The sequence below is a fragment of the Microbulbifer mixtoriginis (SeqCode) genome, from assembly GCF_052467515.1.
On the sequence record NZ_CP174314.1, the window covers coordinates 2,822,471 to 2,880,141 of the forward strand.

Annotated in this window: 55 protein-coding genes (2 of these 55 running past the window's edge); 17 read left to right on the plus strand and 38 right to left on the minus strand. The window is 48.3% G+C overall.

Going from position 1 to position 57,671, the window contains the following annotated elements:
- A protein-coding gene (locus ACJJIT_RS11975) for a VCBS domain-containing protein (RefSeq protein WP_444898536.1) crosses the window boundary here: on the minus strand, positions 1-497 show its start. The gene continues 1,318 nt to the left of window position 1, outside the view; 497 of the gene's 1,815 nt are visible here — the first part of the coding sequence; its start codon is at positions 495-497; its stop codon lies off the left edge, out of view.
- A gap of 650 nt (positions 498-1,147) precedes the next feature.
- Between ACJJIT_RS11975 and ACJJIT_RS11980 the strand changes: the two genes are divergently transcribed.
- Entirely contained in the window at positions 1,148-1,591 is a 444-nt protein-coding gene (locus ACJJIT_RS11980) for a copper resistance protein CopD (RefSeq protein WP_444890698.1), read from the plus strand.
- A gap of 87 nt (positions 1,592-1,678) precedes the next feature.
- Here the strand turns inward: ACJJIT_RS11980 and ACJJIT_RS11985 are convergent, their stop codons facing one another.
- On the minus strand, positions 1,679-2,668 hold the full coding sequence (locus ACJJIT_RS11985) for a hypothetical protein (RefSeq protein WP_444898537.1): 990 nt from the start codon (positions 2,666-2,668) through the stop codon (positions 1,679-1,681).
- Between the two features lie 539 nt (positions 2,669-3,207).
- A complete protein-coding gene (locus tag ACJJIT_RS11990; RefSeq protein ID WP_444898538.1) occupies positions 3,208-3,873 on the minus strand; it encodes a phytanoyl-CoA dioxygenase family protein in 666 nt (221 codons plus the stop codon).
- Between the two features lie 1,107 nt (positions 3,874-4,980).
- Here ACJJIT_RS11990 and ACJJIT_RS11995 point away from each other — a divergent pair.
- From ACJJIT_RS11995 to ACJJIT_RS12020, 6 genes are all read left to right on the plus strand, one after another.
- Positions 4,981-5,595: a bactofilin family protein gene (locus tag ACJJIT_RS11995; RefSeq protein ID WP_444898539.1), complete on the plus strand. Its 615-nt coding sequence runs from the start codon at positions 4,981-4,983 to the stop codon at positions 5,593-5,595.
- 71 nt (positions 5,596-5,666) lie between these two features.
- Positions 5,667-6,899 carry a class I SAM-dependent methyltransferase gene (locus tag ACJJIT_RS12000; protein ID WP_444898540.1) on the plus strand — a complete coding sequence of 411 codons (1,233 nt, stop codon included), beginning with the start codon at positions 5,667-5,669 and terminating at the stop codon, positions 6,897-6,899.
- Positions 6,899-8,209, plus strand: a complete 1,311-nt coding sequence (locus tag ACJJIT_RS12005; protein WP_444888633.1) for a MotA/TolQ/ExbB proton channel family protein — start codon at positions 6,899-6,901, stop codon at positions 8,207-8,209. Before ACJJIT_RS12000 ends, ACJJIT_RS12005 begins: the two co-directional genes overlap by 1 nt.
- Positions 8,202-8,903 carry an OmpA/MotB family protein gene (locus ACJJIT_RS12010; RefSeq protein WP_444898541.1) on the plus strand — a complete coding sequence of 234 codons (702 nt, stop codon included), beginning with the start codon at positions 8,202-8,204 and terminating at the stop codon, positions 8,901-8,903. Before ACJJIT_RS12005 ends, ACJJIT_RS12010 begins: the two co-directional genes overlap by 8 nt.
- Positions 8,900-9,925 carry a hypothetical protein gene (locus tag ACJJIT_RS12015; protein ID WP_444898542.1) on the plus strand — a complete coding sequence of 342 codons (1,026 nt, stop codon included), beginning with the start codon at positions 8,900-8,902 and terminating at the stop codon, positions 9,923-9,925. The genes ACJJIT_RS12010 and ACJJIT_RS12015 overlap by 4 nt, the downstream gene beginning before the upstream one ends.
- A gap of 528 nt (positions 9,926-10,453) precedes the next feature.
- Positions 10,454-11,605 carry a serine hydrolase domain-containing protein gene (locus tag ACJJIT_RS12020; protein ID WP_444898543.1) on the plus strand — a complete coding sequence of 384 codons (1,152 nt, stop codon included), beginning with the start codon at positions 10,454-10,456 and terminating at the stop codon, positions 11,603-11,605.
- A 501-nt stretch (positions 11,606-12,106) separates the two neighbouring features.
- Here ACJJIT_RS12020 and ACJJIT_RS12025 read toward each other — a convergent pair.
- The 5 genes from ACJJIT_RS12025 to ACJJIT_RS12045 all read right to left on the minus strand — a co-directional run bounded on the left by ACJJIT_RS12025 (position 12,107) and on the right by ACJJIT_RS12045 (position 14,593).
- Positions 12,107-12,268 carry a hypothetical protein gene (locus ACJJIT_RS12025; RefSeq protein WP_444898544.1) on the minus strand — a complete coding sequence of 54 codons (162 nt, stop codon included), beginning with the start codon at positions 12,266-12,268 and terminating at the stop codon, positions 12,107-12,109.
- Between the two features lie 239 nt (positions 12,269-12,507).
- The gene (locus ACJJIT_RS12030; RefSeq protein WP_252085423.1) at positions 12,508-12,882 is read right to left on the minus strand and encodes a hypothetical protein; all 375 of its coding nucleotides are present in this window, start codon (positions 12,880-12,882) and stop codon (positions 12,508-12,510) included.
- Complete coding sequence (locus tag ACJJIT_RS12035; protein ID WP_252085422.1) at positions 12,875-13,429, minus strand: sigma-70 family RNA polymerase sigma factor; 555 nt, start codon at positions 13,427-13,429, stop codon at positions 12,875-12,877. The genes ACJJIT_RS12030 and ACJJIT_RS12035 overlap by 8 nt, the downstream gene beginning before the upstream one ends.
- A gap of 10 nt (positions 13,430-13,439) precedes the next feature.
- Positions 13,440-14,240 (minus strand): DUF6249 domain-containing protein, encoded by an 801-nt coding sequence (locus ACJJIT_RS12040; RefSeq protein ID WP_444898545.1) that lies wholly within the window; start codon positions 14,238-14,240, stop codon positions 13,440-13,442.
- Positions 14,241-14,305: 65 nt separating this feature from the next.
- A complete protein-coding gene (locus tag ACJJIT_RS12045) occupies positions 14,306-14,593 on the minus strand; it encodes a hypothetical protein (protein ID WP_444898546.1) in 288 nt (95 codons plus the stop codon).
- A gap of 177 nt (positions 14,594-14,770) precedes the next feature.
- Here ACJJIT_RS12045 and ACJJIT_RS12050 point away from each other — a divergent pair, with 177 nt between their 5' ends.
- The 3 genes from ACJJIT_RS12050 (at position 14,771) to ACJJIT_RS12060 (ending at position 16,634) form a co-directional block, all read left to right on the plus strand.
- Complete coding sequence (locus ACJJIT_RS12050; RefSeq protein WP_444898547.1) at positions 14,771-15,376, plus strand: DUF924 family protein; 606 nt, start codon at positions 14,771-14,773, stop codon at positions 15,374-15,376.
- Entirely contained in the window at positions 15,376-15,993 is a 618-nt protein-coding gene (locus ACJJIT_RS12055) for a LysE family translocator (protein ID WP_444898548.1), read from the plus strand. Before ACJJIT_RS12050 ends, ACJJIT_RS12055 begins: the two co-directional genes overlap by 1 nt.
- A 344-nt stretch (positions 15,994-16,337) precedes the next feature.
- Entirely contained in the window at positions 16,338-16,634 is a 297-nt protein-coding gene (locus tag ACJJIT_RS12060) for a YebG family protein (protein WP_252085417.1), read from the plus strand.
- Between the two features lie 170 nt (positions 16,635-16,804).
- On the opposite strand, the gene ACJJIT_RS12065 is transcribed toward ACJJIT_RS12060, so the two are convergent.
- From ACJJIT_RS12065 to ACJJIT_RS12075, 3 genes are all read right to left on the minus strand, one after another.
- Positions 16,805-17,200 (minus strand): MAPEG family protein, encoded by a 396-nt coding sequence (locus ACJJIT_RS12065; protein ID WP_444888626.1) that lies wholly within the window; start codon positions 17,198-17,200, stop codon positions 16,805-16,807.
- A gap of 167 nt (positions 17,201-17,367) precedes the next feature.
- Positions 17,368-18,669: an amidohydrolase family protein gene (locus ACJJIT_RS12070; RefSeq protein WP_444898549.1), complete on the minus strand. Its 1,302-nt coding sequence runs from the start codon at positions 18,667-18,669 to the stop codon at positions 17,368-17,370.
- Positions 18,666-20,078, minus strand: coding sequence for an amidohydrolase (locus ACJJIT_RS12075; RefSeq protein ID WP_444885393.1), 1,413 nt, complete (start codon positions 20,076-20,078; stop codon positions 18,666-18,668). Before ACJJIT_RS12075 ends, ACJJIT_RS12070 begins: the two co-directional genes overlap by 4 nt.
- 318 nt (positions 20,079-20,396) lie before the next feature.
- On the opposite strand from ACJJIT_RS12075, the gene ACJJIT_RS12080 reads away from it, so the two are divergent.
- Positions 20,397-22,031, plus strand: coding sequence for a response regulator (locus ACJJIT_RS12080; protein WP_444885394.1), 1,635 nt, complete (start codon positions 20,397-20,399; stop codon positions 22,029-22,031).
- Positions 22,032-22,133: 102 nt separating this feature from the next.
- Here the strand turns inward: ACJJIT_RS12080 and ACJJIT_RS12085 are convergent, their stop codons facing one another.
- Genes ACJJIT_RS12085 through ACJJIT_RS12115 form a run of 7 tightly spaced genes read right to left on the minus strand, consistent with a single transcriptional unit; the run spans position 22,134 to position 27,184 of the window.
- On the minus strand, positions 22,134-23,300 hold the full coding sequence (locus ACJJIT_RS12085) for a glutathionylspermidine synthase family protein (RefSeq protein WP_444898550.1): 1,167 nt from the start codon (positions 23,298-23,300) through the stop codon (positions 22,134-22,136).
- Positions 23,301-23,303: 3 nt separating this feature from the next.
- Entirely contained in the window at positions 23,304-23,927 is a 624-nt protein-coding gene (locus tag ACJJIT_RS12090) for a DUF1190 domain-containing protein (protein ID WP_252085411.1), read from the minus strand.
- 12 nt (positions 23,928-23,939) lie between these two features.
- Positions 23,940-24,356, minus strand: coding sequence for a DUF350 domain-containing protein (locus ACJJIT_RS12095; protein WP_444898551.1), 417 nt, complete (start codon positions 24,354-24,356; stop codon positions 23,940-23,942).
- A 15-nt stretch (positions 24,357-24,371) separates the two neighbouring features.
- Positions 24,372-25,025, minus strand: coding sequence for a YjfK family protein (locus ACJJIT_RS12100; protein ID WP_252085409.1), 654 nt, complete (start codon positions 25,023-25,025; stop codon positions 24,372-24,374).
- Positions 25,010-26,083, minus strand: coding sequence for a potassium channel protein (locus ACJJIT_RS12105; RefSeq protein ID WP_252085408.1), 1,074 nt, complete (start codon positions 26,081-26,083; stop codon positions 25,010-25,012). The genes ACJJIT_RS12100 and ACJJIT_RS12105 overlap by 16 nt, the downstream gene beginning before the upstream one ends.
- 4 nt (positions 26,084-26,087) lie before the next feature.
- Positions 26,088-26,783: a PspA/IM30 family protein gene (locus ACJJIT_RS12110; protein WP_252085407.1), complete on the minus strand. Its 696-nt coding sequence runs from the start codon at positions 26,781-26,783 to the stop codon at positions 26,088-26,090.
- Positions 26,780-27,184 (minus strand): DUF2170 family protein, encoded by a 405-nt coding sequence (locus tag ACJJIT_RS12115; protein ID WP_444885397.1) that lies wholly within the window; start codon positions 27,182-27,184, stop codon positions 26,780-26,782. The genes ACJJIT_RS12110 and ACJJIT_RS12115 overlap by 4 nt, the downstream gene beginning before the upstream one ends.
- A gap of 148 nt (positions 27,185-27,332) precedes the next feature.
- Between ACJJIT_RS12115 and ACJJIT_RS12120 the strand changes: the two genes are divergently transcribed.
- Positions 27,333-27,638 carry a DUF6471 domain-containing protein gene (locus ACJJIT_RS12120; protein ID WP_252085405.1) on the plus strand — a complete coding sequence of 102 codons (306 nt, stop codon included), beginning with the start codon at positions 27,333-27,335 and terminating at the stop codon, positions 27,636-27,638.
- Between the two features lie 101 nt (positions 27,639-27,739).
- Here the strand turns inward: ACJJIT_RS12120 and ACJJIT_RS12125 are convergent, their stop codons facing one another.
- The 7 genes from ACJJIT_RS12125 to ACJJIT_RS12155 form a co-directional block, all read right to left on the minus strand.
- Positions 27,740-28,042 carry a hypothetical protein gene (locus tag ACJJIT_RS12125; RefSeq protein WP_252085404.1) on the minus strand — a complete coding sequence of 101 codons (303 nt, stop codon included), beginning with the start codon at positions 28,040-28,042 and terminating at the stop codon, positions 27,740-27,742.
- Positions 28,043-28,146: 104 nt separating this feature from the next.
- The gene (locus tag ACJJIT_RS12130) at positions 28,147-29,349 is read right to left on the minus strand and encodes a DEAD/DEAH box helicase (protein WP_444898552.1); all 1,203 of its coding nucleotides are present in this window, start codon (positions 29,347-29,349) and stop codon (positions 28,147-28,149) included.
- A complete protein-coding gene (locus ACJJIT_RS12135; protein WP_444898553.1) occupies positions 29,346-30,839 on the minus strand; it encodes an AAA domain-containing protein in 1,494 nt (497 codons plus the stop codon). The genes ACJJIT_RS12130 and ACJJIT_RS12135 overlap by 4 nt, the downstream gene beginning before the upstream one ends.
- A gap of 97 nt (positions 30,840-30,936) precedes the next feature.
- Positions 30,937-31,488 carry an HNH endonuclease family protein gene (locus ACJJIT_RS12140; protein WP_444885399.1) on the minus strand — a complete coding sequence of 184 codons (552 nt, stop codon included), beginning with the start codon at positions 31,486-31,488 and terminating at the stop codon, positions 30,937-30,939.
- A gap of 258 nt (positions 31,489-31,746) precedes the next feature.
- Positions 31,747-34,854 carry an efflux RND transporter permease subunit gene (locus ACJJIT_RS12145; protein WP_444898554.1) on the minus strand — a complete coding sequence of 1,036 codons (3,108 nt, stop codon included), beginning with the start codon at positions 34,852-34,854 and terminating at the stop codon, positions 31,747-31,749.
- Positions 34,855-34,899: 45 nt separating this feature from the next.
- A complete protein-coding gene (locus ACJJIT_RS12150) occupies positions 34,900-35,964 on the minus strand; it encodes an efflux RND transporter periplasmic adaptor subunit (RefSeq protein ID WP_444898555.1) in 1,065 nt (354 codons plus the stop codon).
- 34 nt (positions 35,965-35,998) lie between these two features.
- On the minus strand, positions 35,999-36,526 hold the full coding sequence (locus ACJJIT_RS12155; RefSeq protein ID WP_444898556.1) for a TetR/AcrR family transcriptional regulator: 528 nt from the start codon (positions 36,524-36,526) through the stop codon (positions 35,999-36,001).
- Between the two features lie 172 nt (positions 36,527-36,698).
- On the opposite strand from ACJJIT_RS12155, the gene ACJJIT_RS12160 reads away from it, so the two are divergent.
- Positions 36,699-37,094, plus strand: a complete 396-nt coding sequence (locus ACJJIT_RS12160; RefSeq protein ID WP_444885403.1) for a YchJ family protein — start codon at positions 36,699-36,701, stop codon at positions 37,092-37,094.
- 353 nt (positions 37,095-37,447) lie between these two features.
- On the opposite strand, the gene ACJJIT_RS12165 is transcribed toward ACJJIT_RS12160, so the two are convergent.
- Positions 37,448-38,656 carry an RtcB family protein gene (locus tag ACJJIT_RS12165; protein WP_444898557.1) on the minus strand — a complete coding sequence of 403 codons (1,209 nt, stop codon included), beginning with the start codon at positions 38,654-38,656 and terminating at the stop codon, positions 37,448-37,450.
- 455 nt (positions 38,657-39,111) lie between these two features.
- Here ACJJIT_RS12165 and ACJJIT_RS12170 point away from each other — a divergent pair, with 455 nt between their 5' ends.
- The gene (locus tag ACJJIT_RS12170) at positions 39,112-39,852 is read left to right on the plus strand and encodes a pseudouridine synthase (RefSeq protein WP_444898558.1); all 741 of its coding nucleotides are present in this window, start codon (positions 39,112-39,114) and stop codon (positions 39,850-39,852) included.
- A 101-nt stretch (positions 39,853-39,953) separates the two neighbouring features.
- Here ACJJIT_RS12170 and ACJJIT_RS12175 read toward each other — a convergent pair whose 3' ends face one another.
- The 6 genes from ACJJIT_RS12175 to ACJJIT_RS12200 all read right to left on the minus strand — a co-directional run bounded on the left by ACJJIT_RS12175 (position 39,954) and on the right by ACJJIT_RS12200 (position 46,890).
- Positions 39,954-41,219, minus strand: coding sequence for a patatin-like phospholipase family protein (locus tag ACJJIT_RS12175; RefSeq protein WP_444888615.1), 1,266 nt, complete (start codon positions 41,217-41,219; stop codon positions 39,954-39,956).
- 168 nt (positions 41,220-41,387) lie between these two features.
- Positions 41,388-42,401: a YhdH/YhfP family quinone oxidoreductase gene (locus ACJJIT_RS12180; RefSeq protein WP_252085393.1), complete on the minus strand. Its 1,014-nt coding sequence runs from the start codon at positions 42,399-42,401 to the stop codon at positions 41,388-41,390.
- Between the two features lie 54 nt (positions 42,402-42,455).
- Complete coding sequence (gene sohB, locus ACJJIT_RS12185) at positions 42,456-43,601, minus strand: protease SohB (RefSeq protein WP_252085392.1); 1,146 nt, start codon at positions 43,599-43,601, stop codon at positions 42,456-42,458.
- A 47-nt stretch (positions 43,602-43,648) separates the two neighbouring features.
- Positions 43,649-44,299 carry a cation/multidrug efflux pump gene (locus tag ACJJIT_RS12190; RefSeq protein WP_444888614.1) on the minus strand — a complete coding sequence of 217 codons (651 nt, stop codon included), beginning with the start codon at positions 44,297-44,299 and terminating at the stop codon, positions 43,649-43,651.
- 45 nt (positions 44,300-44,344) lie between these two features.
- On the minus strand, positions 44,345-45,160 hold the full coding sequence (nudC, locus tag ACJJIT_RS12195; protein WP_444885409.1) for an NAD(+) diphosphatase: 816 nt from the start codon (positions 45,158-45,160) through the stop codon (positions 44,345-44,347).
- 20 nt (positions 45,161-45,180) lie between these two features.
- Positions 45,181-46,890, minus strand: a complete 1,710-nt coding sequence (locus tag ACJJIT_RS12200) for a hypothetical protein (RefSeq protein WP_444898559.1) — start codon at positions 46,888-46,890, stop codon at positions 45,181-45,183.
- Positions 46,891-47,262: 372 nt separating this feature from the next.
- On the opposite strand from ACJJIT_RS12200, the gene nhaB reads away from it, so the two are divergent.
- Positions 47,263-48,798, plus strand: coding sequence for a sodium/proton antiporter NhaB (gene nhaB, locus ACJJIT_RS12205; RefSeq protein WP_252085388.1), 1,536 nt, complete (start codon positions 47,263-47,265; stop codon positions 48,796-48,798).
- Positions 48,799-48,911: 113 nt separating this feature from the next.
- Here nhaB and dnaQ read toward each other — a convergent pair whose 3' ends face one another.
- From dnaQ to ACJJIT_RS12220, 3 genes are read right to left on the minus strand one after another with little or no spacing between them, the layout of a single operon-like run.
- On the minus strand, positions 48,912-49,640 hold the full coding sequence (gene dnaQ / locus ACJJIT_RS12210; protein ID WP_444898560.1) for a DNA polymerase III subunit epsilon: 729 nt from the start codon (positions 49,638-49,640) through the stop codon (positions 48,912-48,914).
- A gap of 19 nt (positions 49,641-49,659) precedes the next feature.
- A complete protein-coding gene (gene rnhA, locus ACJJIT_RS12215; protein WP_444898561.1) occupies positions 49,660-50,091 on the minus strand; it encodes a ribonuclease HI in 432 nt (143 codons plus the stop codon).
- 50 nt (positions 50,092-50,141) lie between these two features.
- Positions 50,142-50,930 (minus strand): class I SAM-dependent methyltransferase, encoded by a 789-nt coding sequence (locus ACJJIT_RS12220; RefSeq protein ID WP_444885412.1) that lies wholly within the window; start codon positions 50,928-50,930, stop codon positions 50,142-50,144.
- Between the two features lie 224 nt (positions 50,931-51,154).
- Here ACJJIT_RS12220 and gloB point away from each other — a divergent pair, with 224 nt between their 5' ends.
- Positions 51,155-51,937 (plus strand): hydroxyacylglutathione hydrolase, encoded by a 783-nt coding sequence (gloB, locus tag ACJJIT_RS12225; protein WP_444898562.1) that lies wholly within the window; start codon positions 51,155-51,157, stop codon positions 51,935-51,937.
- A 203-nt stretch (positions 51,938-52,140) separates the two neighbouring features.
- Entirely contained in the window at positions 52,141-53,697 is a 1,557-nt protein-coding gene (locus tag ACJJIT_RS12230) for a LysM peptidoglycan-binding domain-containing protein (RefSeq protein ID WP_444898563.1), read from the plus strand.
- A gap of 93 nt (positions 53,698-53,790) precedes the next feature.
- Here ACJJIT_RS12230 and ACJJIT_RS12235 read toward each other — a convergent pair whose 3' ends face one another.
- The 3 genes from ACJJIT_RS12235 to lon all read right to left on the minus strand — a co-directional run.
- The gene (locus ACJJIT_RS12235; protein ID WP_444898564.1) at positions 53,791-55,674 is read right to left on the minus strand and encodes a SurA N-terminal domain-containing protein; all 1,884 of its coding nucleotides are present in this window, start codon (positions 55,672-55,674) and stop codon (positions 53,791-53,793) included.
- Positions 55,675-55,793: 119 nt separating this feature from the next.
- The gene (locus tag ACJJIT_RS12240) at positions 55,794-56,066 is read right to left on the minus strand and encodes an HU family DNA-binding protein (RefSeq protein ID WP_067086576.1); all 273 of its coding nucleotides are present in this window, start codon (positions 56,064-56,066) and stop codon (positions 55,794-55,796) included.
- A 257-nt stretch (positions 56,067-56,323) separates the two neighbouring features.
- A protein-coding gene (gene lon, locus ACJJIT_RS12245) for an endopeptidase La (RefSeq protein WP_444888609.1) crosses the window boundary here: on the minus strand, positions 56,324-57,671 show its 3' portion. Its footprint extends 1,058 nt past the window's final position; only the last 1,348 of its 2,406 coding nucleotides appear in the window; its start codon lies off the right edge, out of view; its stop codon occupies positions 56,324-56,326.

The following is a 57,671-nucleotide window of genomic DNA, read 5'->3' on the forward strand; positions in this document are numbered from 1 at the left end:
ATTAATGTCGCCAGGGGCGAGTCTGGTTCGAAAGTATAGGCATCATCAGCACCTGTTACTTCGATAACAATCACTGTAAAGTTATCTCCAGCTCCCACAGCAATTGAAAACTCATCTGTAGCAAGCTCATTAGCACCTAGTGGATCGGAAAGATTACTATCCAAAGTATATGTCCAGGTGCCATCTGAGAGAACTTGCAGGCGACCGTATTTCCCCCACTCATTAACTTCCTCAAAAATTCTATTTGGGTTTGTACTATCAATCAGTATGCCAGTAGCAGACTTTACATTATCTTCACTAACGTAACCTTCCCCACCACTAATGACCCCATGATTTGGGTCTGGATCTGAGCCTGGACCTGGGTTGGGCCCAGCATTACCACCATTGTTAGTTACCTCTGGATTATTGTTTTTGCTGTCACTAGAACCCCCACCGCTACAGGCAACTACGAAAACGGACAAAACAGTAACCATAAGAAGCTTAGAGAGCTTGTTCATATTGTTCTCTACAGATTCAATCACACTTATTTTGGAACAAAATTATAAGAACATTCTTTTTCTATTTTGTGAACTAGGTTAAACATTATTGTTTCTATATTGAGTACCTGGAGTTTCCAAATTGCGAACAATTGACTTTTTCCATTTTTAGGCATCATTTATCAACTGTTGAGAGCCAAGTAAGGATTTCTTAGTTTTGACTCACTACAAGTAGCCCTACAGTAAGTAGTCCCCGCAACACATATCTTTGCCGGCCGATCAGGTCCACTAAAAAGCTTAAGTATTTATCGAGCTTAAACCGACTTCATTTTTAACTTTAAAAATCTATTGGCATTAAATTAAGAACCTCTGACAATAGATAAGGACCCGAGCCAGGTTAAGGTAATTATCGAGTGGAGTGGGGATGAGAATTTTTCAAGTACTAATGCACAAAAGACATAGGATCCCGGCACTATTTAATTAGAAGGCAGTAAACTAATACCATCTGATCCAGTGTGTCCTCTTGATTTATATCAATCACCATCTCATATTAATTGAAACAATCTCACAAGTGACACGTCAACAATATTCAGCTTACCAACCTAAGAAATTAGTGGGCACCCATTACATTTATAGATATAGTGCTTAAAAGGATCCAAAAAGGAATAAAGATGTACGAGGTAGTACTTTTTTTGCATTTGCTAGGTGCAACTATTTGGACCGGGGGGCATCTGGTGCTGGCATGTACAATCCTCCCTTCCGCCCTAAGAAGTCAGGATATAGAATTTATCTCAAGGTTCGAAAGCAGCTATGAAAAAATTGGCATCCCTGCCCTTCTTGTACAGATTATTTCTGGCATCTATCTAGCTTTCAATCTTTTGCCCGATATATCCCAGTGGTTTAACTTCTCGAATCCGGTTTCGAGACTTATTTCATATAAGCTAATCATATTGGGCTGTACATTCCTTCTTGCTATTGACGCAAGACTCAGGATTATTCCGCATCTTTCAACCAGAAACCTAAAAGCTCTCGCTTATCATATAATTCCAGTAACACTTCTCTCCGTTCTATTCGTATACGTAGGAATTTCCTTCAGAACAGGCTGGCTATATTAAACTATCATTTATTGGCTCAGCAACTGACCAACTACCCGGCGTAAATACAGTTAATCACTTACTTATTAGAACTCCACAGAAAAAAGCTTAACTAGTTAATGAGGGTACCACGGTTTGATCTCTCACAGCTGGGTACATATCTCGATCAATAGTAATATGATCCAAATCGACCCAACTTTGAGCATACCAACCTAGATTGATATCTTCTGCTGCATAGACAAAAGAGTGCACCCCTGTAAATTCGATAACTTCGTCACCGCCTGCCAGTTGACGGATATATAAATTGTCTTTATAGGGGAACTGAGTATTGAGATCAGTATAGTAGCTCAAATAAGTTGAGTTTTCGGGGTTACGGAAAAAAGAAGAAGTTACTCCCATTTCATTCTGATCCCATTTACAGACTCCATCAAAACTATGAACAATAGTTCGAATGCTACGAAAGTCCGGATCATTACGCAGAGCCTTTGCCAAGCGCATTGCTAAACAACCCCCTCTGGATGATCCCGCCAAGTAGATGGTTTCTAGGTTTGATACATAAGCTTTTGACTTCAACCAATTAAGGTAGGCACTTTCTATACGAGATTTCTCAACACTATTTACCATATAGTTAAATTGTGCATCAAAAGCTACGGCAAAGAAGGTGTCATCTGCTGGAAAATACTCTGAATCCAAAACCTGCCGGGCAAGAGAGCGGCCATCTATGCTTCTGGAACAGGATTTTTCTGAGATACCACAGTTCCTTTTAAAGTTATCCTCTTGGCCTGTTACCGCACTTTCAGAACCGTATCCCGGAGGCTGTTGTCCAGCTGCAATAAATACCAAATTTCGCACATCTTCTCGTTCTGGCTGCCGTACTCTTGCAATCTGAGTGTATAATTGATATGTATTACTGACACCTTCTTGCTCCCAAGCTAGATACTCAGATTGAGTAGCTTGCTGGGTACACCAAAAGTTTTGACAGTAGCGGACACGCTCCAAGCTCACCGATAAATCTGATTTAGGCTCAAATGCCTTAGCCTGAATAGAGCCCAAAAGGAACACCCAGCAAGCTAAAAGCCTTATTATTTGATTATTCATTTTTCACCATTTTCAATATGATCATTCTTATATTTAGAAGGTAAAACCCTCCATTCAATCAAATAAACTAACCCCTTATCTGACCGCAGATGATTTTAACAGACGAAAAGTCGCCAAACAGAGAAACCAATAAAAAACAAATCTTAAATTTTCAAATAAGAAAAGATCAAATCCAAGACAAAAAAATACAACAACAGGAAAGACCTAAACAACAAATTGATAAGCAGTCAACAGTAATTTCCAACACTTAAACCGCCCTTAAATTAGCCGAAACAACTAAAAAATCATCGACTTATTTAAGAAAACAAGATCGCCGACCAACCCTTCAGAACACCTGAACATCATGTAAATAATTATATTTTTTACCCGATCTCAAGAAGAAAGCAAAAGCAGTGGGCCGCGCCACGACAGGTAACGCCACACGACCTTTCATGCTTTAATTTCGATCGTAACATACAGCACGAACATCTTAATTGATAGCAAGGTAGTGTAATGGGCGTTAACTCGTACATCATTACTGAAAACTGAATCTAGTTGCACTATGCCCAAGTAACCCCAGCTGGCAACTCATAGCAACTATATTCCAAGTGTATCACTCTGCGACGCCTAGGGAATAAAGCTCTATCTGAAGCATGAAGAATATGAGGATACATAATTAGTGCAGAACCGGATTTTGCCTCACAGGCAACTGGATTATGTTCTTTAACATATTGATATATTTCACCTTTCTTCAAAATTCCATGTTGATGGCTGCCAGGAATAAGCTTTAAGCAGCCATTATTAGTATCAGTATCATCCAGATGAATACGGATCGTAATCATTTGCCTAAGAACATGTAGTGGAGGCTGCACATGGTGAACGCCATCCTTAACACTCCAGGGGCCCCATCCAGACTTAGTAAATTTTGAAGAGACCGCTACAGTCTTATCCTGATGCCAAGTAACAAGCCAGTTACATTTTTCATTTTTATCAAATAGGATACTCCTTACCAATCGAGGGCGCTGAATTAAGTACTTCTGCGCTAAATTTACAATCAGGTCCGATGTAGCCAAGGCCTCTATAGAGCTATACTTTTTCTCTACATTGCGTATGCCTCCCGTCCCCCTAGCGAGCTTTAAATCTGCAAACTCATTTTGGAGAACCTCAAGCGGGCCTTCCGGAAAGATGTCATTAATTAAGGAATAACCTTTTTCCAAATCGATCATTATTTAATAACCACAAAAAAGAGTCCGGATTTTATGTACAGCGCACCCAATGAGCGAAATATTATCGACCAGAAAGTGTTTTCTAGCTGGAATTTTTATTTCCGGAAACTTTCGTTTAGGCTTTCCCCATTTACGCATAGACACTATCCGTATTTTGTGGTTTAGATTCTTAAGATCATCTTTGTCAGCTCATAATACATGAGGAATTGTTCCACGCTTCATATTACCTACCCAGCAACACACTCCTTAATAGCATATGGCACGGACACTGCTGCACTTAGAACACCAAAGCAACTGCAAGCCAGGTCAGGGCTGGGAAAAAGTGCTCTATGTCACACTTTTAACGTGGAATCCGTGCTAAATTCAACCCATTCAAGTCGAGGTCAGCTTGATTGATTGCCGAGCCGTTTTACGGTGGCTTTCGCGCTGTAAGGTAGTAACAACTCAATCTATATTGATGTATGCCCAGTAGAACTCAATACCCATCAGCAGATAATAAGCAGTATGCCCTCCACAACAAAAAGTAAATATTTACTTACAAATTACACCTTAATGTAAAAGTAAGAATGTGACGTTATGTCGAGCAATCCCAGCAATTCATCGTCACTAGAATTAGGTAGTAGGACTATTTTTGTACAGTTAAAGGTTGCGGGTTCAGTTTTGTAAATTACTTGGTGTGCTCACTGTTGTCATGCTCCCATACTGGCCTAAATTAATTTCTAGCCTGGCACAAATCGCCTGTGAACAAGTTGAAGCTACTAAGAGACGGTATAAAAAATCTACCAGAGATTTATGTACAGGTGAAACCATAAGTACGTAAATTTTCTTGCTGAATAAAATGTGTATTCAACCAAATTCTCCAATGCCAAGAGCACGGATAAGAGATAAAGATGGTTTAGTAGTAGAAAATATTTGCGTAATGATATCCATGTTTCTGTGAAAAAATGAACACATATCTTTTGCCATCGAGAGATTACAGTTCAGGCATTGAGCTTTCGTGATTTTTCGACTCAATGTATTACCTGGCTTACGGTTAAGACTTCAGCCGAGGGCCTGGCTACAAGAGTTTTAACGCTGACTTTTTCCACAACGAAGAGATTTATTTAGATGAGCACTGACAAAAGTAATGACTCCACACCTTTTCTAGCAGGCATGAGCGCTGGTGAGCAGCAATCATCTCTCTCGAATTCAGGCGCCAAATCAGTGCTTGGTGAGGGTATCAATTTTCGCGGTGAGCTGATTGGCACCGAAGATCTTCATGTAGAAGGCACCGTAGACGGTACTGTAATTATGGTTGGTCACAACCTTTCTGTTGGTACCGGCGGTGCAGTAACTGCAAACATCCATGCAAAAAATATTGTTGTTGAAGGCACACTGGACGGCGACGCACTTGCCGATGAGTTAATTGAGATCAGAAATACTGCCCAGGTAAACGGCAACCTGATTGCCCCTCGAATCAAACTCGACGACGGTGGTAAGTTCCGTGGCTCTATGGATATGGTAGATACCGACTCCGAAATGAAAGAACGCCACAAGGAATTCTCAGACCGATTGGTGCACCCAGATCTGCCGGCAACGGAAGACAAGCCAGCAAACCGCTCCCAGAACAACGCCTCCTACACTTCTAGCAGCTCAACTACGAGTGATTCATCCCGTCTATCCGATACCAGCGACTATCTGTTCGGTACCAAGGAGACTGAAGAGGAAACAGTGGAGAGCTGAGTTAACTTCCTCAGTTAATCCTCCATACGAGCCCCGGCTATTGCCGGGGCTCTAGCTTTTGGTGTGAAAGTATGTTGCAGCATCATTCGTTTGGTATTGCCGCCTTGGTGGACGAGGTGGTTCAACCAGGTGGTAAAGTATTGGATTTGGGGTGCCTCTCATTTGGCACTACACAAACCTTTTTGGAACTGTCCTGCCAGACATTTATTGAGGATTTACGTAGCCTGCTACTTGAAATCCACTCATTTGACCTGCAGACACGAACTATAAAGTTAACTGAACACCTGACCAGAAAGCCGCAACGGGTAAAACTTGATGTCGTGCTCTGCTGGGACCTGTTCAACTTTATGGAACCCGAGCTTATTGCCCAATTAATTGAGGAAATCCGACCTCACTTAAAAGCTGGCACTGTCTTCCACACAATGTTGTACACCGGCACAATGCCTAAAGCCCCCGCTGACTTCAAGCGTTTGTCCGGCTTCACTTTTAACTCATCCCCCCTAGCACTGCCGGAGCCATTACCTACATACCGATACTCTTCGCTCAATCTGATGAAAACCATGGGTAACTTTTCTCTGCGCTCATCTCTCCTGCATAGAAAAGGCATGCGTAAAGACCTTATTGAGCTGATGTTTGAATACGGTAATGTAAAGTCACAAAACGCTATACGTGCGGGGGGAACCTCAGCTGCAATTTCCGCTTTTAGACAAACAAGCCTTACCGAAATCCCTTTGACAGCACTTGATAAAGCATTAATGCACGCCAAGCGCTCTCCCGTCAGTAAAGCTCTGGATGTAGGGAAAAAAGCTGGAAGGAATATGCAGCACCTCCAGCGAGAAGTGGGTGAACTATTTATTTCCGATCTCTATTCTGCAATTCTCTGGCAATGTAGCCGCAAGGTACCCTTTGATAGCGCGGTACAGGCAGCATTACGACAGGCCACCCTGCCTGAAAACCTGGATTGTATTTTACTCTGGGATCTTCTGAATTTCTTTTCCACTGAACAAATTCAGTTAATCACGCATGCGCTATATCAGTATCTCAGCAATGGCGCTGTGATGCATTTTCTGTTGTTCAAGCAAGAGCGACTTCCGGTTAATTGTAGTGTTTTCGAGATTCAGCCATCAGGCCTTGTTGGAACCTATATCCAAGCAGCTGGAAATAAGCAGGCAAAGTTCCGCACTATTACCGATGTAGTGAAAGCACTACCACAAATGAAAGTTCTAAGTCAGGGCACTGGAAGAATACCCAACGGGCCCTTTTATCACGAAATAACAATGCAGAAAGTTGTAAAGGATCAATAATGACCCAGTTTTTCTACCACTGGTTGACTAAGTTATCTCCTGAGCAGGTAACAGACACCTTTCTTATAGTTATGCTTGCCCTTGGCACTATAGCCTTGACCCTTTACCCATTTGGCAAGTTTCCACGCTTCGTAAAAGAAACGCCTTCTCTACTGACCGCTCTTGGAATTCTGGGTACCTTTATCGGTATTATTCTTGGTATCTATGGTTTTGACCTTGCTGATATCGACACCTCAATTTCAGAACTTATGCAAGGTCTGGAAACCGCCTTTATGACTAGCATCTTAGGCCTTTTCCTCTCATTGGTCTTGCGCACTATCTTCCAAATATTCAGCAAAGATCAGCCAGCCAAAGCCACTGCAGATGATATTTTGCAAGCGATCAATCACCAGCGCCAGGATTTGGCAAAGTTTCAACACAGTATTAGTGAAGAGGTTCTGCAGTCACTAACTTCAGTTGTGGAGAAGTTTAATCAGGGGCTGAACGCACAAATGGGTGATAACTTACAGCAGTTTATTCAGCAGCTGGAGGCCGTATCCCCTGCCTTGCAAGCATTAATCGATCAGCATGAGCAACACGCCGAGCTTGCTGCAATCTACCGTGAGCAAACTACATCTCTACTGATTGAAATTAACGGTGCGCAGGAGAATCTTCTGCAGTTACATCAACGTATTACTGAACTACCGAAAATCTTTAACGTTATTCCTTCGCTGGTTGAACAGCAGCGCACTCACTCCGAACAAATCTCTGTCATGCTTAATGAACAGCAGGCATCCATTGAAATACTACAAAAATCTATTCCGGATATCGCGCCCAAGTTTGAGTCGATTACCCAGGGAATCGAAAAAGCGAATCAGCAGTTAGGCACTCAAGTTCAACATCTAATCTCCCTGAGTGAAACCCAGGCGAAAGTCTTTGAACAGAGGACGAATAAGGTCGTTGCTCTTGCCGATGTCCTGAATAATATCGACCCCAACCACTTTTCCAACATTATACAAGAGACTGCAAACAGCCATCGTGAATCAATGGTTGAGCTTGCGCAGCTTATTGCCAAGACCCATCAACAGATGATTACTGAATTATCCCAAGTGATCACTCGTGATTTGACCAATGCAGACGTAAGCATCAAGCGCCAGTATGAGTTACTGGATCAACGCTTACATAGCGAAGTCGAGAGTGTAATGGCTGCGATGGGTGATGCCCTAGGTACCTTGAGCGGTGAGTTTTCACGGGATTTTCGCCAGTTAATCCAGCAAATGAAAAGAATTGACAATCAAGTGAAGCAGGCCGCCGGAGAGGAGCATGTTTGAGAGCGCTCACTCCAACAGTGAATCCAGTGAAAGCCAATGGATCAGCCTATCTGACATGATGGCCGGCCTAATGATGGTCTTTCTCTGTATTGCCGTCTTCGTGATGCGTTCCCTAATAGATGAACGAGCCAAAATTCGAGAACTTGCCGAGTCCTATCGCGATACACAGCTGGCGATTTATCAAACTTTGCAACAGGAATTCTCCCGCGACCTTACTCGCTGGGGAGCCTCTCTGGATAAACAAACCCTAGCTATCTCTTTTAACAATAGTGATGCGCTGTTCAAGACTGGGGATTTTACTTTGAGTGACAATGCGCGTGAAATTATGTCCTCATTTGTGCCCCGCTATATTGCTGCACTGACCCCCTATATGGATTCCATTGCTGCAATACAAATTGAAGGTCACACAAGTTCTGAGTGGGGTGAGCAGTCGGCGCCAGAGGAGGGGTATTTTCATAACTTACGTCTTTCTCAGCAGCGGTCACGGGCGGTAATGCAATATGCCCACTCGCTACTACCCCCAAATCAAGCCGTTTTAGTACGTGCAAAAGTTGCAGCCGTAGGTTATTCATCCGCCCGCCCGGTCCTCAATAACAATGGTATTGAGGATCCAGATCGCTCTCGTCGCGTTGCATTCCGAGTAGTGCGAGACTCTGAAAGCCACATTTTGCAGATTCTTGAGGAGGCCCTGTGAAACTAACCGACTTGCGGCCTATTCATAAGCGTCAAAGGCAAAGCTCTCAAAATCTTCTCAATCCCGAACAGAAGCCTTTAACTATTTGCAAGCCGAGTCGAAATAGCTTGGCGAGCGCCATTCGTTTAGGTATTCAGCTGGACTATTCAGACCTCGATATACTTTCTTGCGGTTGGCTCTACCGGGGCATCCCAGTATTTGTATTTGGTCTTGAGTATTCACCCTCAACACAGGAAGATTCTTTTGGGCAGGTCCATATTTCTCCCAAATGCCCTTCAGTGAGTAATTACCAAGGGTCTCTCTGGGCGAGCAGCGACTTCGCCGCCGTACAAAAGTCCTTTCCGCGAGACAACCTAAAACCTTGTCCGCATTGCTTGCGCCACCTTTATAGTTTGGATATTCCAGATTTACTGCACAAAGACCGCTTTGGTAATGTTACCGCTATCGATTGGTTAATTTACGCACGATACTTTGCCGGTGCAATTTTTGAAAAATACCCACTCTTCTGGCGCAACGGTGAACGCCCACAAAAAGTGACTGCACTATTCACCACTGAACCCCCGAGGTCTTCCTGCTCAATTTGTCAGTGCCATATTAATGCCAACGGCTGGGCGATTAACCCTAAGCTGGCTGAACTCAGTAGTCTCCCCAGAGAAATTTGCCTTCTTTGCGCCGAGCGGAGAGCTCGTACTGTATTAGTGGCACCCCCTCAAGCAGCGCTGCGTGCAGCAACCCTGCGCTACGAATCCCTTACCAAACAGTTGGGTAGTGAACCCCAAGCATCCTGGGCAATCGCCGAGCAAGTAGTTCCCGCCTCTTGGCTTCCGCTGATCCAGAAACTGAAAACTCTGATGGGGCCGCCCAAGGTCTTTCAGGTGATCGCTCCGAAAATTTTAGCCGTCTTATCCTGGCCCAGTATGAAACGTGCCATCATTGCTGATAACACCAAAGAAGCAAAACTGCCTACTCACTATTCCGTTTGGCGCAAAGCCCAAATTGAGCAAGAACTGGGCTTAGGCTGAGCAATTACTCCATAGTGCTGCCTTCGGGCAGCTGGCTTTTACAAACATCCGGCTTCCTCACTCTCAAAATCTATCAATAAGAAAAATTCTAGAAGATTCTTAAAGTTGTACGCAGGTATTTCCTACTGCGGCTTATCTGATTTAGATATAGCAGACCATCAACAACTTACTATTTCCAATAATTTTATAAACGCATGACTTAAATAAATTATTTGATATTATTTTTAAAAGACACTCTATTAAATGCTTTTTATCCTATTTATACTCTCAACCTCTTTTACAAGCTTTGCACAAGCAGCTTCTTGGTATTGGAAGGTTATAAATATCATGATTACGGTTTAAATTACCGCCAATAATTTTCTGCATAGGATTTCCCCCTCACAATTACATACTCTTTAGGGACTTAAACAAAACGATCCAGTCGGAAATCGAAGTAGTACGCCAATACCCTCGAAATTTCGTACCACTTTTAGCGGTAACTAAGATCTGACTCAGTTTTCAAGTTACTTTTAATACAGGTTTATCATGATGCATAGTCGGCACACAAAAATTCTGTCAAAGATTTTTCTTACAATCGCACTCTTAGCAGTAACCATTGCTGTACGTGCGGACGAAGCGTTGCAGACATTTCTCGAACAGACACTTACCACAGCACGTGACAAAAACGATCTCCCTGCCGTCGCCGCGCTGATTCAAATCGATGGCAAGACTGCTGCTATAGCTGCAGACGGTTTTCGTGCGCATAGTCATATGGAACCAGTCACTATCGACGATCGTTGGCATATTGGATCGAATACCAAGGCGCTAACTGCAACAATGATCGCACGCTTAGTTGAGCAAGGTATCATGCGATTTGAGGATACACTCGCTGATTCTTTTCCGGCTTTCGCAAAAAATATGGACCCCGCTTACCGCAACATTACGATCACGCAATTGCTCAGTCATACCGCAGGTTTACCACCTCTGACCGACGATAATGAACTTCCTCAATTTGAAGATTTAATCGAGTCAGTACCCAGTATTCGGGCGCAACGTATTGCGGTTGCACGCAGTTACCTTGCAATGCCACCTACATCCGCAACTGGTTCATTTAAATACTCCAATCTCGGTTACATTATCGCGGGTGCCATCGCCGAGGCACGAACAGGCAAGACTTGGGAGGATCTCATCAAGGAACAGATCTTTACTCCGCTCGGCATAAAGAATGCAGGATTTGCAGCGCCCGGATCCTCTGGCAAGTTGGACCAACCGCGTGGTCATAAAAAAACCTGGTGGGGCAAGCTCGTACCACTCGATCCCGCCGACATACAAAGTGATAATCCTCAAGCGCTCGGCCCTGCCGGCACAATCAATATTTCTCTTAAAGATTGGATTCTCTTCGCAGAGGACCAACTCAATGGCGTACACGGCCGCGGTAAATTATTGAAGTCCGAAACCTATCGCAAACTACACTCACCCGTAAATGGTCATTACGCACTGGGCTGGGGGGCATTGTACGATCCAGAGTTATTGCTGCTTACACACACCGGTAGTAACGGCTATTGGCTCACTGACGCACGTATCATGCCAAAGCACAACATAATTTTTCTAATCGCGATGAACTCCGCTGGTGATACTGCAGAAAAATCAATGAAAGATATCCGCAAGCTTCTTATGGAGCGCCTAAAACCATTTGAGTGAATCTAAAAAGCGGACTTGTCTTGACAAGTCCGCAATCCAGCGGCTACTGGAATATATACTTGATAATTAATTAAAGTCAGCAGCGCGAATCGGATAGCTATCAGAGCCCGCCTCCAAGATCCAAGCCCATGTCTCTGCGAATAAAGCGAGTCAATTATATTCCTGACAGAATAATCTCACGGAAAACACATACCGTCACCCGCCACAAGAATCCTATTTATCACACATAGTACTGAGCAATTTATTTAAATATAAAGACTCAATAATACACTGCAACCTGATAAAGCTATAGCTTTCAATAGTGAGAATTCTTAAAGATGTAATCTAGAATTTCCATTCAGAGAAAAATTATAGCTTTCGCTTGCTGCCTATTAAGAGCCACAAGTTCCAACCTAATTCATCCATGCCAGCCAACATAAAATTTAAGAAAAATGGCCAGTAAAGCCTATGGAGAGCTTTGATGAATGGCAGCCACCTTTTAAGGCTCCATCACTGTTTGAATTAGAAGAATTGAATATTACCGCAGAGCGTTAAACAGGCTTTGCCCACTGCCATATTAAGTGTGGTGGCACTCTTCTCGATGGCAAGGAAGTTCGTGATACTGTTCGAGCGATTTTCTGCTTTATCAAATTGGAAGAATCGTGACATGTGGCGCAGCGCCATATCTCCACACCAGCCAACCAAGGTGCATAGAAAATATAGCGTTCAAGTCAACTCAATGCTGAATGCATTAGCGCTGCTCAGTAAATCGGGGCCTTAAGTTATAAAAGACATCGGGCTTTTGAAGAGAGGAATCTCCAAGCCCATAGAAGCCTGGGGGTATAAGGTATAATAGTCCGCCTCTAATTCATCATTAGAGGCGGCACAGATTTTGTGTGGTGTGCTTCCCCGCTACAAGATGATCAGCGACGAGCGGCAAAGATACCGCCGGCCATCACTACCAACGAGGAGAGCATTCCCACACCAACCAAACTATAAAGACTGATAGACTGGCGCGCGGCTTCGTTAAGCACTTCGCCAAAAGGAAATTGCCAGGCAACAATACCCGAAGCCGCCAGCACAGCGATGTATTGAACGCGACTGGCGCGACGTTCGTTCTTCTTGGAGGGCATTGGCAATTTTGCCATGACGCTCTCGCAGAAACCGTCATCGTCCAGGTAGGGCTCATCGAACTGCAGCTGCTCTGCCAGCCAAGCATCAAATTGTGGGTCTTTGCCCTCTATAGTTAAATCGCCCAAGGCGCCACCCTTTGTGTTGCGCTGTTCAAAGTTAACCATTGACCACCTCCTCGCGCCACGGCTGCAACAAGCTCTGTAGCTTTGCTCGCGCGCGGTTGACATGGGATTTTACCGTACCTAGCGGCAACTTCATAATACTTGCCGCTTCCTCATGGGAGAAGCCCCGCTGCATGCACAAGTGTATCGCCTGGCGTTGGGCATCGCTTAAAGAGTCCATTGCGGAGTTCAGGTCCCGGGCCATCCCCAGGCGCTGAGACTCTTCAACCGACTCTTCCGCCTGGGCCCGATCGACCGCCTCCTGATCCACTTCTGGGGCGTTCTTGCGTTTGTGGCTCATGACGAGATTGTAGGCGATCCGGTACAACCAGGTGCTAAAGCGGGCATCTCCCCGAAATGCCGGCAGCGCCTTATAGGCCTTAATAAAGGCCTCTTGCGCCATATCATCGGCCAGGCCCTGATCGCCATCACACAGCTTGCGGAGCGAGAATCGCAGCTGGGATTGATAGCGACGCACCAGCTGGGCATATGCCCGCTGGTCCCCGTCTTTGACGGTGCGCCTGATCAAATCCTCATCATTGAGGTCCATATTTCGGTCCCTACGCCTGCTTAGTATCGAGCTTCCAGTTGATAAAGCGGGCCAGGCCGATAAACAGTGGGATCAAGCCCAGACTACCTACCCCAAATCCTGCAAGGGAAGTGAGCCAGATAAACACTGCAGCACCCACTGCGATTAAAGTAATCCCTCTGTCCCCAGTATTCTTAGGGCTGTTATCTTCCAGCATATCCAACATCTCAGGCGGCACATCCCGACCATCGGCCACCATGTTATTGATATTTTCCATCACCAGCTGTTTCTTCCTGTAGCTATTGCGAGTTACCAGCCACACGATCAACACCGGCATACCGAACACACAAAGTAAGGCCAGAATAGGTAAGGTCACCACTTGGTGGAAACCAGAATCTGATTGAGACTCTTCCCAGCCCTTAAGTGAAGAGTCATATTTTTTTGACAGGCCAATCTGCACATTGTCTGGCACACTATCTAGAGCCTCTTCAGCCACCTGCCCCCGCTCATCGAGAATCCCCTTGCGCTCCAGTTTCTCGATAATACGCTGGCTCAGAGGGCCTCCGAACTCAGCTCCCAAGTCCACCTGGACCTCACTGCGCTCGCCGTCCTCTCCCTGGGTTTTGATGGTGAGCACACCCTCCTCATCACGCATGATGCGTACATGCGTATCTGGCTTAGATGCCTCACTTTCCATTGCCGGCGGCTTTGGCGGGTTGGGTATTGTGCTGCTGTCATCCTGTGCCCAGCTGCCCATCGCGGCAAAAGTAGCTGCCAGCGCCGCCAACCAGTAGGTAGCTACCCGCAGGGATTGTGAATTTCTCGCTCTCATTAGTTACTCTCTAATCGTTGTCTTTCTTGTACTGTTTAACCGTCGGCCCGGGGAAGCCCTGCACGCTACATCACTGTTATGCGGCCTCGGCTGTAAGGTCCGGGGGTGGCGCCTTGGGGAGCTCTCTCCTCGGCAATCCGCACCGGGTAGGGAAGCCCGCTGCCTTCAACCTCACTGCCTGACTTACATTCATTGAGCTTTTGCATAAAGTGCTGGTCTGTTTTCTCAGTGAGCTGACGATGAATATCATCCACCGAGAATCCCAGCTCCGCCGCTCCGGCCTGCATGCCGCCAAGCGCCAAAATCAGTACGGCGCAAAATTGTACCTTCTTAAATGATCCCGCAGTAAACATTGTGACCTCCAGATCGCTTTTCCTTGTACACCTCTATGACGGAGCCAGAATTGATTTTGGATGCAGGCGCAAAAATATTTTTTTAAAAATTTTGTGAGAGGACTTCTTCCTATGGCTACTGGACCAATAAGTACAAAGGTCGCAATAATCGGCCTGTAACCATTGGGGAGCGCGTAGATGACCGGTATTAAGGAAATACTGATCTTTTGGTTTGGTGATCCCGCTTTAAATTACCGCCCTACACCTGAACGGCAGAAGCGGTGGTTTTCGGCAGACCCAAAGCTGGACAAGCAAATGGCTGAAGACTTTACCGAGATCACCAATATGGCCCTTGAGGGAAAGCTGGATCACTGGCGTCAAAGTCTGGAGGGCGAGCTGGCCCTGTTGCTGTTATGCGATCAATTCGCCCGCAATATCCACCGCGGTAACTCTCTGGCCTTTAAGGGGGACCCACTGGCTCTCGATATCACCGAGTCGATTCTACAGAGGGCAGATGAGCAAAAACTTGGGCTGTTTCAGCAGATTTTTGTCGGCATGCCTCTTGAGCACAGTGAAAACTCCGCTATCCAACAGCGCTCCGTGGCATACTTCGCCCAGTTGCAGAAGCAGTACGGGGATGATGAGTCCATCGCCCCTTATCTCGCCACCCACTATCGATACGCCCTGGCCCACCAGGCGATTATCGAGCAGTTTGGCCGCTATCCGCATCGCAATGCGGCCTTAGGCCGCAATTCCACTGAAGAAGAAAAGCACTGGCTGGCACAAGGGGGCGGCTTTAAATAATGGATTTACTCGGATGGTTATCACTTGCAGGTATCTGTGCCCTAGGCGCAATGTCACCAGGCCCTAGCCTGCTTATCGTAATGCGCTGTTCCGCCTCCGGTCTTCAGCAGGGCCTCGCCAGCGCCATTGCGCACGGCGCCGGCGTTGCCGTTTACGCTGCGCTGACAGCCTTTGGCCTCGCAGTACTGATTACCAGCTCTCCACTACTATTCAGTATTCTGCAATGGGCCGGTGCAGCCATGTTGGTATACCTGGGCTGGAAGGCCTTCCGAGCCCCGGCTCCCGGCTCGGGAACAACCCAGTTGGAAGCCCCCCACATGAGTGTTCGCCGCTCGATCGTACAAGGTTTCGGGGTGGCCTTCTTTAATCCCAAGATCGCGGTATTCTTTACTGCCCTATTTAGCCAGTTCGTATCTGAGCAGCAGGCTCTCACGACCAAGCTCGGAATGGCTGCCATGGTTTCAGGAGTCGATACACTCTGGTATTGCATCGTTGCCCTGGCAGTTCATGCCAGCCGCAAACGTCAACTGGTTAGCAAGCACCTCGGCCACCGCATCCAGCAGCTGTTTGGTCTGCTCCTGATTGGCTTGGCCGCACGTTTGGTATTCACTATTTAGTGGGTAGGACCTAAGCACCACCTCCGTAGAGGCGTGCCAAAATCGAAACTTTCCCCCGTAAGAATGATGATTAGGCACTCCAAAAAAAACAGGCCCGCAAACGGGCCTGCACAGTGCGGAGGTTGCAGCCTGGATGCCTGGGGGGAGTACATCCGGCTGCAGTGGCGCATTATGACAGTTACGACAGCTTCCTAAAGACGAATCATCGCAATAGCAACTCTCTTGAGCGCAACGAAACCTCCGCCACTTCAGTTCCAACCACCATTGACACTGAATATTTATACAGTTACCGTATAGCCATACAAGCAAACTGGAATGTCTTAAAGGCAATTGGGAGGCATATCATGGCCGTAGTAGCTGTTTGGAAATGCGATCGAGACGGAGCAATGTTCGACAACAAAAAAGATGCTGAAGAACACGATAAGATGCTGGAGCTTGCAGCCAACATTACCACGCTCATTGAGCGCAGTATTGAAGGTATTGATGAGCAGGTGAGCGAAGAGATCGGCCTGTTGCTGGCCAAGCGTCGCGATGCCCTGGCCAAAGCCTGCAAAGGCAAACCAGAAGTTCTGCTGGAAGAAGATGAGAGCGGTGAAGAGTCCTCCGACGAGACCGTTACTCCCTTTGCTGCAAACCAGTAAAACTGCCAGAAGAAATTTTCTGGTAGTAATTTAAAGTTTCATCCCTGTACTCTGCCCGGTTCAACCGGGCTTTTTTGCTGGGCTTCAGTATTTAGCTGAAGCCTCCCACCGCATAAAGATCGTTAATCGTTCCAGATCACCTAAAAAATCCTCTATTGCGACAAGCGCTTTTACAGAGATCTTATCGATATCACAATATTGATCACTGCGAGTATTAATATCACCAGCCAACTGATTAATGTGCCCCAAAAGCGTCCGGCATGGGTACCTCCCTTACCCGCTGTCAGGCCATAAGCGTGGAAAATGCGGGATAGAAAAAAGGCGATTCCAAAGACATGCAACCACAGTGCAGATAAGCCCCCTAGCTCCGCAAGCAACAAGAGCAATAATGCGATGGGGGTATATTCAACCGCATTCGCGTGCACGCGCACACGAATCTCATTATGACGATCCTCGCCAGTGCCAATACCTACTCGCTTAGTGCGACGAAATTGAACGACCCGGCCTGCCAAGTAGATAATGAGGATTGCACAGAGGCTGGCATACAGCGCTGTAATATTTACCATGGCATTTTCCTTTTTCTTATTAATACGAGATGTAAATATATCTCTATCACCACACAGCTCACCACACCAATGCTAAACAAGTGGCTGGACCTTTTTGTTCATTTTTCGTCACACAAAAAAAGAGCGGGCTTTGCCCGCTCTTCATCTGCTCACAAACTAAGCACTAGTTAATTGCGATAGCCAAAGTCGTGCCCCTTGCTCGGCTTAAGATGACGATCGCGCAGGCGGGTTGAACGAGTAACCAAAGATTGGGGCTCCCCCTCAATCAGTACCTGTTCAGGGTAGCTGGTTACTTCCAGTGGATCACCGCTCCAAACTACAATATCAGCATCGGCCCCTTTCTCCAGGGTACCGCCACTAAGGCTAAAGATATCTGCCACATTTGTACTGATAGACTTCAGAGCCTCCTCGTGGGACAACCCGTGGGCAACAGCATTACCAGCAGACTGACGTGAGAGGTATACATTGTGGGTAGAAGCGTAGTCGGGACCACTAATGGCAACTTTCACACCAGCTTTGGTTAACAAAGCAGCATTATCCAGGCGGGCGCCAAGGCTGGAGAAAGAAATGGGCAGGTTGTTAATCGCATCAATCACGACAGGCACCTGAGCTTGGGCCAGCTGCTCCGCCACCATCCAACCTTCAGCCGCCCCCAGCAGCACCAGCTTTACATTGTAAGTCTTAGCCAACTCAATAGCCGCAAGGATATCGCTGGCACGATTAGCTGTAATTAATAGCGGTTCCGTTCCATTAATCACCGGCTGTAAGGCCTCGAGATCCGCAAGACTATAATTCAGCTCTCGCCACTCTCCCAGACGAATCGCTGCACGATTGTCACGGTACTCCTTAGCCTCATTCAAGGCATTCTCAATTTTCGCATAGGCGTTTGCACGGCTACCACCGGCCAGTTGAGCACCGGCCTCACCCAAATAAGCCTTCTGGGCAACATCTTCCGCCTCGACACTATCGAACTCACCATTGAGTTTGATAGCAAAGCCACGTCCGGCAAACACTCTCTGGGCCTCTACCGCAGCGCTATCCCAAGTATTGATAGCTGGAAACACCACAGCGCTGGTAACACCACCAGCCCGGTTAAAAGGGATCAATGTAGATTTGGGGTTGTATGCGGGTACAGGATTGAAGGCGCTGCCGATACTCTCACCAGTTACCGCATGGTCGTTGGTGCCACTGGCTGCGCTGATCTCCACCAGTCCCAATTCAGAAATGGGTGCAATAACTCCAGGAGTCACCACCTTGCCTTTCGCATCAATTACCCGATCGGCAGGCATATTCAGCGAGGGAGCCACCTGCTCCACTTTACCGTCCACTACCAGCACATCGGCAGATTCCAGTGTGCCCATATCAGCCAGGGTGTGTACCTTGCCGCCCTTAATCAGGATACTTTGCGCCTGAGCCCCTGCTGTCAAAACCCCCAGGGCCAGCGCATAGAATACAGCTATTTTTTTCACAGTCGCTCTCCCTCTGCATTGAGAATACCAAGCTCAAAATCACTGCGCGGTTGGCGCTTTTTATCGGAGCGATCGTACATCAGCTCCCCATCGATAAAGACCTGATCAACATGGGTATAAACACTGAACGGGTTGCCAGACCAAATAACAACATCGGCCATCTTACCCTTCTCAAGGCTGCCGGTTTGCTTATCGATACCCAGTGCCTTAGCGGGGTTCATGGTCATCCAGGTCACAGCATCCTTTGGCTGAATATCGAAACCTGCGCGCTGACCTGCAGTCATCGCTTTAGCAACTTCTTCATTCAGGTGCTGAACGCCCACACCGGAATCCGAGTGAATCATCGCACAGGCCTTGGCCTGATCGACGATAGCAATATTTGCCTCTGTCATATCGAAGGCTTCGTGCTTAAAGCCCCACCAGTCAGCCCACATCGCAGCACATACATTGTTCTCCGCCAGCAGGTCGGCGACTTTGTATGCTTCTACTGCGTGGTGGAACGTAGAGATCTGGAAATCGAACTCCTTGGCAACATCCATCATCACCGCCATTTCCTCTCCGCGATAACAGTGATTGTGTACCAGGATATCGCCGTTCAGAACGCCTGCCAGGGTCTCTAGGCCAAGGTCTCGCTCTGGTTCATCTCCACCCTTCTCTACATATTCCTCCCACTTCTTCTTATAATTGCTGGCCTCAATCCAGGCATTGCGGTAGCCAGCTACATTACCCATGCGGGTTGAAGGGGAAGTACCTTTACCACCATAAACACGCTTAGGGTTCTCGCCACAGGCCATCTTCAGACCGTAGGGCGCACCGGGAAATTTCATGTCCTGTACGCTGCGACCCGGTACATTTTTGAGGGTTACACTGCGGCCACCGAACAAGTTGGCAGAGCCCGGTAGGATCTGCAATGTGGTCACACCGCCAGCCAGGGCTAAGGGGAACTGGGGATCCTGTGTCCATACAGAGTGTTCCGCCCATACCTGCGCGGTGTTGGGGGATGTCATCTCATTGCCATCCTGAGAGGACTCAATAGAGGGGGCGGGATAATCTCCCAGGTGAGAGTGCACATCGATAATTCCGGGGGTCACCCACTTACCTTTGCCATCGACAACCAAGGCGTCCTTGGGAGCCTCAAGATCTTGACCGATCTTTGCAATCTTTCCGCCTTTCAATAATAGGTCTGTGTTCTCTAATTGCTCCCCAGTCCCAGTAAGCAAAGTGGCATCCTGAATCAGCACCGGCCGGGACTGAGTAACAGAATAAGTTGAAGGGAAAGCATCCAGGCGAGCAAAATCCAGAGATCTCTGCTCACTCCCGGCTTTCTTCTCTCCGCAGGCAGACACCAACAGCGAGGCACAAAGCAAAGCCGCGATGCCGCGCCCGAAAACTCGAGAATGCAGCTGCATAGTTATTCATCCAATGGTTTTGAAGATGGCGGTGAATGCTATCAGTTTGTCTGACCTTAGCCACTACTTAGAGAAGAAAAGTTCGCTTCTGAGAAGAAAAGCCCCAAAGAATTAACGAGAAACTCGTCTGCTCTGCAAGTGGATACCCATCACATTTGAATAAACACACAATTACAAAAGGGTTTATAAATGTCGGCATGTCAGCAAAGACTGCAAACCAGCCCTTAAAAGGCCCCAGGTTCCCTATATACTTTTTTGTTTCCACATGATGCAGTTTCTGGTGAAAAAATACTCAATAATTATTCCGGAGGAGAATAGGTGATCAAGGAAAACAGCTTGCCGGTATTCCCCACATCCACTTATGTCACCAGTAGCCAAAGCCGGGATTCCCAGCAAGTCTATGAGGCTTTACGTAAAAGTGAAGAGCGCTATCGCGAACTGGTTGAGCATGCGAATTCCATCATTATGCGCTGCGACAGGCACGGGCGAATCACCTCTTTTAATGAATATGCTCAACAACTTTTTGGCTACTCTGAAGCAGAAATTATTGGGCGGCACCTGATCGGCACCATAGTGCCCGCCTGCGAGTCCAGCGGCCGGGATCTACGTCAACTCATTCAACATGTTTGCGATAATCCACAAGAACATCGCTACAACATTAACGAGAACATCACCAAGTCTGGCAAGAGGGTTTGGATTGCCTGGACTAATAAAATCCTTTCAGATGAAAGTGGCTGCCCAACAGGCATACTCAGTATTGGAACCGATATCACCAAACAGCGCCTGCTGGAGGAGGAGTTGCGTCAAGCACAAAAAATGCAGGCTATTGGCGAGCTAGCCGGCGGCATCGCACATGACTTCAACAATATGATTCATGGAATCAGTGGTTATGCCGAGGTTATCCAGCAGATAGCGGAAGATCCCCGTATCAGCGAATACACTAATCATATACTCACTACTGCCCGCCATGCCGCTGAGCTGACTAAGCAGCTGCTTACCTTTGCTCGCAAAGGTAACTATCAACTGAAAGATTGCAATACCCATGAGATCACCCGCGATGTCTGTGCCATGCTTGAGCGCACCATTGATCGGCGTATTCGCGTTGAACAGCAACTAGAAGCTGGCCGGCCTCATGTAGTCGGCGATCCCGCCCAGTTGAAAAGTGCATTATTAAATATCGGCATCAACGCCAAGGATGCCATGCCGAGTGGAGGCACTCTGCGTTTTAGTAGTAGTAATATTACCTTTGAAAAAATTACTACTATCGCAGATTTTGAAGTGCAACCTGGTCATTACCTGTTAATCACCATTCGCGATAATGGTACAGGTATGCCCCCTGAAGTGCGCCGCAGAATTTTTGAGCCTTTCTTCACCACTAAGGAATGCGGCCGGGGTGCCGGACTGGGTCTCGCCGCAGTGCATGGCACCATCCATTTGCATAAGGGGGCCATACAATGCCATAGCATTGAGGGAGAGGGCAGCACCTTTAATTTGTACCTGCCGATTGCCGAAGCAAAAGTAAGTAGACTGCAAAAACAAACTGTACCGCAATCTGCCAAACGCCAACTTCGTATTATGGTGGTGGACGATGAAGCCATTGTCCGCAGCTATTCGAAAACACTCTTTGAAATGAATGGCCACAGCGTAACCACTTTCGCTTCGGCGGAACAGGCGATCACCTATTACCGACAGCATTACGATCAGGTAGACCTGGTGATTCTCGATATGATTATGCCCGGAATGGATGGCCAGGAACTATTCGCCTTTCTGCAGCGCATCAACCCGGAGGTGAAAGCATTGCTTTCAACCGGGTTTAGTGTCGATAGCAAAGTCCAGGAAGTTATCAAAGATGGGGTTCTCGACTGTATCCAAAAACCTTTTACTTACGATAGGCTCAGCAACAAAATTGAGGAATTGATTTTAAGCGGGCAACTGATAACAACAGCGCTTTGAATATCTAAAATGACTTGTGTCTTAAAGCAAAAAAGCCATTTACTCTATGAAAATGACACACTTACACGAATACTTGCCAGAGAAATTACTCTGGCAAGTATTTTAAAGGATAATATGCGGAAGGTAGCGACTCATGTCCTGAGTTATAAGATTACTATCCTCGCGAATTGAAATACCCGCAGCCATATCATCCACTAGCCAGCTACCCACCAGGGTAAAACTCTGACCAAACTTCGGCAGTGGATGCATAGCCTGATAGATAAAGCCCTCTTCTCCATAGGGCCCATCCGAAAGCGATTGCACATCTTCTCCGCGTACTACTGAAATATTGGCTCCCTCACGGGAGAAAATGGGCTTCTTAACCAGCTCCGAATAGCCCTCAGCTTTATCCAGCTCATCTTCGAAAAATGAAGGTAGTAAGTTGGGGTGCCCAGGAAACAACTTCCACAACATGGGCAGGAGTGCTTTATTGGATAATATCGCCTTCCAGGGTGGTTCCAACCAACGTACGTTATTGCCCCCCAACAGAGAGCCAAATTCCTCGCGGAACATAAACTCCCAAGGGTACAGTTTGAACATCCAGGTAATTACCTGATCGTCTAAATCGGTAAAATCTCCCTGCGCATCACAACCAATATCTTCGATAAATACAAAATGATTAGTGATGCCGGCTTCATTGGCACAATCTTGCAAATATTGAACCGTACCGCGGTCTTCTACCGTATCTTTGCAACAGGCAAAATGTAGTTCTCGACCAGGGGTCAGGAACTGTACATCGCGAAAGCGATTAACCAGCTTTTCCTGCAGGCTGTTAAATTGATCAGACTGTAGGGGAAGTGCCCTCCTATCTACATTATCCTGCAACCAAAGCCACTGCCAAAATCCCGTTTCATATAGGCTGGTAGGCGTGTCGGCGTTATTCTCATAAAGTTTGGCCGGACCCTGCCCCGAATAGGCAAAATCCAAGCGAGAATAAAGGCTGGGGTCACCATTTTTCCAGGAATCGCGGACAAAATCCCAGTGCTGCTCCGGTATGCGGAAGCGCCTTAACAACGCCTCATCCTCAAGCACCTTAGCGACAACATCCAGGCACATTGCATGGATTTCTTCGGTGGGATCCTCAATATCCTGCTCTATCTGTTCCAAAGTGAACTGATAGTAAGCAGTTTCATCCCAGTATGGCTCCCCATACATGGTGTGAAAATGAAAACCAAACTCTTGCGCCCGCTCTTTCCAGCGCGGGCGCTCACCGATCGGCAACCTCAGCACCAATCAGCCCCCCCAGCTTCGGGAGCGACTGCTACTAGAGCGTCCGCCACCCCAGTTAGATTTGGCTGAAGCGACTGCACCAAAGCCCCCGCGTGAAACCGTCTTGGTAACTTTGGGCTTGGGATCCATCGCAGTCTTATCTACGGTATAGGAGTTTTTACCGTAGCGACCGATAACCTGACCATCAGCGGTCATCAGGCGATCATAATAGCGGGAGCCGGAGGCAGAATAACGGTATACCGGGTTGTAATGACCGTAGGAGTGATAGCGCCGGTCATTATCATTCAATATGGAGGCGACCATAAAACCGGTCATCAGTGGCATCCAAAAACCGCTGCTACTCTCGCGACAACTACCGAACTCCGTCTCGCACTGGGACAAATTGGCATATTTGGGCCCAGTCCGCTCAGCTTCCGCGAGGGCCTTCTGGTAGGCCGCCTCACATTGGGCTTCATCGAGCTGTGTATTATTCACACAGTCCTCGACAGAGGACACCACCTTAACCTCTTCATCGGAGGAGCAGCCCACAAGAGCCACGGTGATACCCATAGCCAGGGGGCGTAAAACAAAACTTGCCCCCCTGCCCTTGCGCATCCGCGCAAGATTAATATTTTTACTACGCTTCATCCTCACCTCCGCTTAATAGCTCATGCAAGCCGCGTTGAGGACACCAACAGAAATAGTGGTAGCTGCCAGCATAATACCCGCGCTAACTTCACCGTCTTCAATACGCTCAACAATACGTGGCATAAAGCCAAAACGAATAATCGCAAAGGCAATAAGCTGAGCGATTAGAGCAACCACTGCCCAAGTGGCAAAGTCAATAATGGAAACAGAGTTACTGGCAGCGCCGCCAACAGCAATGGCAAAACCCATCACCGCACCACCAAATCCAATGGCAGCGGCTGCGTTTTTGTCTTCACGGATCAACTTCCATTCGTCATGGGGTGTCACTAGTGCATAAAGAAATTTAAACGCGATTAAAAATACCAGTGACAGGCCAAAATAGGCCGCAAAATGGAGGATACCAGTCATCAAATCGTAGGGCTGGTCCATTAATACATCTCCTTATTATCCGTGAATAGTCAGCTGTGATGGTGTCAAAGTTATACCGGTACTAATCACCAGACTGCGACTCAGGTAACCTGCGTCCTCCTCTTTCTCTTCCGCTGAAAGGAACAGGGATTCGGTACGCTGATCGGACAAATCGCGTTCGAAAAGCATGGTGAATTGGTCGGTGAGGGAATAGTCCCCATCGGCATCATAGGTCTTCTCGGCCATATGCACCGGGTTGTGATAATCACCAGTAGCAGTCCAGACTCTCTGATAGTTACGGTCCTGCAATTGGTAATTAGCCGCACCGATTTCCTGCTTTAGAAGCCTGTCCCAAACCTGCTGATTGGCGACATCGAGGGTATCGTAAAAGTGAAACAGCTTTACGTCTACTACATGCTCATCACTTTGACCGCCTTCTGCCACAACCTGTAGCCAGGCATCGTCATCAGTATAAAACCGATAAACCCAGGCTCCATCGAGCTCTACAATTCCGGCGGCTTTGATAATCTGCGTTGGAGAACAGGATTCAATCGTGAGTTCATCCAGTATCAGGCGAATAGCCAATGGGTCCAGTTCAAAACTTGCGCCGAGTCGCAATCCCATAATTTCCGGGGTTTTCACCTTTGGAATATCTTTACCTTTGAGTTTGTCAATCAGCTTGGTAAACACGTACCTGTCCCCTCTCCTTCATTCATTTTTATATCGAAGCAGCGCTTTTCTGTAAGCCGCTTAGCAGAAATGTAATAGAGCATATCCCCCCTGTTCACCTCATCGGTCAACGCGGGGTTTACATCAATTTTAACTATTCCCTGACGACGCACGGCAATCAAGGTTGCGGACAAATTCTTTTTGAAATGATCAAACAGAGCAGAAAATAACAAAGGCCGTTCACCCTGATACTCAATACTGTACTGAGTCATTCCATAAGTGCTATCCAGTAGCTGCCGGTGTAATCTGGCAGAACCGGGGTCCAGGGAGGATTTAGCCAGTAATTCCACCGCTACTGAGGGGATGCATTCAATATTCGGGCAGTGTGAGCGCAATAGCTCACCGACATTTTCATCCTGAAAATAGGCTGTTTTATGACTATTGGGACTGAGTTTGTCACAGAACAAAGCTGTGGTGAGCGTGACATCATCCAGGGGATTATCGATAATGATCCGCGCGGCATCGACAAGTGCGGCGCGCTGCATGCTCTCAATATGGGAAAAAGATTCAACCCGAACAAAATCAATTTTACCCGGCATGGGATTCTCGATATCGGCTTCGACACAAAGCACGATATCTGTTGCTGTACCATTGGTTTTCGATAACAGCAGCTCTATCAAACGAAGGGTTCGCGTTCCATTCCAGCCAATTATAACCGTGTGATTTACATGGTTTGTCATGCGCAACCCTCTCTTTCCTCTATGCACAAACTCTGAAATTACAAAGCCCACCTTGGTAAGCACCAAAGCGAATAGACTCAATCCAAAGGGGATCACCCAGGTTGCCACAACCACTTTACCTGCGGGCGTTACCGGCGAGAAATCGCCATAGCCTACTGTGGAAGCAGTCACTATCAGCCAATATATAAAGTTGGCGGGGTCAACAATCTCATGCTCCCCTGCAGCACTGAGTAATAGGTAACTCCCCATTACATAACCCAGCACGCCGACAAGAATGGTTAGTATATTGGCCTTAACAAAAAGCGACGCCAGAAGGCGCCGCACTCGATAAAGTAGCACTGGATCAGGCCTTTTGGCGGCTCGCCAGTAGCTGGGCCAGCTTGTCGCTGCCGCTGACCTGGCCACCGGGCTTAATGCCCGCCGCCTTCAGCTTGGCGTCCAGACCAGAGCCGCTTTCCTCTGTTGCCAGCTCTTCAGCTGCTTCCAGCTCCGCAGCGCGCTCCTGTTGCTTGGTCTTGATACGATCAAGGCTGTCCAGGGCCGTTTTGATTTTGCTGTTAGCCCCCATATGGCGAGAGGAAACGGCTACTTGGGCCTTTTGTACAGATTCGGTGGCCTTGATCTGGTCAATCTGCTGCTCCATACGGCGGACATTAATTTTCGCCTTGGAGATATTCCCTTTCAGGGTACGCTCAGAGTTGATGAAGCCATCCAAGAGGCTCTGTTCCGTTTCGAGTTGAGCTTCCAGCTCAGTAACACGCTCGGCACACTCCAATGCCAGGCTATCATCACCTTTCTCGCTGGCACTGATTGCGTGGTTGCTGTAAGTCTCAATATCGGCTTTTAGAGACTCTACCTTACTTTCTGCCAGCTTACGCTTGGCCATGATTTTAGTCAGGTTCTCATCACAAGCTTTCAATTCGGCCTTTGCCTCCCGCAGTTCTTGATCGAGGATACGGATAGACTGGCTGTCCGCAACGGCTTCAGTTCCTTCATTGACCGCGCCTTTCAAGGCAGTCCAAATTTTTCTCAGGCTCATGCTACACCCTCCATTTCAAAATGATCAGCATATAAATCCAGGAAGTCACCCACATTGGAGAACAGGGTTTCAACTTCTTCAATTACCACTTCGTCCTTACTAGACACAGACAAAGCGCCAAAAGCGACATAGTAACGCTCACCGCCAATCATGGTGATGGCGATCGACGTCAGGGGAACCAGTTGATGAGTCTGGAGAATCAACTCATTAAGGGCGACCACGTCGGCTACCTGGCTGACCGGGAACAAGATGCTCTCGACAACGATCTGCTTCTCACCGACATAAACGAATGCATCGACTCCTTCGTCATTGGAAATACTGAGGCACTCCCCCTCAGATTCCACCACCCATCCGGTGTGGCTTTCCGCCAAATGGCGTAGATTCTCATGGTTCCAGGTCATCTCGACTCCCTCGCTGTGGAATATTAGTCACAAATATAGCATCAAAAAAAAGGCGGTCAATAACTTATTTCAAACTTATGTTGCAAATAATACACACAAAGATAATATTTACCACATAAGTGACATCAACTGTAACGGAGTCGAGCCCATGGACCACAAGCAAAGCCTCAGTAACCAGCAAGCACTGGCTCCGTACAAACAGGCTATCGCCCGCTATGTGCGCGCATCTATGGCTTTGCGGGGTATGCGTTACGGGGATCTCGCCCAGGCCCTGGCCGAAAGAGGGATTTCAATGACCACGGAAAACCTGCGCAGCAAGGTGAGCAAATGCATGTTTTCTGCAGATCTACTGGCAGCCATCATTGATGCCTTATCGGTGGAAGACAGCGCCATGCCTGAAATCCTTAAGCAAGCGCGAGAACTGCAAGATCAAGGACTCAATACCGAACAATAGAGAAGCTATCATGCTCTATCACGCAGTACCAATAGGAAGTAAATCGCTAAACTCGAAGACAGAACATGCTATAAAATCTAGCAACCAGGCCCGCTGAATAGCTAGTAGTGATGGAGCTTATAAACCGGCTCACCGTTACCACACTTACCGACAACCTCTGGTTCAGAGAGTTTGGCTCCTGCCGGTATTATTTTATTGGTTGGCCACCATACAAAACAGGCATAGCGAAAATTGACTGCCCAGTTACAGTAAAGGCGGCCGTCATCCTCCTCATAGAATCGCGCCTGACAAAAGCTTAAGGTCGGGCTTCGCACCCCCTGTTGCTGCTGGGCATCCACAAATATCACATCCACAGCTGCTACGGCAGTCACCCAAAAGCAGGGTATTAATAACCACAATTTCATAGGCGTACTCGGCTAAACTGCAAGCTGAACTCCTATAAAGCCTAGCAGCCCCGGCGCAACTTTCATTTTGTGTATCCACTTCTAAGAGTGAGCCCCCCACTACCCTAAAGGTGACCCCTCTTCAAAACTGCAAGAATACGTCTAAGGCAGTTCTCTGGGTCACGCTTCCAGCTGGCATAGGGTAATGGCAAAACAGTAACCCCCGCTCTGTGCAACACTTTATAAGTCTGGGTAGTAAAGTGATACCGATACTCCCCAGGAAAACCGATCAAATCCACCCCCAGGACTCGGCCGTGGTATTCGCAGACCACATCAATACGCTGGCCAGCGATAGGGAATGCAACCCAATGTCTGACATCCGCCATCCGCAGGCTCGCGCTCACCTCTTCGGCAAACTCACAGGGAAAAACTTTTTGTGGAGCACTTAGGCCCGCCTCATGATCAAAATCAACATAGCGGCGCAGCAAGTGCTCAGGTGACAGAGATTCTGGGCTGATGGAATAAGCCACCAACTGCCTCTCTTTAGCCCGGGTCACAGCAACATTAAACATGTCGGCACGATTAAGATAAGTCGCTGCACGCAGAGACTGATTGTCTACAGAAAAAGACAAGAGCATCAGGTCCCGCTCCTCTCCCTGAAATCCGTAAGGGGTTGCAACCAAGACGGAGAAACTGCGCAGCACATCTGCCGGGAAGGCCTTATCCACTTCGGATGCCAGATAATCCACCTGCTCCCTGAAAGGAGAAAGAATTCCAACCGTCGGCTTGAGTGGGGAGTCGGCATAGCGATGAGTATGTTCATGCAGCTGCTCAAGTATCCAATCCTTTTCCAGCCGATTTCTGCCGCTTTTTGCTCGCTTTCCCTCCAAGTAATGCAGAGTTAAAGCCCTCTCACTGGAGGCTACCGGTCTAGACTGCATCACCTTGAGTCGATCTGTATAAAAAGCGTTATTGCTAAAAGCAATTAACTCCGGCTGACTGCGGTAGTGTTCATCCAGTAAGGTAACAGCCTGTTGACTACCCAAGGAGTCAGAGACAATATCCAACAAGGACTGGTCCCGGTAACTCAACTTCATAGGTAATTCTTCAGGGCTGCCTAAGTCTTCCCACAACTGTTGTTGTTGCGCCACAGATAAAAAGGAGACGTGACGCAGCTGCTTGCCATCCCCGACGACAACCGCACGTTTTGCTCGGTGTAATGCTGGTAGGGCGCTGGCGATATCACACTGGGTGGACTCATCAAAGATAACAAGATCAAAGAGCTCGCGGGAGAGAGGCAATACTTCATTTAGCTCATCCAGGCTCACAAGCCAAATTGGGTACGCCTGTAAAACAACCTGCATATTCGTTTGAGCAAAAGCTCTGCTTGCGTTTTGGAGGTTCTTGCCCTGAGAGCCTGATTGAAAGCCGATAAATGCCTTCTCTCATGCTTTAAAAGATTTAGAAGGGCCTCTTTTCGATAAGCATTAATAAATCGAGACGCATGCCGTTCAAAATTTTTACGCAAGGTCCCGATTACCTCCTGGAATTCCCACAATGACTCCGTATCCAGTTGCCGACCTAAAATACGCAGTCTCAATGCAACCAACCAAGCACCAAAACCTTCGGAACCGAGTTTCTGAGCGGCACTTAACGCCCCATTAAAACGGCGCTCAGCTTTACGCATTGATTTGAGTATTACTTTAAGACCACGCTTTAGGTTGGTAGCGCTCACCTCGGGAGCTGCAACCCCCTCTTTGAGCAAAGAATCCAAATGAAATTTCAGGCTGGGTATAAAACCCTTTTCACCTGCATGAACATACCCTTCCTGTAAGTCATAGGCCTCACGCAACTTCTGCCGCACAACATCTATGGCCTGGGGGGTTTTAGAAACAACCAAAACAGTATTGCCATGCAGCATTTGGTCAATCGCCATTGCGGCAATGGTAAAACTCTTACCGGTGCCTGGCGGGCCGGAAACCAGACTCAAGGGCATCTTCGCAGCATTTCGTAAAGCCCTTTCCTGAGCCTCACTCAAAAGTCCCGGCAACATCTCCGGCTCACTGTCACTTTGCCGGAAATCAACAACCTCCTCCCCGAGGACCAAATTTAATGGAGCAGAAAAGTTTCGTTCTCGGCCTAGAAGTTTCAGCTCATGAAGGACACCGCGCGATCCCCGCGACCTATCAGCCAGAATTAGGGCGCAAGCACTACTTATTGCCAGAGCTGGAGCCCTACCCAACTCATCACAATCAACCGTCTGTAGATTCGGCCAGCGACTAATCTCTTCAATACCGGTTAACCGACTGTTTTGTTCCAGCCAGCGCCCCATAGCTGCCACCTGGGGACTATCCAGCGGAAAGCTCGGTTTAGGGAAACTATCTGTTACTCTCGAGTCTATATCCGGCTTAAGGATCAAGCGCAGCAGTGGAAGGTTGATATGGAGATCAGCCGAGTTGACCTCCACAAAATACTCTTCGTCAGAACAAAGGCGGGCAGGAAAATACAGTAGCGGGGCACACAATTGACGCTTGGAACTAAGCCCCAGCTGGCTCGGGAGTTCACCAGAGATAAAGAACACCGAATAGATTAAACTGCGCTCTTTTCGGTAAGCATCCGTTAGCTCTACGAGCTTAGTAGCCGAGGCCCCCACCAATGGCACTCTGGGTAACTCTCCACTGGCTAAAAAGTCCCGCTCTCTGAAAAGTACCCGGCGATTACCCGCAAGCCGGGCAATATTACTCAGTGATAAATCATGACTATCCGCCTGATAGCAGCGTCTGAAATATTCGACCAACAATTTGGAGGAGTCCCGCATAACCATCCATGCTTCCAATTAGAGGCAAAGTCCTGCCCGAAATTGTACCACCGGGACGACACTCCCCACTCAATGTGCCAGTTGGCATTTAGACTGGCTAGCCCTCACTCGCTATTGTGCGTAGTTTGCGAGATTCATCTCGACTCAGGCTCAATCCATATTTCTCTACGATAGAAATAAATCGCTGAACATATATTTTACCGACGGGCGCATAGGGTGGCATCCACTCATCAGGCCCTTTGTGCCCTTTACTTTGATTGCGGCCATCATCCACCAACCAGAGATTATCGATATCCTCAGCAAAGCGCCTTTTCTTTGCACGGCTCCACCCAGCTCCTCCGTGATCATGGGCCCACTTAAGGGGCACAATATGCTCCACATCCAGATCAGAAGCTTTGCTGTAAAAATTGCCGGTATAAGGATCTAGCCACAACCCAGTATCCACCTTACAGCCGTTGGCGCGAGTATAAGTAACTGGCGAAAGGGAGTACCGTATCAACAGCTCATGTCGGGTATCTTGGCAATCCCTATCTGTATCAGACCACTTGGGTAACCACTCTGATCTCTCATAACTAATCGCCAGAGCAGAAAAGCTGAAAGAAAATAAAAAGAAGCACACACAAAATCTTGAAATTGACCGAACACTCATACATCAACTACCAATCAAATCAGATCTTTAGATTACTAGAAAACTGATTGGGATTGTATGTACCGGTTCAAACTGAGGTAAAAACGAAACCATTAGTTACCAACAAACAGCGAAAGGAAAAGATAAGTGTATGAACCGGCGCAACGGAGGCAGTTAGAAACCACTAGTATCTGGGAAAGGAAGGATGATCCCACGCAATACTCAAAAAGGCATTGCGCAGGATCTCGAATTACCCACGATCAACGCAGGCTCATCGCACTATACAGAGACAACCTCTTTAGCAGGGGCTGGCTGCGACTTTAAATTCATCTCATCTAGATTACCTTCCACCTCATTAGGTTTAACCTTGTGGAAGACCGCGTAGAAAACAGGGATAGCAATCAGCGTAAGCACAGTAGCAAAACCTAGCCCCCCCATAATGGTTACGGCCATATCCGCAAAGAAAGCATCAAATAGCAGTGGCGACATTCCTAAAATAGTGGTCACAGCTGCAAGGAAGACCGGACGCAAGCGACTTACGCTAGCACGCTGAATAGCAGTGAGTCTGGGCAAGCCCGCATGTGTTTGTACTTCGATCTCATCGACCAAAACCACAGCGTTTTTAATCAGCATTCCGGATAAACTCAATACACCAAGAAGTGACATAAATCCGAAAGGCAGCCCCGTCGCCAACAAGCCTACAACTACGCCCACCAAACACATGGGAACTACCAGCCAGATAATTACGGGCTCACGTACAGTACCGAACAACAAGATCGATACCAAGATCATGATTAGGAAGCCAAGTGGCAAGCCTTTACCCAGAGACTTCTGTGCATCGGTAGAGCTTTCATACTCACCACCAAATTCCACTTTAAAGCCTGGTGGTAACTGCATACTTTCTACCCAGGGGCGAATTCTCCCAAACGCGGCCATAGCAGTAACGCCTTCCGGAGCATCGGCACTGACAGTGATGGTCGGAACCCTATCGCGTCTTTGGATCAGGCCCTCGTCTGCAGTAACCTCAAAATCCGTGATCAACTGTCCCGCCGGAATATACCCTTGCTCGTTAGGGCTCCAGACCAAACGATCCTCCAGGGAACCCACTTGATTCCTATCCCCTTCCGGCATTCGCGCAATAATAGGGATAATACGATCGCCGCTCTCAAAATCACCCACGGTATAACCGGCAGAGGCAAATTGAATCATCCGGCTAATATCGGTATTCGTGACACCAGCTACGCGAGCACGCTCATCATCAAGGTGGGCATGGATAGTCGGCTCTCTACTGCGCCAATCATGGCGAATATCTTCCAGGCCCTTCTCGCGAAACTGTTGCTCAACATCTACGGCAAGCGCACGCAAGGTCTGAAAATCCTGACCAGAAATTCGCACTTCCACATCGGCACCACCACCAGGGCCAAACACCAGGCGCTTAAAGGTAATCAATGCTTCAGGCTGCTCTTCACGTAACTGCGCCTTTGCCCTCTCTATCAGTTGAGCGATCTGCTCGCGATTCTCAGTGCGAACAATTAGCTGACCATAGGAAGCATTGGGCGCTTCAGGAGCATAAGTGAGCATAAAGCGATCGGCTCCCCGACCAGCTACAGCCGTTACCGAAACCACCTCATCCTGCTCTTTAAAATACTTTGTTGCCTGTTGAAGAGCCTTATCAGTACGGTTAATGTCACTGCCCTGTGGCAAGAAGTAATTCACATAAAACAGCGGTGCATTGGAGTTGGGGAAGAATCCCTGCTTTACAAACCCAAAAGCAAAATAGCTTACTAATGTAACGGCAACGAGTAAGCCGATGGTGAGGCCACGATGCCTTAATGCTCCTGCTAAGGCTCCGGAATACATGTTGTAAAAACGACCATTATAGGGGTCTTCAGAATCTGAATTCTTACCGGGTTTGAACAGGTGATACCCCAAATAGGGCGTTACAGTTACAGCGAGAATCCAGCTGAGCAGCAATGAAATCCCAATCACAGCAAACAGAGAGAAAAGGAATTCACCGGTGGCATCATCAGACAGTCCAATACCAGAGAAAGCCATAATACCAATTACAGTGGCCCCCAAAAGCGGCCAGAATGTTTGGCGCACTACCCGGCTGGCAGCACTCTTGGGCTCCTCATTTCGTTGAACCCCCATCAACATGCCTTCTGCAACTACGATAGCATTATCAACCAACATACCCATGGCAATAATGAGGGCACCAAGAGAAATCCTCTGCAGGTTCAAACCAAACAAATTCATGATTAATACGGTACCCAGAACCGTAAGACCAAGCACGGTACCCACCACCACGCCAGAGCGCCAGCCCATAAATACACAGAGTACGAGGGTAACGATCACAACTGAAGAGACGAGATTAAACAGAAAGCCATCGACACTCTCTTCTACCACTTGGTGCTGGGCATAAACCGGGTGAATTTCCACCCCCAGCGGCAGTGCCTGTTTTATCTCCTCAAGCTTGGCCTCTACAGCCTTACCAACATTAACAATATTGGTATTTTCAGCTCCCGCTATACCAAGCAATACCGCCTGATTTCCATCATAGCGGGCAATAAAGCTAGGGCTTTCATCATAACCCAGGGAGATATCTGCGATATCTCTGATGGCCAACATTGCCGTTGAACCAGGTACACCCACAAGAATATTACGGATTGCTTCCAAGTCACTTGCAGGATTATCCACTACGATGCGGGTGCGCAAATCCTGACCACCGATTTCTCCAACTTTCTGTGTGGAGCTTTCCGATTGCAGAACCTGGGCTAGATCATCGAGAGAGAAACCAAACTGAGCGAGTCGGGACTCATCAATATCCAAATAGGCGACTTCATCAATGATTCCAGAACGGGAAACTTTCGCCACCCCCTCAACACCGAGCAGTTCACGACGAATCGCTTTAGTGATTTCACGCATTTCGGTCAGGGAAAAACCCTCACCAGTAATCGCATAATAAATACCGTAGACTTCACCGAAGTCATCATTGACCACCGAGGGATATGCCCCACTGGGAAGGTCACTTTGGGCATCATTAACTTTGCGACGCAGCTCATCCCATACCTGAGCCAGTTCTGCGGAAGCGTATTGATCCTTAATTTCTACACGGATTTCTGACATTCCCGGACTAGAGGTAGAGGAAACCTTATCCAGCTGTCCCATTTGCTGGATAGCGACCTCAAGCTTTTCAGTAACCTCCTCTTCCACCCTTTGTGCACTGGCACCGGGATAGAAGGTATACACTCGCGCTTCTTTAATGGTAAAGGCAGGGTCTTCAAGGCGGCCAATATCCGAAAGCCCCCAGAGTCCGCCGATCAGGCAAATCAACATTAGTAGCCAGCTATAAACCGGCTTTTCGATAAATGTGTCAGAAATCTTCACAACATTTCCCCCCTGTTCACAGGGTCAGAGCTCTCAAGCAAAAAATTAGTGCTGTACATAATTGCGAACTTTTGCACCGTCATAGAGATGCTGACCGCCCGCAGCTACCAGCTTCATCGCTGCTGACAAGCCCGTAGTGATCTGTACGGCTTCACCATTGGTACGGCCAAGAGCCACCTGAACCTTGGAAACCGATTGATCTTCATTAATTTGCCAGACATAGGGTTTCCCCTCACTATTGCTCTGCACCGCCGCCAGAGGAATCCAAAAATCTCCGCTGCCCTCTTTCATTTTGACCGTCACTCGGGCAGTCATACCAGGAAGGATCTGAACATTCTGCGGTCGCGGCATCCCCAGTTCCACCGCGTAGGTCTGGGTTACACTGTCGGCTTCCGCTTGGTGTTCACGGTATTGCAAAGCAAACTGCTCACCCGGAAGAAACTCAAACTCCGCTAACACTGAGCTTATTTGCTCTTCGTTGACAGTAGCCAACATTTTTTCCGGCACAGAAATTTGTATACGCACCTCAGAAATATTCTGTAGGCGCACAATGGGCTGGCCGGGCTGAACGTTAGTGTAATTCTCGACAAGCTGCCGTGTTGCCAACGCATCAAAGGGAACCGTCAGCTTGGTATAAGCTAAATCCTGTTCCGCTCTTTCCAGGGTTACTTTGGCAAGGTCAAAGTTACTCTCGGTTTCATCGAGCTGCTGCTGGGAAATCACTTTGGAACTTGCCAGTGAGCGCTGTCGATTCAATGTTTTCTCCAGAAGCTCTACATTTACCCGGGCTTCCTTTACCCGGCGTCGGTAATCGCGATCGTCAAGCTCGGCAATCAAAGTGCCTTTAGGAATGATTTCGCCCTCTCGAAGATTTAGCTTATCGAGCTTACCGCCAACCTGAAAAGAAAGGTCCACGCTCTGCACAGCTTTTACCCTGCCTGCAAATTGTCGATCTGCTACTTTATTGGTGCTCTGAACGGTGGCCACTTTCACCGGCCACAACCGCTCAGCACGTTGCTCTTCTTTCTCCGAGCCGGAGCAACCCGCAAGAATGACCACCGCTGCCATAAGCAGGGCTAGTGGGGCACGAGAACTTACCGACAATTTCATATTCGTCATCCAAAAAGCGTGTTTAAGAAAAAAATCAGGTGAGATCTGCAGAAAGCATCAACAAACGTTCGCGTAAACGGGTGAGCATCGGATCTTCTGACTCCACCACACCCAACACACGCCCAAAGAACATACCTTGGGCTGCGAGAATCAACAGCTGTGCAAACTCGGGGTCTTTGTAGGTTTGGGAGATTTCACTGCGCAATTCAGCCTCCTTAACCTTAACTGGTTCCAGGAGCGCCGGATCTTCGGCTACTGCTGCAATCAATGAACGGGGCAAGCCTTCATCATCTTCCATTAGTTCAAAAATGGAACTCAGCCGAGAGGTCAACAAGTCACCGCCAGCTTTGGTGCAAGCTTCAGCACTGGCATCTTCCCTGGCAATCGCTGCCTCCAACATCGCTTTGAGAAGAGACTGCTTGGTTCTGAAGTGATGAATTAAACCACCCTTACTTAACCCGCACTGGGTAGCCACTGCATCGAGAGTGAGCTTGCGTGCCCCCTTCTCTCGCACCACCTCTTCGGCAGCACGGACAATGGCAGATTTATCGACTCTGGACACATGACCTCCCGGGATTACCCAACAAACCAACCGGCTGGTCGGTATCTTAACGCTCCTCAGCAAAAGATCAAGCTATGCTACCCTCTGTCACCGTCAAGCAAGGTTAAAAAGTGTTTACGAAACGCGCTGACCGAACCAGTGAAAGTGAGCGCCCCCGATTACGGAGTTACTTATGACGGATCACGCCTGCCCCTGCGGCTCAGGTAAGAAATTTCAGAGCTGTTGCAACCTCTTCCTCTCTGGGCAAGCCTATCCCAATACTGCAGAGAACCTGATGCGCAGCCGTTATTGCGCTTATGCGATGGGAAACCTGGCCTATCTACGCAAAACTTGGCATCCAGACACCTGTCCAGATCTTTGCCAGGAGGACTTGGAGACCCAGTGGACGAGACTGGAGGTTATTAAAAGCAAAGCTGGCCTGAAGAGATCGGTGGTAGAGTTTAAGGCGTGGTATTCAGAAAATGAGCAGGAACATGTAATTCATGAAGTATCCCTGTTCAAACTCTACAAAAAAAAGTGGGTGTACCTGGAAGCGCTCCCCGGATGGCCTGAAGAAGGCAGAACCTAAAAACCGGCAAGAGTCAGTGGCAAATTAAACGAACTGCAACTATAAGAGAGTAAGTATCGCGGGAGCCCCTCCACTCCCGCACCTCCTTCCTCATTTTTTGTTTATTTAAAAAACGTTTTCCTGACTTTGCTTTAACGTGCGCACCACCCTTCCCCATAAGTGGGTTACGCGCGATATAATTGCGAATTTTCCCACTCCCCTTAGGTGGATTTTTTTTCATATACATTCTCCTTTATCGAAAATTTTGGCAGCCAAGTGCCAACAGCCAAGGTATTTTCCTGCTAGTCTCAGCCAAGTAACCGGCTTATGCCACATCAAATAACTCCTTTTCAAAACTGCTACAAACTAGAAGTCTACCCCTTAATACATATTACCTGACGCAGGGTATGCTCCACTTCAACAAGGTCTGACTGATTATCCATAACTTGATCTATATCTTTATAGGCCGCCGGAATTTCATCAATCACTCCCTTATCTTTACGGCATTGAACACCCCTAGTCTGCTCTTCAAGATCCTGCCTGGTAAACCTCTGGCGCGCTGCGCTACGACTCATTTTGCGGCCAGCTCCATGAGCGCATGAGTGGAATGATTCGGCAATACCACGTCCACGCACAATATAGGACTTGGCTCCCATTGAGCCTGGAATAATTCCCAGCTGATCTTTTTTCGCACTGATCGCCCCTTTACGGGTAATAAAAACATCCTGCTCAAAATGGCGTTCGCGCACGACATAATTATGATGACAATTGATTGCCTCACTGGTGAGCGTAAATTTTGGCAGATGATTTTTGAGACAATTCAAAACCAACTTCATCATTTCCTCCCGATTAACTCTAGCGTACTCCTGGGCCCAGCTTACCGCCTCGATGTAATCATCAAGATGGTGGTTACCTTCGGAAAAGTAAGCCAAATCTTTATCTGGCAGATTACGTATATGTCCTGCCATATCCTTTCGAGCCAACTGGATAAAGTGCTGTCCAATAGCATTGCCAACACCTCGACTGCCTGAGTGCAGCATCACCCAAACCGCATTATTTTCATCCAGACAAATTTCAATAAAATGATTGCCGCCACCCAGGGTCCCCATCTGGGTAACCCAAGTTTTCTGTGGCTGATGCAGCCTTTTTAGTAGCCCAGGATGTTTTTCAAACAACCTATCCACACCGGGAGCTAAAAGTTTGCAGGCAGATTCCCTGGCACCGATCATCTTGTGACGACCCTGTCCAATGGGTACTTTCACCTCAATGGCCTCCCGCAATGCTTTCAGGTTGTCAGGCAACTGATGGGCATGTAACGAAGTTCGCACTGCATTCATTCCGCAGCCAATATCCACCCCTACCGCTGATGGGATTACCGCATCTACTGTTGGGATCACAGAACCAACGGTTGCCCCTTTTCCTAAATGTACATCCGGCATTGCCGCAATATGGGAGTGTACGATTGGTAACTGAGCAATATTTTTTAGCTGCTGCAAGGCCTGCGGCTCGATTTCATCGGTATATATTTTTACCGGCACACTACCTTGCTGTGCATTTTTATTTAGCACAATTTTTACAGGCATATAGAGTCCTTGGATTGATCCAATAAATCATTAAAAGCTCTCCAAAGCCCCAAACAAAAAAGCCCCGGCAAATGCCAGGGCTCTAGAGAATTCTGGCTTGAAAAGCTCAATCACTTTTCAAGCAGATGCACATGAAAAGCGATCAAAAAAACAGGTTGTTAATATCCACATTTCGCATTTCATGGCTCCTTCGTGGCTGCGTTCCACGTCAATCAAGAAATAACTAATAAAAAATGCCAGCTTTAAGCAACTCATGCCGACAACAAACTATGTGACAAATTTTATTGCCTAGCCGCAATAAGTCAACCTAAATTTAAACTACTTTTTAGTATTTTTTCTCAACAAGTTACTATCAGGTATTAATAACCAATTAACTGAGGCATTTTTTATATGCAATCACTACGTTTCAGCAATACACTAAGCAGCCGACATATGAGCCTGTATCAGATCAAACCATGAGTTGTGAACCAGAGATTATCTATGAGGACGAACACCTGCTTGCCGCTTATAAGCCTGAAGGCTGGCTCGTTCACCGTTCCGAGATAGACCGTCACGAGACACGTATCCTCCTGCAGCACCTCCGCAATCTAAGTGGTTATCATTTATACCCAGTTCACAGACTAGATAAGCCTACATCTGGAGTTATTATTTTTGGCAAAAGCAGTGCGGTCGCCGCTCAGCTCCAACATCAACTGGAAGGTAAGGGCTCCCTAAAGAAATATCTTGCTGTTTGCCGCGGATACTGCCCCGAACAGGAGACCATTGATTACCCACTCCCACCGGTAGCAGACTTTAAACACCAGAGGAAACGCCCCAAGTCAGAGCTTCCCCGCCAGGAGGCCATCACCCTCTTTCAGCGGCTCGCCACCATAGAATTACCTTATGAGGTGGATCGCTATCCCACCAGCCGATATTCACTAGTAGAAATTCAGCTGAAAACTGGTCGCCGACATCAAATCCGCAGACACTTCAAGCATATTCACCACCCCTTAATTGGTTGCCCCAAATACGGAAAATCTTCCCACAACCATTTTTTTTCTCAGCAGTTTAATTGTGGGAGACTGCTACTACATGCCGTAAAATTAGAATTACAGCACCCAGTTAGTCAAAAACTATTAGTATTACAGGCCGAACCACGTGGAAAGTTCATGAAGCTTCTGCAGACATTTGGCTGGTCTGATGCACTCAACCACTGAAGCAAAGGGAATAAAATTAGAAAACCAAGAAACACTGTGTTCGAGTGAGATCTCCTAAATAGAAATCACACTTAATTCAAATCGTTAGCAGGCAGTCCAAATTACGACGAAACATCTCCCTGCCCAAGCTGATCCTCGATACTCTTTTTACGTGAACCAAAGAGACCTCTTCGCTCCACCTCAAGTTTGGGCTGAGGCCTCAAGAAATAGCGCAATTTATCTTTCTCCCACATTGCATCCTGGTAGCCAAGCTCAATCAACTCCTCAATATAGGGCCGCTCAAAAAGCAAGTAACTTGCCGCGGAGACTCCGCCTCCAGACCGCGTCGCACCTGTGGAGCGAAATAACCAACGCAACGCCGGCGGTAGATACTTTAATTTTCTCCCTCCCAATCTGGCGAGACTCTGCGATGGTTCAATAACCACGGATTCTACTGGCCGAAGAGGAGAGAGATCGGCAAATTTATCTTCTTCCACAGAATCCAGTAAGGTATTAACCCTATCCAAATGTTCCAAATCCCCTTCCAAGCTATCAATAAAAGCAGCATTGAACCACTGAGCAGTAATCTGGGCCATTGAGGGAGAATGGACCTGATTATTGCTACGCCGACTACCCCAGTGAACTGGAGAGCGGTTATCGGAAACACCTACGATAAAGACACGCTTAGCTCCAAGGTGTAAGGCCGGGCTGATGGGAGCCATTTGACGAATTGCACCATCACAGTAGTAAATATCGTCGATTTTTACTGCAGGAAAAATTGCGGGGATTGCAGATGAGGCGAGCAGGTGATCCACCGTCAAGCGGGTGGAAACTCCAAACCGGCGAAAGCGCTGCCAACCTCTCACACCATCCGCAGCTTGATAAAAGCTCACCGACTCGCCCTCACTATATGAAAGCGCATTAATGCAAGTTGCGTGTAGATGGCCTGCGTCGATATTTTTTTGGATATTATCGAAATTAATTACATCCAGTAAAAGCTGACGCAAGGGGGAATTATCGAGAAGTGCAAGAGGTTTTTCTCTCCCAACACCCTGATTAAACAGCGAACGGCTAATAGACAATAAATTACTAATTAAGCTAAACCAGCTAGTGCGGTACACCCGCTCCACACTCAGGTTCATCCACACCGAGCACATACTCTCGATCGCTTCTTTAAATGTACCTGGGTGAGCGGCCAGCATCATGGCATTCATAGCGCCAGCAGATGTGCCGCAAATAATTTTAAAAGGGCGCGGGTTATCTTCGGGCACAACTTCTGCTAGGGCTTTGAGAACCCCGGCCTGATAAGCAGCACGGGCGCCACCACCCGAGAGCACTAACGCGCTGTTCTGCACCGGAATCAGGGACTTTTCGTTACCTTGAGACACTGTCATCTTCCAACAGAAACAGGCTATAAATCACGCTACTGGCTATAAGGCTATTGAAAAGCACAGGCACAGACAAACACCATTACTTATATAAAGAGGCATATGACTGTCATTCGCCTGTTCAGCTGTAATTTTTTCTCCAAATAAACCCTGAAATACTCAAGAAATCTAAAGTGCCATATTAACGACATAGCGGCCGATGCCATGGCCTCGGTGTAACCGTGCCAGAAATTCCGGTGCCTGTTCAAGTGATATATCTTCCGCGATAAGTTTTAGCTTATCGCCGATATACCATGGGCCAGCTAGCTTTTGCCAAACCGCGGCTTTCTTTTCTACTGGCAGCTCTACACTATCAACGCCCAGCAGACTGATACCTCGCAAAATAAAAGGGAATACATTTGCATGAAACTGTGCGCCCGAAGCCATACCACATGCCGCTACACCACCACCGTATGCTAGGGATTTAACCACATTAAAAAGGGTTTCCCCGCCTACTGTATCTACAGCCCAAGCCCATAAGGGTTTAGCCATGGCCTTGTTGGCAAATGGCGCTAAAGTATCTCGATCAAGTACCTTCCAAGCACCCAATTCAGCGAGAAAGTCTGCCGCTTCAAGTTTCCCGGTCACCGCAGCTACTCGAAAGCCCAACTTTGCCAGCAGCGCCACCGCAATTGACCCGACTCCTCCAGTAGCACCGCTGACCAATACTTCACCATCTTCTGGCATGGCTCCAGCCTCCAATAGCCGGTCCACACAGAGGGCAGCGGTTAACCCAGCAGTACCAAGCGCCATAGATTCCCTGGCGCTGAGCCCCTCAGGAAGCGGCAGAGCCCACTCAGAGGGAACAGCAGTAACCTCCGCCAAGCCACCGGGGGTATTCATGCCTAAATCATAACCTGTGACTAAGAGTTCAGTTCCTGGCGTGAATTTACCACTTTGGTCTTCGAGTACTGAGCCTACGGCATCAATCCCTGGAGTGTGCGGGTACTCTCTGGTAATACTGCGGTTTCCAAATGCAGACATAGCATCCTTGTAGTTCAGAGAGGAATAGGAAACTCTAAGCAACAAGGGGTTACTGGGCAAATCTCGGAGATGTCGCTTCACCAGTAGCTGATCAAATTTTCCTGCGGCCACCTCTTCCACCCTAATGGCCCGAAACTCCCTTTCCTGAGAACTATTCATGCCTGCTTTATCCTAATGACAAACTTCCCTATAAATTGCCCTTGTCGACATCTCTTACTGGGCGTGATGACGCCATGCGCTCAATCTTGAGAATAGACGTGTCAGGGCCGACTCTACCCCGGCCTCAGCAGCCAACCCCATTTTCTTGGCGATATTTTTCTTCTCTTTGTATTCCACCTGAAACAGGTCAGCATGTTTAGCACAATCTGTCAGGTACTCATCAGATGTTTTCAGCTCATCCACAAGGCCCATTGTCAGAGCCTTTTGCCCAAACCAAACTTCTCCTGTCGCAACCTTGGCAACATCCAAGTTGGGGCGGTACTCACTGATAAAGTGCTGGAAAAGTACATGTATTTCCTCCAGATCACTCTGGAACTTCTCACGTCCCTCTTCAGTATTTTCTCCGAACATGGTTACTGTGCGCTTGAACTCACCCGCAGTGAAAAGCTCATAATCCACATCGTGACGCTTTAGCAAGCGATTAAAGTTAGGCAGCTGTGCCAAAACACCGATAGAGCCCAACATTGCAAAAGGTGCGGCAAGAATTCTGTCTGCCACGCAGGCCATCATATAACCGCCACTTGCCGCCACTTTATCCACTGCAATAGTGAGCTGAATGCCCGCACTACGTACACGTGCCAACTGGCTTGCGGCCAGACCATAGTTGGCCACCATTCCTCCGGGGCTTTCCAAACAGAGCAGCACCTCATCACCAGCCTCTGCAACTTGAAGAATTGCAGTAATTTCCTCCCGCAAACGCGAAAGCTCACTGGCTTTGATGTCGCCATTAAAGTGGGTGACAAAAATACGCTTGCGCCCATCTGTCGAATCCGAGATTTTCTCTGCCTCACGGGCATCAGCCTGTGGCTCTTTCGTCTCACCGCCTAGATTGCCCTCTTTGGAGGTTTTCTCTTTGGCCGCCGCTTTATGTTTTTTAGCCAGGGCTTTTTCCTCAGCTTTCTTATCCTTTGCCAGCTGCTTTTTACGCTGATTAAACTCGTGCTTTTCCATAACGGCTTCGAGCAGAGTTTCTTTAAACTGCTCGTAGCGGTCATTCAATCGAGTAACACTGATGTGTCCCTGCACCCTCTCTTTAAGCTGCTCTCGATTAGCAAAAATAAAACCTATCAACACCATCAGAGCAACGATAACAGTTACTATTTTTGCCAGGAACAGGCCGTATTCAATTAAAAATTCCACTTATACTCCAGATTGCTGCCATGCAAATTAAAAATTATTTAGCCGCCCTACTGCCAACCATCCAAGGCAGTGGTCGCCTGCTGATTTAATGGTCGCGCCAACAAGCCGCTGTGACTGATACGCACCTCATAAACTGCACCATCCTCCATGGGCAAAAAGGTTGCGCTCCCGTAGACGGCATCAACGAAAGGAAGATTTTTATCAAACCCTCGTACAAACTGCCAAATATCAACCCCATAATTGGTGCCATCAATTTGATGCACAGAGCGTTCGCGTACTCTTTCGTCTTGCAAGGTAAGATAACGACCGCTCAGGCGATCCAGGCGATAAGCTGGCTCGATACCCCAGCGTATCAAAGGGCCTTGCCACTTCAGCATGCGGGCATCCAATTGCCACTGATCTCCATACAGCTCAAATTTTTGCGAAATACCATCGGCATCAGAAAACTTCACTTCAAACTGTTGCTCCGCGATCTTTTTAAATGACACAACGCCAACGCTATGCTCATTACCTAGATTTCGATAACTGTATACATCCGCAGCAACCAAAACGATCCAAAGGGCCAAGCCAAAGAAAACCAGCCCTACAGAGCCGCGCAAAAAACCCATCACCCAAGAGCCACTCAATAGTACCCTCGCTCCCCAAAAGACGAGGAACAGAGCCACTACCGCTATTAGGAAGGTGATCACGATATACATGATGATACTTAACTCCTCTCTGCCAATTCCTTAAAAACGGAAGGTCTACAGCTTCAATCCACCTGCCAATAAATTGGAAAACGTATGAATCAACTGTCCAGATAAAGTTTGCACTGGCGGAATAGCTGGCAGCGAACGATAGTGGAACCACTGAGCCTCCTCAATCTCATTTGGATCGGGACATAGCTCCCCCCCCTGCCACTCCGCCAGATATCCCAACATCAACTGCCCCGGAAAAGGCCAGGGTTGACTACCGACGTACCTGAGTTTTCCCACCTCAAGTCCAACTTCCTCTCGGACTTCTCGCCTTAAAGCCTGCTCTGCACTTTCACCTGGTTCAATAAATCCAGCCAGCGCGGTATAGGTGATATTTCTTCGATTGGCATGGCGAGCGAGTAGGCACTCCTCCCCACGGGTAACCAACATGATTACGCAAGGAGAAATTCTTGGGTAAACCGTCAACTGACAATTTGGGCAGGTCCTGGCCCTGTCTAGAGAATGGTAATGGGTTTCTGTGCCGCAGCGGCCGCAAAAGCGGTGATCTCGATCCCAATAAGCCACCTGCAGAGCTCGGCCAGCTAAAGCAAATAGATACTCCTCTGTCGAAGTAAGCAGACTACGCAGGTTACGCCAGTCATGCCCATGAATCTCAAACTGAGCTGAAAGTACTCTAACACCGCAACTGCGACCTCCCAGCTCACCGAGATAGTGGCTTGAGATAGCAGTAGTAGGTGGCAGTTGATCCACCTCGTGAATGAACCGGTCTCCACTACAGAGAACCAGGCCCTCCGCTACAATAATTTGCTGGGAGAACTCGGGAGCCTCCCAAACATTTGCGGCAGGCTCAAAACGATCAACCAAAAAGTGACTCCTTTCTCAAGTTAGGCCGTTTCAACAGGACAACCTAGCGCTGCCAAGCTCTCCACTGCAAGATTCAGAGATTGAACATCTGCCTGGCGATGTAGCTTTACTTCGCCCAGGTAGTATTCCAGGCTAATAATCGCATCGGCAAAAATATCCAGCAGCTGCTCCACCTCAGGGGCCGCATCATGCCTATCCACCGAGCTTTCAACAAAGTTCAGCAAACCTTCAACCACGGCCGCGGCACGGCGGAGGTTGAGCACAATCAGCCCCCCTCGAACGGAATTTAAAGTGGTGGAGACATTGCGGATATGCCCGTGATCAAAACCAGAGTCTGCATAGGCAGCCAGCGCTCGCTTGATGAGGGCAAGGCCCGCTTCCGCCTCTTTAAGTACTGCCACCTCGGCCTCGGCCAGCTGGCTGCACTCAAATGCAATATCCGCATGACCGTACTCATCAAGATCAATACTGGTGCTTTGCTTTAACGCCCGCACAGTACTATCTACCATGAGCACTTGGCCTGTAAGCTTTTGCAACGCTGCATCCGCAACGGAGCCACCAGCACCTGCTGCGCTCTGATATTCAGCTATGGCATTACGCAGGCTCTCTCCAATCCGCCTGAAATTAAGCATTTGTAAGGTGCCGGCAACCTTTTGCAGGGTAGTGGTCAGGCCATCATCTTCATCAATACCCGATACACCGATCATCTCGATGTCATCGAGCATTCTCCGCACACTAGACAATTCTTCATCAAGGGCACCCGCAACTGCAGCAATAGCCGTTGCACCAGGGCCACCGAGGCTTGCGCGCTCTCTTTCCAGTTCATCCTCAGTGTATTCGAGTTCCTCCGCAGAAAAAGCATCAAGCAGTTTCTCTCCACTTTTATCAGGGCGTGAAAGAGCCAGCCAATAGATACATTCTTTTAAAAGAATTGGCGGAGCCGGTTGATCCAGGGCCGTATCACACTCTTTCTGTAATGCACGCAGCCAGCGGTCAAACATACTAAAAACCATCACCCGCGAACGGCTGATCCGCATTTCAGCCGCAGCCATGCCGCTAAGTGCCGCTCCAGCTACCAGCCATAGGCGCCCATTGGGGCGGCCTGTGGTAATACTGGCAATACGCTCTAGTGCTCGCGCCATCATCGTGAAAGCGGGGCCCCGAGGCTTTCCACGCAACAGCGCCAATAAACCAACTTGGTACATATGACGAAATCTGCGCACAAAACTGCGAAGATCTTCGGACATTACCGCCGAAGCCCCTAGGCCAGGTATCGAAGCACTTAGATTACAGCTAAAAAAGTGACTCTCTGGCACAGGAGGCTCGGAACGCGCCGCACGTAAATTGTTAATAAAAGGTATTAACAGCTCTGGGCGCGCAATCGCTCGGTTTTGCACGAAGTCAAGATAACGACCCAGCACATAAAAACCCGTACCCAAGGCTTCCATCAGCTCTTCTGTAGGCTGTTGGCGCCCCTCCAGCACCTCGGTCAAAGCGGCGATCTTTTCCTGCGCTAGCAATTCACCCGCATGGAGTTGCACCATTTGTAGCACTCCACTCACTTGCCTAAGAACAGCGACACACTGCTCCAAAGACTGTTTCTGGGTGGTATCTGCTGCAAATTTATCCAAGTGAGCGGCGGCATTGTCTATTGCAACAACCAGCTCGTCCTTGACTACATTGACAGAAGTGACGTTGATCTTGCGCAATTCACTTTTTGCCTGCACCACTACATTCTTCCTGTAACCGAACAAAAAACAACCAACTCCTGTGGAGTAGGCCTAATAAACGGCAATTTATACCAATAGCGAAAAGAGTCCACCTTTCCGCAGACAAATTCCACCGAATATTCGACAAAACCCCCGGCAATAAGGCAGACAGTCCTAAATTACTTGAATTTTCCGGAAAACCCAGTAGCGTTTGCTATTTTGATATTTGCGTCTGTACGCATTTTGTTCTTGCGCACAAAAAACAATCAGTACAAAAATTAACAGCTTTGCCGCAAGGGGAAGAGAAAGGGGAGTAGGCATATCACTGCTATTCGCCAATCAATTCCAACACTCCAATTTGGCCCTTAACTGGGTAAACCATGGAAGTAAATGATGAACACCTACAACAATGCAATTACCGCGTCTGGAAGCGGTTTTGGCCGGGCTTTTGCAGATAATTTTCTCGGTGAGGCTCCGGACTGGTACAAATTAACCATCGCCGCCTTCCTACTTTTAAACCCTCTCCTACTCTATGTCAGCGGCCCCTTCATCACCGGCTGGGTGCTAATCGGGGAATTTATTTTTACCCTGGCCATGGCTTTAAAATGCTACCCATTGCAACCAGGCGGGCTGCTTGCAATCGAAGCCGTGTTGATGGGCATGACCAGTACTGATGCGGTTTACCACGAGGTAGTAGAGAATATAGAAGTTATCTTGTTGCTAATGTTTATGGTGGCAGGCATCTACTTTATGAAGAGCCTGTTACTATTTGTCTTCACCAAGATCCTTATTCATGTAAATTCTAAAAGCCTATTGTCACTATTATTCTGCGCAGTGGCAGCTGTGCTTTCCGCCTTTTTGGATGCACTTACCGTAACAGCTGTTTTGATTGCCGTTGCTGTTGGCTTTTATTCGGTATACCACCGGGTTGCATCACAACAACCCCATCACCACCACAGTCACGATCACTCCAACGATGAGCATGTGGTCGAGTATCACCGTGAGGATTTAGATCAGTTCCGGGCCTACTTGCGCAGCCTGATCATGCACGGCGCTGTCGGTACCGCACTCGGCGGAGTGTGTACCTTAGTGGGCGAGCCGCAAAATCTCCTCATTGCCGAGAAAGCCGGATGGGAATTTGTGCAGTTTTTCCTACAAATGGCTCCAGTGACCATCCCCACCCTGTTTGCCGGACTAATAACTTGCGTAGTCTTGGAAAAAACCAAGGTATTCGGTTACGGCGTACAGCTTCCCCTAGCGGTTAGGGAAGTTTTAGTAAACTTCTCCAAGGAAGAAGAAAGCAAACGTACCAGCGCCCAGGTTGCTGAGCTCTGGATACAGGGTATTGTTGCACTAGTTCTAGTATTCGCCCTGGCCTTCCACGTTGCAGAAGTTGGCATGATTGGCCTGATGATTATTGTATTGCTAACGGCCTTTAATGGGGTGGTTCAAGAAGCTCGTATCGGCCATGCCTTTGAAGAAGCGCTGCCTTTTACTGCACTTTTAGTTGTGTTCTTCGCGATTGTTGCAGTCATTCATCAACAACATCTATTTGAACCCGTGACTCACTTCGTACTATCGCAAAAGCCTGAACAACAACCGGCTTTACTGTTTGTTGCCAACGGTATTCTATCCATGATCAGTGATAACGTGTTTGTCGCCACCGTATATATCAATGAAGTTAAATCGGCTCTCGTTGCTGGCGATATAACTCGGGAGCACTTCGACAAACTAGCTATTGCCATCAATACTGGTACCAACTTACCGAGTGTTGCCACACCTAATGGGCAGGCGGCATTCTTATTTCTTCTGACGTCGGCCCTTGCGCCCCTCATCCGCCTATCCTACGGTCGCATGGTGATTATGGCCCTACCCTATACATTAGTACTCAGTGCTGTAGCTCTGTTTTGTGTGATTTACACCCTCTAGAGAATAATTCGCCGGCAAATACCCAGTATTAGCCGGCAGCCCCAAAGCTATGACCCAATGATAAGAAGAGTAACCAGCAATAAAAAAGCCCGCTTAGCGGGCTTTTTTATTGCTTACCAGAAGTGCTTCCCAGCAGATTTCTGCAACAGCTCAAGCATAGACAGGTGCGCTTCCTGCTCATGTCCCGAAGCCTGGATTACCCTGAGAGAGGGCCGATTCTGCGAAAGCCTGCGAATTACCGATGATACACTCTCCGCCTTTGCCTGCTCACTCTCCTCAGAGCTTTGCCCACCCCCCCCCTGAGCCAACCCCAAATCGGTTTGACCTCCAGTCATCATCAGGTAGACGTCGGCAAGTATCTCCGCATCTAGCAGAGCGCCATGCAGATCTCGCTGTGAATTGTCGACGAAATAACGTTTACACAACGCATCCAGGTTGTTCTTTTGACCAGGATGCTTTTCTCGCGCAAGGGCCAGAGTATCCAACACACTGCAATGAGCATTCACATGCTGCCAGCGTGGACTGCCCAACAACTTTAGCTCGGCATTAATAAAGCCAACATCAAACGGGGCGTTGTGAATAACGAGCTCAGCGCCCTCGCAGAAAGCCATAAATTCATCGGCGATCTGCGCAAAAACGGGCTTATCCGCAAGGAACTCGTTGGTGATACCGTGAACTTCAATCGCCCCATCATCAACCTGCCGCTGGGGGTTGATATATTGATGATAATGACGCCCTGTAAGCTTACGGTTTTCAAGCTCCACACAGCCTATCTCAATAATTCGGTGGCCATTCTTGGGATCTAGGCCGGTAGTTTCGGTGTCCAGTACAACCTGGCGCATAACTCATTCCCCGTCAGAATTACAGCTCATCTATGCCACGGTTGGCTAACTGGTCAGCCCGCTCATTTCCAGGGTGGCCAGCATGGCCCTTCACCCAGTGCCACTCGATCTGGTGCCTGGCAACACTTTTATCCAACTGACGCCAGAGATCGGCATTTTTTACTGGCTTTTTACTCGCAGTCTTCCAACCATTCTTTTTCCAGTTATTGATCCAACCAGTGATCCCCTGCCTTAGATATTGGGAATCGGTATGTAATTCAACCTCACAGGGCTGCTTCAGGGCTTCCAATGCCTTGATCGCAGCCATCAGCTCCATACGGTTATTGGTGGTATGGGACTCCCCTCCACATAACTCTTTTTCATGCTCTCCGTAAACCAGTAGAGCTCCCCAGCCACCTGGACCCGGGTTGCCACGACAGGCGCCATCTGTGTAGATAGTAATTTGCTTCAAAATCAGTGCCAGAAATAGGAGTAAATCAGCTTCTGGAGACTCCCCCAGAGCTATCGCTTCTGATGTTTTCCCCGTGCAGCGACACGGGGACTTGTAGGTGTTGCTACCAAGGCAGGCTTACGCTCAGCGCGCCAATCTATCTTGATTGTCCGCACCCGCGCCACTTCTTTGCGCGCGACTATGATGTAAAAGCCACCCCAAGGCAAGCGCAGGCGATTAGCGAGCCTCTCCATCCAGGCCGACTTAGCGAGTAGCTCACGTTGCTGTAAAGGCAGGCGGAAGAAGCCTCGATGCATCTGTTCAGCCTGGAGATCCAGCAGATTCATCCAGTCAGCAATCCTGGCTGCCCTCAATTGATTGCCTTTTTGATAGGCTCCACGTGAAAATAACAGGCGCGATAGACCCAACAAAGAAAAGGGATTGAACCCCATTAGCAGCATGTGACCGCCAGGTATCAGTACTCGCGCCGCTTCACGCAAAATTTGATGGGGATGAGTGGAAAAGTCCAGCAAATGATGTAAAAGGACCACATCAATTGACTCAGAGGGGAGTGGCAGGTGTTCCATCTCTACAATAGCCGCCCCTTGCTGCTCCGGGCAAACCGCCAAGCGGAAGCAATGATTAATACGGCTAGATGCGGCAAAATCTACGGCATCAGTAACCCCCGCCTGCAATAGATGGTAACCAAAGAATCCTTCAACCAAAGGCTGGGTCAGCGCCAATTGCTGAGAAAGAATCTCCTGCCCTAGACTGCTTGAAAACCAGTGAGAAAGGGCCGGACTGGCTTTGCGCAATAGCGATGACTCTATCGACTCACGAGATCTGGACTTATCAGTCATTCACTCTCCTTAAGAACCAGGCAGAAATCAAATTGATTATCCTGCCCTCCCGTAGCCATCCTTTATGGTGGTTAGCTCTAAATGCTATGCAGTTTAACATCATGTCGATCATTCATTTACGAGACACTATAGAAAGCTTGCTGCTAGGTAAGCACCCTCCTCTTACACCTTTCGGTTAATATCCATGATATCGTTCCGGCATTGAGTTGGCAGGCAGAACAAATATGCTCTCCGTAACCCCTATTTCCGCATTGAATGACAACTATATCTGGCATCTTGAGAAGGATGGTGAGCACTGGGTCGTCGATCCCGGTGAAGCCGAGCCGGTAATCAAGACCTTAGGGGAAGCCCCCCTAAGCGGCATATTAATTACTCATCATCATTATGATCATACAGGCGGCATCAAAACACTGCATAGGCATTACGGGTGCCCAGTGTTCGGCCCCAAATCCATCAAGGGAGTAACCAATCCAATTGCCGACGGGGATACATTTTTACTGTTAGGACTACCAACTGAAGTCCGAGGTATTCCCGGCCACACCCTGGACCACTTAGCGATAATTCTGAAAGAGGAATCTGCTAGCGGCAGTCAGCAGCCTCATCTATTTTGTGGCGATACACTTTTTGCCGCCGGCTGTGGCCGCATATTTGAGGGAACCCCAGAGCAGATGCTCAATTCCCTACAAATGCTAACCAAACTACCAAAACATACCCTTGTTTACTGTGCCCATGAATACACGCTCGGCAACCTCCGGTTTGCCCATACTGTAGAGCCTGGAAATACTGCGGTTAGTGAACGACTAGCCCACACCCAAACCTTGCGGCAATCCGGCGAGCCAACCCTGCCTAGCAGCATTTCCGAGGAACTGGCAACAAACCCTTTCTTACGCTGCCAATTTCCAGAGGTTGCTCAAAGTGGTGCCCATCATCTGGGGCGGGAAACGCCCGAAGAGCTCAGTGAAGTTGAAATATTTTCCAGCCTTCGCGACTGGAAAGACCATTTCTAATAGAGGTGGCCATAACCCCATAAGTCACGACCAGCAGCTTAGTGCCCTCAAATACTGTCTGTTTTTTATCCATCTACATTGACCGAAACTATTCCCACTAATTAGAATCAGAAGGCTATGATCCAATGCTCAGTGTTAGCAAAAAATAAGCGCCTTCGCGCGAGCTGAGTGGGAATTAAAAGAATTACTCGCGGATATCAAACATGGTTCACAAGAATTTTGCCGCAGCATTGCTGGCCGCTACGGTTGGAGCTTGCTCGCAAATACCTGAGACTGGCTCATCTCCCGATAGCGAAAGTCAGCAGACGCAAGAAACCAGCCCTGCAAAAAACCTTGAGATATCTTCCCCTATTTCCACGGAAGCAGCCCCGCCCCCTACAGATATCTGGGAGCGCCTGCGCCGGGGATTTCGCCTCAATCACCGCACCGAAGATCCGAAGGTGCAGGATTACATCGCTTATTTCTCTCGTAATGAAGGCTATATGTCGCGGGTTACAGAGAGGTCTCGCCGCTATATCTTTCATGTTGCAGAGGAGTTAGAGCAGGCAAATATGCCTCTTGAGCTCGCCTTATTACCTATAGTGGAGAGCGCCTACGATCCCTTTGCTTACTCTCATGCACAAGCCTCCGGAATGTGGCAATTTATCCCCGCCACCGGTCGCTCTTTCGGCCTCCAGCAAAATTGGTGGTATGACGGACGCCGAGATGTACATGAATCGACCCGCGCAGCCGTAAAATACTTCAAATACTTATTCGAGCGTTTTGATGGCGACTGGGAGCTTACTCTAGCAGCTTACAATGCTGGGGAAGGAACTGTGCGTCGCGCAATAGAGCGCAACCGCCGCAGAGGACGAGGAACTTCGTTCTGGGAAATCAAGTTACCACGCGAAACAAAACGCTATGTACCACAGCTTCTAGCACTTGCTGAGGTAGTATCCCGCCCAGAGCATTACAAGGTACCTCTACACGAAGTCGCTAACGAACCCTACTATGCCCGCGTCAACGTTGGCAGCCAGATAGATCTTTCCCAAGCCGCAGAGCTTGCTCAAATCGAGTTGGATGAGCTTTATCTACTCAACCCCGGGTTTAACCGATGGGCCACTGACCCCAATGGCAATCACCACCTGCTTATCCCAGTAGAAAGCCTAGAGCACTTTGAGTCGGCCTTGGAAGAACTGCCCGTAGAGCAACGCGTAACCTGGGAGCGCTATACTATCGCCCGCGGAGATACGCTTTCTACCATCGCGCGACGCTATCAGACAACCATCTCTGCCATTCGTGAAGCCAACAAGCTGCGAAACAACAATATTCGCGCGGGTAAAACCCTACTTATCCCTAGCGCCTCTGGTCCAGAGGGCCAGTATGCGTACACCGTAGACCAGAGAGTGAAACAGCGCCAAGCTACTGGCCAAGGGCAGAGGTCGAGCTACACAGTACAACCCGGTGACAGCCTTTGGGCCATCTCGCGCAAACTGAAAGTGAGCGTCAAGGAGCTCGCTCACTGGAATAGCATGGCTCCAGGGGACACCCTTCGCCCAGGCCGGACACTGGTTGCCTACAATGGGGATTCAGGTAGCAGCAACCGTACCACTCGCAAACTCTCATACAAGGTAAGAAGCGGAGACTCCCTCTACCGAATTGCCAATAAGTTCAGTATCAAAATCGACGATATTTTACGCTGGAACAAAATTCCCAAGTCAAAATATCTACAACCCGGCCAGCGTTTAACTCTCTTCGTCGATAGTGCACATAACAGCTAATCTTTTTTCCAAGCGGTATTAACCCCAATAAAAAACCCGGCAAAAGCCGGGTTTTTTATTGGCCAAATTGACCGGCCTATACAGGCTTACCTGCTATTCGCCTGTAGAACTAAGCTCCACTTTGGCCTGATCAGACAGGTAACGGCGAATTGCAGCCAATTCTGCACCACCATTCACTGATGCTAACTGCTGCATCAAGGCTCGGCGCTGCTCCTTACTCTGCTGGGAGAGGTCTCCTGGACGCACATCACGCAATGCCAAAACAATCTGGTTGCCGTTGCTCACTGCAAAAACAGCCAACTCCTCAGAACCTGCCGTAGGCACAGGCATAGAGAAAGCCTTGCTATTAATCTCAGCGCGCTCACCGAAACCACCTCGACGAGTCTTATCACTAGCCTCCAGGGTCAAGCCCTGCTCCTGGGCCAGCTCAGCAAAATCACCGCCAGCTGCCAAACTTTCTTTCAAGCTTTCCGCCTTTTGGGCAAGCTGAGCACTCGCCTTGTCACGCTTCAGAACATCAACAATCTGCTCGCGCACCTCTTCCAGCGGGTAAATACCTGCAGGTTTGGAGTCTGTCACTCGCAATACGACAGAATGCTCATTATTGAGATTCAGCACATCAGAGGTATTGCCGTCCTCCATCACCTCTGGAGAAAAAGCAGCCTCTACTACCTGGCCATTAGCCAGTACCCCACTACCATTTGAGCGAGAGAAAAGACCGCTGGTTTGTAAGGATACCCCTAATTCCTCAGCCGGGCCTTCCAAGCTTTCAGCATTGTAGGCCAGATCTGCCAAGCGACTCAGGGCATCCAAAAACTCTCTTTCCGCTGCCGCAGTACGCAACTGATTTTCAATAGCGCTCTTACGCTCTTCAAAAACCGGCGGCTCACTCTCTTCCACTTCTAAGAGCTTAATAAAATGAGTGCCACTATCAGTGGTAACTGGAGCAGATACCTGCCCAACTTCCAGAGAAGCAAGGGCCTCTTCAAAAGCTTGCGGGAATACATCGCCAGTAGTGAAGCCGAGGTCTCCCCCTTCATCACGGGAACCAATATCCTCCGAGTAACTTTTGGCCAGTTCAGCAAAATCTTCACCGGCGTCGAGTTTCACCTGAATTTCATTCAATTTTTCCTGATCTGCATCTTCCAAAAGAATATGCGCTGCACGACGGCGAAGATCAGAACCAAAATTAGCAAGCTCCAGGTCATATTGAGCGCGAACATCCTCTTCAGAGATATCAATGTTGGAGGCAAAAACCTCCGGAGTCAGCTCAATATACTCAACCGCTACCTGCTCAGGCCGCTGGTATTGACTCTGGTTGGCTTGGTAATACTGCTCAACTTCAGCATCACTAACGTCTGTAGAGGCCAATAACTCCTGCACAGGCAACACAACGTAGGAAAAGTCGCGCTCTTCCATAGAGGCTGCAACTATCTGCTCAGCGTCTTCCTTGGTGGTAAAGGCACTGGCAGTAACGCTATCCGCATATTGTTGCAAAGACAGATCGCCCTCAACAATTTGCGGGAAACTAGCTGTGCTATACCCCATACGGCGTAAGGCATCACGATATAGCTGGGTGTTAAAGGTACCGTTGACCTGGAAGGCCGGAATATCGGTAATCGCCTTATTAACCGCAGCGGTACTCATCACCATACCACTCTCCTGAGCAGCCTGGCGCATGACTGAAGTGGAAATCAATTGGCGTAAAACCGGTTCACGCAGCTGCTCATCACTGATCAAGTCCGCCGGAACATCCTCTCCGTATTGGCTCATGATCATACTGCGGCGGTTTTGTATGGCCCGCTGCAAATCCATATTAGTGATTTTTTCACCATTGACCTCGGCGACCGCGTCGGTGGCACCACCACTGGCACCGGTAAAAAAATCGATTCCCCCAATGACCATAATGAACCCAAAGAATGCCGCAACAATAATGGCTGCCGTTCCCTTCAGGTTATCGCGCATGGACTGAAGCATGCTCAGCTCCGAATTTTCACTCTAATTGTTCAACTGTTAGCAGATACAAAAAAGGCGTATCGAAATTGACACGCCTCTTTGCACTTCGACTTTTACAAGGTTTCGAAGTTCACCGAAACTTAGTTTACGGCGTCTTTCAGGGCTTTACCGGCCTTGAAGTTAGGAATTTTTGCCGCTGCAATTTCAATCGGGTCGCCAGTGCGTGGGTTGCGGCCAGTGCGGGCTGCACGCTCTTTTACTGCAAAAGTACCAAAGCCCACCAAGGCAACCTGATCGCCTTTTTTAAGCGCATCAGTAATGCTGTCAACCATTGCGTCCAAAGCACGGCCAGCTGCAGCTTTAGGAATATCTGCAGACTCAGCAATAGCTTCAATCAGTTCGGACTTATTCACGCTTAATCCCTCTGTTCTTTTAAATATGTTTAGGGCATGCCCTCAGGCAAGGCATCCCTACTCGTAACTTTCTAACCACCGGCAATTTTAGCGCCGGCCAAATAAGGCCCGTTTTATACCAACTGCCCGGTAGCGGGTCAAGGAACCATGCGGGTTTCCGGCCGGTAAGACAAACCTCAGGCAACAAAAATCAATTTTGTGGTTAGATTTTGGTCTTGTAAATTGTTACGGGGTGACAGTTGTCACCCCGAATGCGATTAATGGGTTTGAACGGATCTCTGTGAGCGCTCTTCAGCCTGCTTTTGCAAAGCAGAATATTCCTCATCAGTAAGAGACTCGGGTTTGTGCTCAAGCGCCAACTCAAGAACCTGATCAATCCATTTAACCGGTTTTACCACCAGGTCCTGAAGAATATTGTCGGGAATATCCTTCAAGTCTCGCTCGTTATCCGCAGGAATCAGCACAGTTTTTATACCGCCCCGATGCGCTGCCAATAACTTTTCCTTCAGACCTCCAATTCGTAAAACTTCTCCCCTCAGGGTGATTTCTCCGGTCATTGCCACATCCGAACGAACAGGAATATTGGTCAGTACGGAAACCAGTGCCGTGCACATGGCGATACCCGCAGAGGGCCCATCTTTTGGCGTTGCACCTTCCGGAACATGAATATGGATATCCCTGGTTTCATGGAAATCAGGGCCAATACCGAGCGCCTGGGAGCGCGAGCGCACTACAGTCAAGGCAGCTTGAATAGACTCCTGCATCACATCGCCGAGAGAACCGGTCTTGATCATGCGCCCTTTACCCGGAACAGCAGAGGCCTCAATATTGAGAAGCTCACCGCCCACCTCTGTCCAGGCTAGGCCGGTAACAATCCCGATCTTGTTCTCTTCCTCGGCGCGTCCAAAGTCAAACTTGCGCACACCCAACAACTCTTCCAGTTCCTCAGGCTGCACTATCGCTTTTTTGTCCGAAGGGTTACGGACATGCTCCGTTACAATCTTACGGCAAACTTTGGCAATTTCCCGGTCGAGCCCCCGCACACCTGCTTCACGAGTGTAGTAACGAACGATATCCCGGATTGACTGGTCAGAAAGCTCCAGCTCTTCCTCTTTCAGCCCATTGGCTTTACGCTGCTTGGGTACCAGGTAGCGCTGAGCGATGTTGAGCTTCTCATCCTCGGTATAACCGGGGATACGAATAACCTCCATGCGATCCAGCAAGGGACCGGGGATGTTCATGGAGTTTGAGGTGCACACAAACATCACATCCGAAAGGTCGTAATCCACCTCCAAGTAGTGGTCGTTAAATGTCTTGTTTTGCTCCGGATCAAGTACTTCGAGCAGGGCCGACGCAGGGTCACCACGCTGATCCATACCCATTTTGTCGACCTCATCGAGCAGAAAAAGCGGATTCTTAACGCCGACTTTGGATATTTTCTGTACCAGCTTACCTGGTAAAGAGCCTATGTAAGTGCGTCTATGTCCGCGGATTTCTGCTTCATCACGAACGCCACCAAGGGCCATACGCACATACTGGCGGTTAGTCGCACGAGCGATAGACTGCCCGAGTGAGGTCTTACCAACCCCGGGAGGCCCAACCAGA

Coding starts and splice junctions, on each gene's coding strand:
- ACJJIT_RS11980 (WP_444890698.1), top strand. CDS start 1,148: ATGTACGAGGTAGTACTTTTTTTGCATTTGCTAGGTGCAACTATTTGG.
- ACJJIT_RS11985 (WP_444898537.1), bottom strand. CDS start 2,668: ATGAATAATCAAATAATAAGGCTTTTAGCTTGCTGGGTGTTCCTTTTG.
- ACJJIT_RS11990 (WP_444898538.1), bottom strand. CDS start 3,873: ATGATCGATTTGGAAAAAGGTTATTCCTTAATTAATGACATCTTTCCG.
- ACJJIT_RS11995 (WP_444898539.1), top strand. CDS start 4,981: ATGAGCACTGACAAAAGTAATGACTCCACACCTTTTCTAGCAGGCATG.
- ACJJIT_RS12000 (WP_444898540.1), top strand. CDS start 5,667: ATGTTGCAGCATCATTCGTTTGGTATTGCCGCCTTGGTGGACGAGGTG.
- ACJJIT_RS12005 (WP_444888633.1), top strand. CDS start 6,899: ATGACCCAGTTTTTCTACCACTGGTTGACTAAGTTATCTCCTGAGCAG.
- ACJJIT_RS12010 (WP_444898541.1), top strand. CDS start 8,202: ATGTTTGAGAGCGCTCACTCCAACAGTGAATCCAGTGAAAGCCAATGG.
- ACJJIT_RS12020 (WP_444898543.1), top strand. CDS start 10,454: ATGCATAGTCGGCACACAAAAATTCTGTCAAAGATTTTTCTTACAATC.
- ACJJIT_RS12025 (WP_444898544.1), bottom strand. CDS start 12,268: ATGGCGCTGCGCCACATGTCACGATTCTTCCAATTTGATAAAGCAGAA.
- ACJJIT_RS12030 (WP_252085423.1), bottom strand. CDS start 12,882: ATGGTTAACTTTGAACAGCGCAACACAAAGGGTGGCGCCTTGGGCGAT.
- ACJJIT_RS12035 (WP_252085422.1), bottom strand. CDS start 13,429: ATGGACCTCAATGATGAGGATTTGATCAGGCGCACCGTCAAAGACGGG.
- ACJJIT_RS12040 (WP_444898545.1), bottom strand. CDS start 14,240: ATGAGAGCGAGAAATTCACAATCCCTGCGGGTAGCTACCTACTGGTTG.
- ACJJIT_RS12045 (WP_444898546.1), bottom strand. CDS start 14,593: ATGTTTACTGCGGGATCATTTAAGAAGGTACAATTTTGCGCCGTACTG.
- ACJJIT_RS12050 (WP_444898547.1), top strand. CDS start 14,771: ATGACCGGTATTAAGGAAATACTGATCTTTTGGTTTGGTGATCCCGCT.
- ACJJIT_RS12055 (WP_444898548.1), top strand. CDS start 15,376: ATGGATTTACTCGGATGGTTATCACTTGCAGGTATCTGTGCCCTAGGC.
- ACJJIT_RS12060 (WP_252085417.1), top strand. CDS start 16,338: ATGGCCGTAGTAGCTGTTTGGAAATGCGATCGAGACGGAGCAATGTTC.
- ACJJIT_RS12065 (WP_444888626.1), bottom strand. CDS start 17,200: ATGGTAAATATTACAGCGCTGTATGCCAGCCTCTGTGCAATCCTCATT.
- ACJJIT_RS12075 (WP_444885393.1), bottom strand. CDS start 20,078: ATGCAGCTGCATTCTCGAGTTTTCGGGCGCGGCATCGCGGCTTTGCTT.
- ACJJIT_RS12090 (WP_252085411.1), bottom strand. CDS start 23,927: ATGAAGCGTAGTAAAAATATTAATCTTGCGCGGATGCGCAAGGGCAGG.
- ACJJIT_RS12095 (WP_444898551.1), bottom strand. CDS start 24,356: ATGGACCAGCCCTACGATTTGATGACTGGTATCCTCCATTTTGCGGCC.
- ACJJIT_RS12110 (WP_252085407.1), bottom strand. CDS start 26,783: ATGAGCCTGAGAAAAATTTGGACTGCCTTGAAAGGCGCGGTCAATGAA.
- ACJJIT_RS12115 (WP_444885397.1), bottom strand. CDS start 27,184: ATGACCTGGAACCATGAGAATCTACGCCATTTGGCGGAAAGCCACACC.
- ACJJIT_RS12120 (WP_252085405.1), top strand. CDS start 27,333: ATGGACCACAAGCAAAGCCTCAGTAACCAGCAAGCACTGGCTCCGTAC.
- ACJJIT_RS12125 (WP_252085404.1), bottom strand. CDS start 28,042: ATGAAATTGTGGTTATTAATACCCTGCTTTTGGGTGACTGCCGTAGCA.
- ACJJIT_RS12135 (WP_444898553.1), bottom strand. CDS start 30,839: ATGCGGGACTCCTCCAAATTGTTGGTCGAATATTTCAGACGCTGCTAT.
- ACJJIT_RS12140 (WP_444885399.1), bottom strand. CDS start 31,488: ATGAGTGTTCGGTCAATTTCAAGATTTTGTGTGTGCTTCTTTTTATTT.
- ACJJIT_RS12150 (WP_444898555.1), bottom strand. CDS start 35,964: ATGAAATTGTCGGTAAGTTCTCGTGCCCCACTAGCCCTGCTTATGGCA.
- ACJJIT_RS12160 (WP_444885403.1), top strand. CDS start 36,699: ATGACGGATCACGCCTGCCCCTGCGGCTCAGGTAAGAAATTTCAGAGC.
- ACJJIT_RS12165 (WP_444898557.1), bottom strand. CDS start 38,656: ATGCCTGTAAAAATTGTGCTAAATAAAAATGCACAGCAAGGTAGTGTG.
- ACJJIT_RS12170 (WP_444898558.1), top strand. CDS start 39,112: ATGAGTTGTGAACCAGAGATTATCTATGAGGACGAACACCTGCTTGCC.
- ACJJIT_RS12180 (WP_252085393.1), bottom strand. CDS start 42,401: ATGAATAGTTCTCAGGAAAGGGAGTTTCGGGCCATTAGGGTGGAAGAG.
- ACJJIT_RS12190 (WP_444888614.1), bottom strand. CDS start 44,299: ATGTATATCGTGATCACCTTCCTAATAGCGGTAGTGGCTCTGTTCCTC.
- nhaB (WP_252085388.1), top strand. CDS start 47,263: ATGAACACCTACAACAATGCAATTACCGCGTCTGGAAGCGGTTTTGGC.
- dnaQ (WP_444898560.1), bottom strand. CDS start 49,640: ATGCGCCAGGTTGTACTGGACACCGAAACTACCGGCCTAGATCCCAAG.
- ACJJIT_RS12220 (WP_444885412.1), bottom strand. CDS start 50,930: ATGACTGATAAGTCCAGATCTCGTGAGTCGATAGAGTCATCGCTATTG.
- gloB (WP_444898562.1), top strand. CDS start 51,155: ATGCTCTCCGTAACCCCTATTTCCGCATTGAATGACAACTATATCTGG.
- ACJJIT_RS12230 (WP_444898563.1), top strand. CDS start 52,141: ATGGTTCACAAGAATTTTGCCGCAGCATTGCTGGCCGCTACGGTTGGA.
- ACJJIT_RS12235 (WP_444898564.1), bottom strand. CDS start 55,674: ATGCTTCAGTCCATGCGCGATAACCTGAAGGGAACGGCAGCCATTATT.